This is a genomic window from Brevibacillus fluminis (genome assembly GCF_003710825.1).
GTDB classification, from domain to species: domain Bacteria; phylum Bacillota; class Bacilli; order Brevibacillales; family Brevibacillaceae; genus Brevibacillus_D; species Brevibacillus_D fluminis.
This window is the reverse complement of record NZ_RHHQ01000016.1, coordinates 1-43,829: the sequence shown is the minus strand read 5'-3', so window position 1 is coordinate 43,829 and position 43,829 is coordinate 1. Positions and strand designations below refer to the sequence as shown.

The 43,829-nt window shown below is 42.6% G+C and carries 33 protein-coding genes and 4 pseudogenes; 11 read left to right on the top strand and 26 right to left on the bottom strand.

Features of this window, described 5'->3' with window-relative positions; genetic code table 11:
• Positions 1-849: 849 nt before the first annotated feature.
• Both EDM56_RS20135 and EDM56_RS20130 read right to left on the bottom strand, forming a co-directional pair.
• A complete protein-coding gene (locus EDM56_RS20135) occupies positions 850-1,704 on the bottom strand; it encodes an NAD-dependent epimerase/dehydratase family protein (protein WP_122919711.1) in 855 nt (284 codons plus the stop codon).
• 45 nt (positions 1,705-1,749) lie between these two features.
• Positions 1,750-2,994 (bottom strand): MFS transporter, encoded by a 1,245-nt coding sequence (locus EDM56_RS20130; RefSeq protein WP_122919710.1) that lies wholly within the window; start codon positions 2,992-2,994, stop codon positions 1,750-1,752.
• A 131-nt stretch (positions 2,995-3,125) separates the two neighbouring features.
• On the opposite strand from EDM56_RS20130, the gene pdxR reads away from it, so the two are divergent.
• Entirely contained in the window at positions 3,126-4,517 is a 1,392-nt protein-coding gene (gene pdxR / locus EDM56_RS20125) for a MocR-like pyridoxine biosynthesis transcription factor PdxR (protein WP_122919709.1), read from the top strand.
• Between the two features lie 95 nt (positions 4,518-4,612).
• On the opposite strand, the gene EDM56_RS20120 is transcribed toward pdxR, so the two are convergent.
• The 4 genes and pseudogenes from EDM56_RS20120 to EDM56_RS20105 form a co-directional block, all read right to left on the bottom strand.
• Entirely contained in the window at positions 4,613-4,912 is a 300-nt protein-coding gene (locus EDM56_RS20120) for an NUDIX hydrolase (RefSeq protein WP_246009461.1), read from the bottom strand.
• 139 nt (positions 4,913-5,051) lie between these two features.
• Positions 5,052-5,885 (bottom strand): DMT family transporter, encoded by an 834-nt coding sequence (locus EDM56_RS20115; RefSeq protein WP_122919708.1) that lies wholly within the window; start codon positions 5,883-5,885, stop codon positions 5,052-5,054.
• Between the two features lie 44 nt (positions 5,886-5,929).
• A pseudogene (locus EDM56_RS31940) lies at positions 5,930-6,454 on the bottom strand (DinB family protein).
• Complete coding sequence (locus tag EDM56_RS20105; RefSeq protein WP_122919716.1) at positions 6,451-7,371, bottom strand: hypothetical protein; 921 nt, start codon at positions 7,369-7,371, stop codon at positions 6,451-6,453. Before EDM56_RS20105 ends, EDM56_RS31940 begins: the two are co-directional and overlap by 4 nt.
• Positions 7,372-8,219: 848 nt before the next feature.
• Here EDM56_RS20105 and EDM56_RS20100 point away from each other — a divergent pair.
• Positions 8,220-9,338: pseudogene (locus EDM56_RS20100) on the top strand (IS3 family transposase).
• A 117-nt stretch (positions 9,339-9,455) separates the two neighbouring features.
• Here EDM56_RS20100 and EDM56_RS20095 read toward each other — a convergent pair.
• Positions 9,456-9,893, bottom strand: a complete 438-nt coding sequence (locus tag EDM56_RS20095; protein WP_122919707.1) for a PaaI family thioesterase — start codon at positions 9,891-9,893, stop codon at positions 9,456-9,458.
• 800 nt (positions 9,894-10,693) lie between these two features.
• Positions 10,694-11,563 carry a PhzF family phenazine biosynthesis protein gene (locus EDM56_RS20090; protein WP_122919706.1) on the bottom strand — a complete coding sequence of 290 codons (870 nt, stop codon included), beginning with the start codon at positions 11,561-11,563 and terminating at the stop codon, positions 10,694-10,696.
• 48 nt (positions 11,564-11,611) lie between these two features.
• Here EDM56_RS20090 and EDM56_RS20085 point away from each other — a divergent pair, with 48 nt between their 5' ends.
• Positions 11,612-11,833, top strand: a complete 222-nt coding sequence (locus tag EDM56_RS20085) for a M20/M25/M40 family metallo-hydrolase (protein ID WP_122919705.1) — start codon at positions 11,612-11,614, stop codon at positions 11,831-11,833.
• Between the two features lie 310 nt (positions 11,834-12,143).
• Positions 12,144-12,341, top strand: a complete 198-nt coding sequence (locus EDM56_RS31935) for a GntR family transcriptional regulator (RefSeq protein ID WP_122919715.1) — start codon at positions 12,144-12,146, stop codon at positions 12,339-12,341.
• A 499-nt stretch (positions 12,342-12,840) separates the two neighbouring features.
• On the opposite strand, the gene EDM56_RS32270 is transcribed toward EDM56_RS31935, so the two are convergent.
• Positions 12,841-12,972 (bottom strand): arginase family protein, encoded by a 132-nt coding sequence (locus EDM56_RS32270; RefSeq protein ID WP_122919704.1) that lies wholly within the window; start codon positions 12,970-12,972, stop codon positions 12,841-12,843.
• Positions 12,973-13,239: 267 nt separating this feature from the next.
• Entirely contained in the window at positions 13,240-13,596 is a 357-nt protein-coding gene (locus tag EDM56_RS20070) for a DinB family protein (RefSeq protein WP_342772408.1), read from the bottom strand.
• Between the two features lie 118 nt (positions 13,597-13,714).
• On the opposite strand from EDM56_RS20070, the gene EDM56_RS20065 reads away from it, so the two are divergent.
• A complete protein-coding gene (locus EDM56_RS20065; protein ID WP_122919703.1) occupies positions 13,715-14,518 on the top strand; it encodes a MerR family transcriptional regulator in 804 nt (267 codons plus the stop codon).
• A 44-nt stretch (positions 14,519-14,562) separates the two neighbouring features.
• Positions 14,563-15,153 (top strand): NAD(P)H oxidoreductase, encoded by a 591-nt coding sequence (locus EDM56_RS20060; RefSeq protein ID WP_122919702.1) that lies wholly within the window; start codon positions 14,563-14,565, stop codon positions 15,151-15,153.
• A gap of 32 nt (positions 15,154-15,185) precedes the next feature.
• Here EDM56_RS20060 and EDM56_RS31925 read toward each other — a convergent pair.
• Positions 15,186-15,413: pseudogene (locus tag EDM56_RS31925) on the bottom strand (MFS transporter); the annotation flags it as partial.
• A 371-nt stretch (positions 15,414-15,784) separates the two neighbouring features.
• Between EDM56_RS31925 and EDM56_RS31705 the strand changes: the two are divergent.
• Positions 15,785-16,015 (top strand): hypothetical protein, encoded by a 231-nt coding sequence (locus tag EDM56_RS31705; RefSeq protein ID WP_148040405.1) that lies wholly within the window; start codon positions 15,785-15,787, stop codon positions 16,013-16,015.
• A 31-nt stretch (positions 16,016-16,046) separates the two neighbouring features.
• Here the strand turns inward: EDM56_RS31705 and EDM56_RS20045 are convergent, their stop codons facing one another.
• From EDM56_RS20045 to lpdA, 5 genes are all read right to left on the bottom strand, one after another.
• The gene (locus EDM56_RS20045; protein ID WP_246009460.1) at positions 16,047-17,246 is read right to left on the bottom strand and encodes an ABC transporter permease; all 1,200 of its coding nucleotides are present in this window, start codon (positions 17,244-17,246) and stop codon (positions 16,047-16,049) included.
• Positions 17,243-18,412, bottom strand: coding sequence for an HlyD family secretion protein (locus tag EDM56_RS20040; protein WP_122919700.1), 1,170 nt, complete (start codon positions 18,410-18,412; stop codon positions 17,243-17,245). Before EDM56_RS20040 ends, EDM56_RS20045 begins: the two co-directional genes overlap by 4 nt.
• A gap of 396 nt (positions 18,413-18,808) precedes the next feature.
• Positions 18,809-20,152, bottom strand: coding sequence for an SCP2 sterol-binding domain-containing protein (locus EDM56_RS20035; protein ID WP_246009459.1), 1,344 nt, complete (start codon positions 20,150-20,152; stop codon positions 18,809-18,811).
• 14 nt (positions 20,153-20,166) lie between these two features.
• The gene (locus EDM56_RS20030) at positions 20,167-20,745 is read right to left on the bottom strand and encodes a TetR/AcrR family transcriptional regulator (protein WP_122919699.1); all 579 of its coding nucleotides are present in this window, start codon (positions 20,743-20,745) and stop codon (positions 20,167-20,169) included.
• 406 nt (positions 20,746-21,151) lie between these two features.
• Complete coding sequence (gene lpdA / locus EDM56_RS20025; RefSeq protein ID WP_122919698.1) at positions 21,152-22,534, bottom strand: dihydrolipoyl dehydrogenase; 1,383 nt, start codon at positions 22,532-22,534, stop codon at positions 21,152-21,154.
• A gap of 154 nt (positions 22,535-22,688) precedes the next feature.
• Between lpdA and EDM56_RS20020 the strand changes: the two genes are divergently transcribed.
• Complete coding sequence (locus tag EDM56_RS20020) at positions 22,689-23,261, top strand: TetR/AcrR family transcriptional regulator (protein ID WP_122919697.1); 573 nt, start codon at positions 22,689-22,691, stop codon at positions 23,259-23,261.
• A gap of 700 nt (positions 23,262-23,961) precedes the next feature.
• Here the strand turns inward: EDM56_RS20020 and EDM56_RS31570 are convergent.
• From EDM56_RS31570 to EDM56_RS20000, 4 genes are all read right to left on the bottom strand, one after another.
• On the bottom strand, positions 23,962-24,105 hold the full coding sequence (locus EDM56_RS31570; protein ID WP_183192533.1) for a hypothetical protein: 144 nt from the start codon (positions 24,103-24,105) through the stop codon (positions 23,962-23,964).
• 321 nt (positions 24,106-24,426) lie between these two features.
• Positions 24,427-24,936: a Rok-like winged helix domain-containing protein gene (locus EDM56_RS20015; RefSeq protein ID WP_122919696.1), complete on the bottom strand. Its 510-nt coding sequence runs from the start codon at positions 24,934-24,936 to the stop codon at positions 24,427-24,429.
• A gap of 569 nt (positions 24,937-25,505) precedes the next feature.
• A complete protein-coding gene (locus EDM56_RS20005) occupies positions 25,506-26,921 on the bottom strand; it encodes a purine-cytosine permease family protein (RefSeq protein WP_183192532.1) in 1,416 nt (471 codons plus the stop codon).
• Positions 26,922-26,961: 40 nt separating this feature from the next.
• On the bottom strand, positions 26,962-28,275 hold the full coding sequence (locus tag EDM56_RS20000; RefSeq protein ID WP_122919693.1) for an ArgE/DapE family deacylase: 1,314 nt from the start codon (positions 28,273-28,275) through the stop codon (positions 26,962-26,964).
• Positions 28,276-29,960: 1,685 nt separating this feature from the next.
• On the opposite strand from EDM56_RS20000, the gene EDM56_RS19995 reads away from it, so the two are divergent.
• A complete protein-coding gene (locus EDM56_RS19995; RefSeq protein WP_122919692.1) occupies positions 29,961-31,220 on the top strand; it encodes a copper amine oxidase N-terminal domain-containing protein in 1,260 nt (419 codons plus the stop codon).
• Positions 31,221-32,100: 880 nt separating this feature from the next.
• On the opposite strand, the gene EDM56_RS19990 is transcribed toward EDM56_RS19995, so the two are convergent.
• From EDM56_RS19990 to EDM56_RS19955, 6 genes are all read right to left on the bottom strand, one after another.
• Positions 32,101-33,225: a TolC family protein gene (locus EDM56_RS19990; RefSeq protein WP_122919691.1), complete on the bottom strand. Its 1,125-nt coding sequence runs from the start codon at positions 33,223-33,225 to the stop codon at positions 32,101-32,103.
• Positions 33,226-33,315: 90 nt separating this feature from the next.
• The gene (locus EDM56_RS19985) at positions 33,316-34,422 is read right to left on the bottom strand and encodes an aminopeptidase (RefSeq protein ID WP_122919690.1); all 1,107 of its coding nucleotides are present in this window, start codon (positions 34,420-34,422) and stop codon (positions 33,316-33,318) included.
• Between the two features lie 302 nt (positions 34,423-34,724).
• The gene (locus EDM56_RS19980) at positions 34,725-36,353 is read right to left on the bottom strand and encodes an ABC transporter substrate-binding protein (protein WP_122919689.1); all 1,629 of its coding nucleotides are present in this window, start codon (positions 36,351-36,353) and stop codon (positions 34,725-34,727) included.
• A 407-nt stretch (positions 36,354-36,760) separates the two neighbouring features.
• Positions 36,761-37,771: a MerR family transcriptional regulator gene (locus EDM56_RS19975; RefSeq protein ID WP_183192531.1), complete on the bottom strand. Its 1,011-nt coding sequence runs from the start codon at positions 37,769-37,771 to the stop codon at positions 36,761-36,763.
• A gap of 152 nt (positions 37,772-37,923) precedes the next feature.
• Positions 37,924-39,342, bottom strand: a complete 1,419-nt coding sequence (locus EDM56_RS19970) for a serine hydrolase domain-containing protein (protein WP_122919687.1) — start codon at positions 39,340-39,342, stop codon at positions 37,924-37,926.
• A gap of 1,457 nt (positions 39,343-40,799) precedes the next feature.
• On the bottom strand, positions 40,800-41,216 hold the full coding sequence (locus tag EDM56_RS19955) for an alpha/beta hydrolase family protein (protein WP_221175996.1): 417 nt from the start codon (positions 41,214-41,216) through the stop codon (positions 40,800-40,802).
• Between the two features lie 723 nt (positions 41,217-41,939).
• On the opposite strand from EDM56_RS19955, the gene EDM56_RS19950 reads away from it, so the two are divergent.
• On the top strand, positions 41,940-42,155 hold the full coding sequence (locus EDM56_RS19950; RefSeq protein ID WP_122919683.1) for a hypothetical protein: 216 nt from the start codon (positions 41,940-41,942) through the stop codon (positions 42,153-42,155).
• Between the two features lie 453 nt (positions 42,156-42,608).
• Positions 42,609-43,731: pseudogene (locus tag EDM56_RS19940) on the top strand (IS110 family RNA-guided transposase); the annotation flags it as partial.
• Positions 43,732-43,829 lie beyond the last annotated feature (98 nt).

Genomic DNA, 43,829 nt, shown 5'->3' with positions numbered 1-43,829 from the left:
GTCAAGGGTTCGCTTTGCCTTACGCCCTTGACTCTATTGGCTGGAGAAAGATTTTTCGAATAGGGGATGAAACCTTCTCATACAACTGGTTGAGTTGGTTTACACAAAATTCTTGACAGACCCAACAATACCGAAAACACTCATTTTCGGAATAGTTGTGGGGAGACAAAAATAAAGAGAGAACCATTTCGATTGTGCTTTTTCATTATTAGCCGGATTTTTTCAAAATTAACCTGACAGTTTCATAATTAACCGGATTCGTTCAGAATGAACGGGATAGACCAACCACCATAGAAGAATATTGATAATTGATTGTTTTACTACATCATGTATTTGATTAACTTGGGACAAACTTTGATATTATGCTAAATCTTTATATCAAAAGTAAAAAGGCTACCGAGAAGATAGCCTTTATTACTTATCGAGTATTTGATCCCCGTTATAAACAATTTCCAGCTCAAGGAAAACCCTGTTTTAGACATCCTTATACAGCAATAACTTTCTCATTGACGAGTTCCTTAAAAGCGATAGAGAAATTATTAAGTGTTTCATCCTCAAAGGCATTTAAGTCGCCAGGAAATAGTCGTTCAATTGTTTTCTCTATTGCCTCATCAACATTACACCGAAACACAGTCATAACATGCGATAAGTAAGCGCTAAAATACTCTTTACTAAGCACACTCCCCCTGTTTATTTTCATATACCCACCGCCTTCTTAATGCACTCTTTTGCGATCCATCAACAAAGTTATGGTAATCCTCCACCCCATTTTCCACGGATGGCTGGCTTAAGGGGTATAACCATATCCTAGATTAGCTAATCCCCGTTTGCGGCACCTCACTAAGCTGATTATCGCAAAGCTTTGGGAAAACCTGTTCTCCAAGTGGGGTACTGAAGCTTCCATCCACAACCGTTTTTTGCTTTGGTGTTCGAAGCACCTCTTTCCCATTCACTTGCGCTCAATTGAACTTCTGGTGAAGGTGCTTTTAAGATGTGTGCATATACGGGCAGCCAGTCTATACCTTTGGCAGGTTCATCATCGACGATATTATACGTTCCTGTCGGCCAATCCAAGGCCAGAAAAGCTGCATTCGCCGCATCCTCCACATGGACAAAAGAGGTGACACCGTCCGTTGCCCTAAATTCGTGGTTCCGAACTTTCTCGGCCGTAGCTCCATTATTGTCATACCAGGTAGCTGGACCATACAGTGTGCCATACCGTAGAATGACATGCTTTGGGATTTCCGTAACCGTTTCTTCTAAGGCCACGATACCATTGATTGTTGTATTTCGGGGCATGGGTGCGTGAATGTCCAAAGGCACCTCTTCCGATGCAGGTGCGATCCCCGGTTCATATGCCCATGAAATACTCTGTGCAATAATTTTCTGCACATTAGCTTGTTTCGCAGCATCCACCAAGTTTCGGGTTCCTTCAATCCGAATTCGCGCATTCTCAGCTGAACTTCCCTCGCTCAATGATGTTAACTGATGAATAACAACATTGGGTTTACTTTCACTTATGATGTTTACGATCTGCTCCAGATCAAACACATCTGTAATAACAGCTTTTGCTCCTAATTTTTCGATCGCCTGTCCTTGTTCCTCTCGACGCGTCATTCCGATCACTTCGTGACCTGCTTGTATTAATTTCGGAAGTAAAAAGCGTCCAACAACACCACTTGCACCAGCAACAAAAATTTTCATATTAATAGACCTCCAAATTTTTTAATTTTTGAATCCGTATTTTCCTTACGAAGTGTTTGAAAACGTCAATGAATCTTTTCGTGGAACGATAAATAAGGATATAACTCCCATTAAAATTGATATCATTACCATCCCCAGTATGCCCACATTAAAATTGCCGATGCGATCATACATCCAACCCGTTAGAAATGGCCCACTCGCACCGATGAGAAAACCAAAACACTGGGTCATGGCTGCCCAAGAGGCGGCCTCTTCAGGTGTTGATGTGGTTTCAACGGGGAGCAAGTTAACTAGAGCAAATAGCATTCCCGACCCTAATCCACATATCAGTACAGCAGACCATAAGAAGGTAGAAAAAAATAATAGCAAAAGGCCCGTAGCCTGCATTAATGAAGATATGATTAGCCAGTTCCGCCTTGAAGGATACACCTTGAGAAGCAACTGCAGAATTACTCCACTTGGGATTTGAATGATTGCAAACAGGGTCACCATGAATCCAGCGTGGAACCTAGAAATACCTGCCGTAATGAGCATTAACGGAAACCACCCCAAGAGTGAATAAAACACGACCGATAATAGTCCGAATTGGATGGCTAGTATCCACGCTTTTCCAGTTTTCCACGGCAGCTTCAATGGTTTGCTTATGGACACTTTCGTATCAGAAGCGTGTATCTGTCTTCTTTGCACGCTAAACCACAGGGGTAAAGCCAAAATTGCAGGTATGAGCCAGAATGAGAGTGCCATTTGCCACGAGTGAAGCTTCCATTGTAACGGTGAAGTAAGACTCGAACCAAGCGCTGCCCCCAGTGCTAAAGCCATGGAATACATAGCAATCATGGAGGGAACTCTGTCAGCCATATACTTTTTAATAAATCCTGATAACAAAGGACCCATCATGGCAATACCAATGCCGGATAGCAATGCAGTTAGAAATAATAGCGAAGCAGATTGGATAAACAGGCGTAACAACGTACTTGCACCAATGAGAACCAATGACAAGGTGATGACCTGTTCATTTCCCAATCTTTCGCTTAATTTTACAGAGAACGGAGCGAGAAGACTCATACAAAGCACCGGTATGGAGACCAGCAAGCTGGAAACAGCACCGCTTAAACCAAGATCATGTTGAATGCTACCCAAGACAGGTGCAATGGAGGCTACCGCTGGTCTCAAATTGAGTGATGCCATAAAGAGTGCCGCAACTCCCAGCCAATGATTTAACACTTGTTCCTTATCAGACGGAATACTCATCGTGGGTGCTCTAAGCTTGTTGAATCTACGATTCTTCATGAATGCTAGCTTCCTTCTATATTGAATTTATACTGGCATGACTCATGATAACATGATAAATTGGTTATCAATAGTACCACTTTATATCTATTTGACCATACCAATTCAAACTCCAGAAGGAGACACATTAAATGAAAACGGAACAAAATGAAACGAAAACAAGACGGGTGTACTCTTTAATAAGAGATCGAATCTTTCAAGGAGGTTACAAGGAGGGAAGTCCCCTCCCCTCAACCCGAGATCTAGCAAAGGAACTGGGGGTTTCACGTGCTCTTATCGTTGAGGTATATGAGCAGCTAATGGCTGAAGGTTATTTGGAAGGACGTCAAGGTTCAGGTACCTTTGTAAAGGATATCGGAAAAAGCAGGCCGTTTCATATACAATTCGTAGATGTAAGTGCAACGAATGAGCTTTCTTCTCTTGTGGACTCTGATCATTTGAACAAAATTGATTTCCGTCCAAGTTTCCCGGCGCTTGAGCATGTTCCACTTCAGAAATGGAAGAGAGCCTCACTTGACGTATACAACGATGCTCCCTATTCTGCATTTGGTTACCAGGAAGATATCGCAGGTTGTCTGCCGCTTAGACAATCCATTTGTCAGCATCTTCTCAAAATTAAAGGCTTTCACTGTGTTCCATCACAAGTCATTGTTACGTCCGGAGCAACCCAAGCATTTTCCATATTGAGCAAGCTGTTGTTAAAGCCGAATGATGCTGTCGCCATTGAAGATCCTACGGCTACGTTTATTCATGACATTTTCGCTTCGACGAGTGCCCGAATAATTCCTGTACCAGTCGATGAACATGGGCTATGTGTAGATAGGCTCCCAGCACGTGAGCAGCCAAAATGTCTCTTTGTCACACCGTCACATCAGTTTCCTTTTGGAAGTATCCTGTCGATCAGCAGACGCATTCAATTGTTGGATTATGCCCGGACCACGGGAAGCTATATCATCGAAGATGATTATGATAGTGAATTCCGTTATGGTGGAATGCCCATTCACGCCCTCCGAGAGCTTGATTCCGAACGGGTTATCTATGTGGGAACGTTTAGCAAAAATATGTACCCTTCACTACGGTTAGGTTTTATTGTCGCTCCACAAGAACTGGTAGACCCAATAGTACAACTAAAGCGTATGGCTGATATGCAATGTTCTACCTTGCTACAATTGACTTTGGCCCGTTTTATGAACGAAGGTCATCTAGAACGTCATATTTTGCGGATGAAACGAATCTACGGTAAAAGACGAACTCATCTTATTTCTGCCCTGACTGAAACATTCGGAAATAAAGTGAAAATATCCGGTGATGCCGCGGGCTTGCACCTTATTGCTACATGGCCTGGCCGAAACGCTGGTCTCCTGACAGCTATTCAGCTTGAAGAGCATAATATCAAAGTATATCCAGCAGAACGATATACCATCTGCAAAGATAAGTATAACGAGAGCCTTATCATGGGGTTTGGCAATGTTACAGAGTCGCAGATTACTGAAGGGGTTCAAACGCTTGCACAATTTATCTAACTATGCGGATCTGCGTTACATCTATTACATTGTCATCTAAAGCTTACATGCGAAAAAAGGAAGGACGTTTCGCCCTTCCTTCACTTTCGGTGGAATCAAAAGCTTCCTTCATCAAAATAGGTCACTTGCACATTTTTCCTTACGATTTCTTTCAGACCCTCTTTGTAAAATGGCATTAGCGCATCGGCCTGTTCAACACGAATCCATGATATATTTTTAATCTCTTCGGGTCTTGTGATGGTTTCAACGCCGTCGATAATACAAGATTTGAAAGTAACACATACGCCGTGCTCTGAAGTATCCTTTATTCGATACTCATTTAAGGCTACGATTCCAGTTATCCGTATATGTAAACCCGTCTCTTTCATAGCTTCACGAACCGCAGCTTCTTCCAGCGTTTCATTGGGCTCAACTTTACCTCCAGGAAGAGTCCAGCAATCACTCCAATGTTTTGAACCATTAATATTGTTGTGTTTGTCGGATCGATGATTAAAGAATAAACGATATCGACTCTTTTCATCTCACATACCCTTTCTAAAAGCTTACCGAAATGACACCGAGAAGAATGATGGAAATGCCAATCCACTGACTTTTCGCTAGCCTTTCTTTTAATAACACACCTGCCATGAGTATGGTGACGACACTATATAATGAAGTAAGTGCAGTTGTGCTTGTCGTATAAGCGTGGGATTGTCCCTGATTGAAGGAGAGCAACGCCCCTGAATCCAGTAGAGCTGCCACAATCAAAATAAAACCGGTGGGAAGGGTTATCTTGGGAAGTCTGATCTTTTGGGTTCGCAATAGCACTAAGGCACAGAAAAATTGTATGACTCGAGTGATGAGTACGGGAAGAATAACACCGAGATAGGGGGTAATATATCCAACTGCCCAGAAGTAGAAGCCGATGCAGATAGAGGCTATTGCTGCCTCTGGAACTCCGGACAACGTGGCTTGTTGGCGATCACTCTTACTCGAGCGGGTTACCGTTATAACCCCAAGAATCAACAAAATGACTCCAATAATTGAATTAAACGGAAGCCGTTCCCCACCAATAAAGGCGAGAATAGCTGTCACAACAGCAAATCCGGAGCCGATTGGGGATACGATGGATAACGTTCCTTTCTGAAATGCTCGATATAATAATAATGTTCCAGCGAAATTCACGATGCTGATGCCTGCTGCCCCAACCCACAAAACTGGATTTCCTCCTATGTGTGGGGATTGCATGAATACATACCCTCCTAGCAACAATGAAGCAATCAACTGAATCCAGAAAAGCGCAGGTAATGTCTGAAGCTTTCTGGTAGCCTGAGTAACCACAAAGTCAGATAAACCAAAACAAAGTGCCGCAATCAGGCCATATATCATATTCCTATTCCCCTTTAACTCCGATATTTTCCGATAGAAGAAGATTATTTCTTATTTAATATGCCTAAATAAGCTTTCCATTGTCCAACGTCGGCCCGGTATCTTTCCGCCAACACCCGAACAATTTGTGCGATATGCGTCAGATCATGAACGACCCACGCGGAGAGTAGCTCGCTTATTCGAACAACGCCGAATTCAAGATGCAAACCGCTCTGCTCCAGATTAAAGTCTGGATTAGCGATCAGCCTGAGATAAGACAGGCTCTCCATTCGGATGCGATTGAACTCGGATAATGCTTCTTCTACCCTTCTTTCGGATTGGTGCTTCAAATGAAAAGCGGTCAAAAGCGGGGAAGTGTTTTTCTCCCCATCGGAAAGAATTGTTTATAATCGAGGGACCCAGTTATATTTTTCCGCTTCAATTAGGTGTTCAACCACTTCGACCGGGGTCCAGGTTCCTTCCCCTTCATGGCTATGAAGCCACCCCTTCGTTAGACCGGATAAGAGACATTCCAATGTTTTTGGCGTACGGTCCAACATCACGAAGGCATCATTGATATTGAAATTCATATGGACTCACCTTTTGAGGTTCGCTTCAGTTCAACCTTTTTGTATAGCAGCACGGAGGTAAACATAAACAAACATGCAGCAAGTGTAACGAGTGGTAATCTCATGACTTGTTCTTCAGGGAAAACAAACGTCAGCAAAGGGAAGGCGTAGATCGCAGGGATACGGACACGAAAAACGTGGGATAGCGCTAGCATCAGGATCATGTCGACCAGTGCAGCAAAGACCCACAATTCGATTCTAAAAAATACTAGTGCACCAATCGTGACGGATAAGGTCAGCGCTAGCCCTTGCTTCAACGCCATCTGTCCATTGTACTTTGGCTTCTGAAGGGACTCAAAAACAACAACATAAATAGGCGGGATCACTGCGATCTGCTGATAGCCAGAGACCCAGCATACACCAATCCAGCAAAAAGAGAGGGCAAGAAATACGAGCATGTATCTATACTGTATACTCCCCTTTTTTGCAAGGCCTTTATTTAATCCAAAGATCAGAACACCGATCATCAATGTGATTGTGAAAATAAAAACAATTACTACAAATGACCACTCGTCCGTGTCTATCGCGAGTGGCAGTATCCCCGTTGCGATAGACGGTGCCAAGTTGGAGCGAATCGTTCGCAAAAAGAGCATTATCAGCATTAGAGTGAGGATAACTTTTACTATATAAGCAATCTGGAGTTGATTCAACACTAGTCCTATGACAGCAGTTACTGTTGGCGCGATGAAAATGGTAGATGATCGCCTGATCCACCCTGGTTCCCGGTAGACCCACATGGCAACGGCCATCGCCGCAACTTCTGGTAAAATGAGCTCCTGATTATGTAACAGTACCGATGCAGCAATCATTAAGACAACAAATGAAATGGCAACCGTGTAAGAGAGTATGGTTATTTTATTTGAAACCGTGGCATTCATGTTATCCCCTTTCATTACACTCGAATAACCCCCATTTCCTGCAGATTTTCACAACTTGTAAGCCTAGAACACGCAATCAGGTTTGATGGAGCTTTTATTTGCGCTACAGTGGCTAGAATTAGGCTTTAATCAATCAATCCAAGGACGAAAGTTCCGCTTGCACCGCTTTATATGTTGGCTTTTGCCCGAACTGTTAACCCCTCTTTCTCCTTAGACAACGCAGAAGACAAATCCAGACATTTCCTAACTAAAAAGCTCATTTGATTCATGTAATTCTACAAGCTCTTGTATTTTGTTCATACAATTCCCCTCCAGCTATAAATGGGTGGTCTGATCTGTTTGAAATCTTATCTAGTCATTCCAAGAAGCTTTAACTTTCTCATAGCCATTGATCTTCTTAGGGTGCTGCATCCATACCGTTAGATCATAGTAGCATGATAAATTTGGCTTTAGTAAGTACCACTTTTAATGTTTTTCAGCATACCAATTTTCATCAACTGAATGACATTGAGCAGTTAAGAGTTGAAAATTATCCTCCCTTTACAATGCCGTAATGAATCTCCGCCAATTTCAATGCTAAGATCTGGATTAAAAGCACCTATATCGGAGCATGAAAAATATTTCCTCCCTTTCCTCCCTTTCCTCCCTTTTTCGCTTTTCATTCTGCAAAGAAATGGCATATCGGCAATCGGTACAAGTCCTTGACTTGGGGCAAGAACTTGTACCGATAAATTAAAAAAGCCGCTAAATTAGGGGACTGCCTCCGTAATGTGAGACAAATCAAAACACCTTCAAGAGAAAACAACCATGTCGTAAGATATGCGGACAACCTTGGAGGTGTTTTTACGTTGGCAACAACAGTTAGTTATCCCGTAGAAATTAAAATGAAAGCAATTGAAATGCGTCTTGCAGGCGTCACCAAAAAGCAGATTATGCAGGAACTAAACATTAATAGTAAGACCCAAATTCAACAGTGGATGCGCTGGTATCGTAGCGGAGACGCACATCGTCTTCAACAGCCTGTGGGAAAGCAGTATAGCTTTGGCAAGGGGCCGACATACGACTCTGAACTTGAACAAATCAAAGCAGAGAATCGTTTTCTTAAACAACAACTGAATGTTTTAAAAAAGTTAGAGGAGTGGGAAAGGAGGTGTCACCAGAAGTCCTGGATAACGTCCATTCGTGGGCAAGTTAGTGTGAGCCAAGCTTGCACGTGGCTTGGTATCCCTCGCTCTACATACTACCGTTGGAAAGCTGCATACGGGGAAAGAAACGAGGATTTGGTTGTGAAAAAGATTCGGAAACTCTGTGTTCAACATAAGTTCCGTTACGGGTAAAGAAAGATTACAGCACTAATGCGAACCGAAATGCTGTTTAATCATAAAAAAGTACAACGTATCATGCAGCGTGAACAGCTGCAATGCCGAGTAAGGGTGAAGAAACGCATGGCAACAGGTCAACCTTCTTATGTAGCAGACCATCTCCTGCTGCGGCACTTTCACGCAAATGCCCCACTGCAGAAATTAGTGACCGACATTACTTATTTACCTTATGGAAGCAAACTTTTATATTTATCGAGCATTATGGACTTGTACAACGGTGAGATTGTGGCATACAGTATTTCTGACAAACAAGACACATCGTTTGTCCTCAATACGCTATACCAGGTGCCGGATCAACCTGGTATGATGTTGCATACTGATCAAGGCAGCGTTTATATGTCTCAGGTGTATCAAGCAGCAGTAAAGGGAAAAGGCATTACCATGAGCATGTCCCGCAAGGGTACGCCCGCTGATAATGCCCCCATCGAGTCGTTTCATTCCACACTAAAGTCTGAAACGTTCTATCTCGACAATTTTACCTGTACGACGACGTCCATCGTTGTACAGATTCTTCAAGACTACATTCATTACTGTAACTCAATTCGCATTCAAACGAAACTAAACAACCAGTCATCCGATTTTTAAGTGAAATGTTTTGATTTTGTCTCCACACTAAAATCCAAAGACCCTTATTTTCCTAATCTATCACATTTTTTCAAATGTATATTTCAAAAGTTGAATCGTGCCGAAGTTTGTCCTATGTTATCTTCCCTTTGCTTTAACTCCTCGAAGGATCATACAAGTACTTGTTGCAAAGGCCACAAGACTTTGATTTTCGTCAAATACACTACAATCAATGAATCCAACGGTTTGTCCCTTCTTCATCACCTTCGCTTCTGCCCGGATCGTACCATTCCAAACTGGTTTCAAAAAGTTGATTTTTAATTCAATTGTCGTAAAGCTCTCCTCCGGTAGAAGGGTCGTCCCGAAAGCTACACCCATCGCAATGTCTGCAAGCGTACTTGTTATGCCTCCATTTAGTGTTCCTTGGGGATTTGAGTGAATCTCGGTCGCCTCCATCTCAAACAGGACTTGACCAGGGTCAATGGTTATAGGTTTTATGCCCAGCAGTTGTTCTACGGGTGATGCTTGAATTCCACCTGTTATCGTTTTTCGATAGCGCATTAGAAGCTTGTTCATTTAGTGTTATCCTTTCTTCATTTAATCAAATAACTGCACCAAGTGATATTACAACACAATCATAGATGGTACCCAGTCAACAAAATGTTTTTTAATAAGCCTGATTGCAAAGGTCCCATCATAGCGATTCAAATACCGGATATGCAGGAAATGAAAGTATTTTTTCCCCTCTTCAAAAATTAGTAACACAAGGAAAGTATCAATAATAGTTATTATGTATAATTATCAAGTGTGATGGATGGTTAGAGTCACAAAACAGCATTGATGCCCACTTCGTTGCTTAAAATCCTTTTATCCAGAAACGTGGTATTCCGAAAACTTTATAAACTTTATATAAACCGGCCATGGACAGGAAAAGAAGGAATACAAGCTCTAAACAATAGTAGTTGTCAAAAAAACCTTATTTGGCATTGTCCGACATCAAGTCAAATGAAGCGAGGTAATGACGATCTCGGATTAAACGTCCGGCGCTTTCTCAGTTGTTCTCCAAAATACTACGCGAATAAGTCCCTTATTTGCGTAGCCTCTTTACCCCCAATTTTAAATACTTTGTTCTCTTATAATGGTTCTGTTTACATAACAAACCGCCATTTTGTTACGCTCTTCAAGATGCACTTTTACCGAATTTGAACCGGATTCACCATTAACAGCTAGGTCTCCGGTTAACGAACCGATGCAGTCCACTTTAATAATACGGCTCAACAGGATCTGCTGTCTTTTCTTCCGGCTTGGGCATTAGGAATAACAAATGATAAAATCATAAGCATCGCAGAGTAATAACATTACATTTTTCTTTTTCATTAATTTCCCCCTATAAACCATTCTCCTTTTGCAACCAAGTGTACTTTTCCCCCGACATGAATATGAAATTTTCCATCTGTCTTCTCTGCCATTACATTGATTCGAGAAGGGCGATTGACCCCATACCCTTGATTAACGCTATACTCAATTTTATTTTTACTGAAAAAATTATACTCAAGAAGATAACCTGCCAGATTTCCATTTGCACTGCCGGTTGCCGGATCTTCTAAGAAACCGGTGTTATCCATAAATACACGCGCACGGAATTCACTTTCTCCTTCTTCGGAAAAAACCAATAGATTACATTTATAATAATTCTTAGTAAAGTGGCTAAATTGATTATGATTGATTGAACATTTCATCACAGCATCAACTGATTTTAGGGGTACAATGATGCAAGGCAATCCTGTAGAGACCAATTGAATCGGATAATCTGTCCGAATGTCTTCCTGTTTGATAGTAAGAACATTGGCTATAACATCTGTCTCCTTTATTATCATTCCAAATGACGGCTCATTTTGGCTCATTATAAGGTTATCACCGTTTATTGAAACAGGTATTTGACCTACTTCAAGATTTAAAATAATTTTCGTTTCTACACCTCTTTCTATTATCTTGTTAATTATATATGCCGTTCCGAGTGTAGGATGCCCTGCAAAAGGAATCTCACTATCAGGGGTAAAAATTCTGACATCATATCCCCCATTTTCTTTTTTGCCAGACAAGATGTAGGTTATTTCCGAAAAATTAATCTCCCTTGCAATTTGCTGCATTTCAGCAGTTGAAAGCTCTCTATCGGGTACTAACACCGCCAGCTGATTGCCTTGATATTTTTCTTTCGCAAAAACATCTACAAAATAGAAGTCCATAAAAAATCCCAACCTTTCTTTAGAGGCTACGTTTCGGTCAATAAGGGAATGATGCATGCCTGTGGACATAATGCACATACAACGATTGGCTTGGGGCTGGCCAAAGGGTTGATGACAATGAAAGATCAGCTTACTGGTTGCATCAAAATCATTTTTCAGCCTCCCGAGGAAGGCGCGTGCGGTGCAAAGGCGATGGTGGAAGCAGGCGTCCTTGACGATGTCGATCTGTTCTTTTCCGGACATGTCGGCTGCGACCTCCCGCCATGTTGAAATGCTACCCAGTACAGGTGCAATGGATGCCACCGATAGTCTCAAATTCAGCTATGCCATAAAGAGGTCTCCAACTACCAACGAACTGACAAATGATCTATACTCAAGGCCAATTGGATGGTTGTGTCGGTTTGAATTCTAATCGTAGGTGCTCTGAGAAGGTTGTGTTTACGTTTCCTCATCATCCTTAATCTCGTTTCTGTGATGAATTTGATTTATGGTAGCATGTTAAATTGATTTTAATAAGTACCACTTTTTAATGATTTCTGTCATACCAATTTTCAAGTATGGAAGGAGACACATCCGATAAATCCGGACACCTGAAACAAAAACAAGACAAGTTTATAAAACTCCTAAGGGATCTCTTTTTGCAAGGGGTAGTATCCTTCCCTCCACAAGAGAGCTTGCGAGGGAACTGGGTGGTTTAAGATCTCTGATTGTCGAGGTGTACGAGCAACTAACTGCTGAAGGTTACTTGGAAGGTCGTCAAGGTTCAGGTTACCGTTAAGGGGAGAGTCAATGAGGCGGAAAAAAGAAAATACAGAACAGTTCCACCAGCGTTATCAGGTTCCAATTCGACTGAGCGGACTTCCGAACAGAAAAAAAGCTGCACATCGCAGCTGGATCTAGGGCCGACAGGTCATTAAAGCCGGCAAAAGCCCGGATGTGGGTGGCGAAAATATCGGCACGAACCTCCGGAGCAAAATGTCCGGCATCATGCAGATTGAAATCGACGTTCTTTAAATCATTCTGGTAAGGATACGCACCAGATGCAAGGTAAATGACGTCGTTCTTCCCCCACAAGATCAGGTGTGGCGGTTGTGTCTAACGCCTGATCTACTCCGCGAAATACCAGAATCGTCGTGGAATGATCGCCACCGATCATCGTGAATAATTTCCCGGCCTTCACACTGCCACACAGTTTCTTCCACACTTTGAAACAGCTCGTCCCGACTTTCCCCAGGCATGTCCCCAACATCAAGATAGTGTAGATTCGAGAGGTCTTCCTAGTGCTCTGTTGCTTGCGGGATTGTATAGGTTATTTCGCGAATCGCCCAAGGTGCTTCTTTGGCTCCCGAGCGGAAGCTCACTCCACTATCATATGAAAATCCAAAAACAACAATATCCGCTTCTTCCATGGAAAGACCGGGTCGATTCAATCGGGCCCAAATTTATTGTCGTTGTTCATTTCTTGAACAGATTTCATATGCAGTTGTCCCCACTTGGCCTTTTCTCCTTTCTTAATGAGAGAGCCTGGTTATTTATGCATGGGGTTTATGGGGTTTATGATCTTTGTTATCGATGAGGTTCCTGGTGATTCCCTCACCCGTTCGATTGGGAAAGTAGATCGCGGACGTGCTGGATACGGAATTCCAGCAATTGCTTAAAAGTGAACCGCCCGCATCCTAATACAACCCCACCCGCTCGCTTTGTTCTACTGTCAGATGGTCCAGAATTGTCGGCATACTGGAGCGCAGCAATTGGAACAAATGCAAATGCTGTTCACGGTCCAATAAATCGTATCTTAAGTTCTTTTGCCCATGCATTTTGGTCAAAGGAAATTTGTAGCGGCTCTCCTCCGCCAAGACTTTTATTAGCCTGTGTGTGGACAAAATCTCGGAATCCGCCACATGAATGATAATTTGATGGATGTTCCATTTATCAAGTGCTGGCTTGAAACAAAATTCCTCCTCGGCCAAGTCTTCAATGGCTTCACGGAGCATTACGGATCGGCGACCGTACTCTTCAATCAACGCTTCCACTTTTGTCCCTCCTTGTAATTGAACCTGTTTTCCGCTTATTATATCATTTTAGGAAAAGTTGGAAAAAGCTAATCGATGCCCTTAAGAAGAATTGAAAACAGGAGAGTGATGAAGCCAAATGGAACCCTATTTTCGAATCGGAGAAATATCCGCAATGTTTAACATCCCTCTGCAAACGCTGAGATATTACGATAAAATCGGTTTATTTTCTCCTGTCCATATCAATCGAGAAACAGGATATCGATACTATTCTCTGTATCAGCTTCCGCTTCTGCATCGGATTAAAAAGTTCAAAATCATGGACATCCCTTTCTCTGAAATAAAAGAGTTGGCGGCGACACAGTGGAATGCCGACCGGATGGATCATGTTTACACCGTCCAGCTACAGAGGCTGGAACAGAAAATGAGAGAGCTGCAATCGTTGAAAATAGAGCTCGAAGACAAACGCAATCTTCTCATGGCGTTGCGAGCAGAACCAAAAAACCAGATTTCCGTTCGGCATTACGAGGCAAGAAAAATATTTTGCAAATTGATTGACGTATCTACATACAAGGAGCAGGAAACCGAATATTACCGCTCATTCCTGCCCTTTTCCAACCAGGTTGATTATATCAATACGGAACCCGGCTTTATTGTGACACAGCCCACTTTCTTTGATGAACGAACGAATGCTTCCTATTTATTTCTGGTCAACCCGACGGTCGTTCCAGAAGGATTCCGGTCTCATCACATGGCAGAAGGTACTTATTTAACACTTTTTATCGAAGATAGCCACGCAAACTCTCCTACCTATTACAGTTTGCTACGTCATTATATTTTGGATCAAAAAATTGAGACAGTGAGCGACATTTACGAATTTTGTTACACCAGTGTGTGGGAATTGCAGGTTCAAATAAACTCCTTGACCCTACAATCATTGTAGGGTTTAGACTGAGGGTACTCTCAGATGAATTTGGAGGAACCCTTATGAAAATACTAGTTGTCGTTGCCCATCCAAGACCAGATTCGCTCACAGCGAGTATGGCGAAGCGGTTCACGGCAGGCTTGACCGAAGCAGGGCATGAATTCGAAATCATCGATTTGTATGCCGAAGGATTCAATCCGATCTTGCATACAATAGATGAGCCTGATTGGAGTAATCCGAACAAAGCATACTCAGACGAGGTACAGCGCGAAATGGATCGGATCCGAGCAAGTGATGCATTGGCCTTTCTTTTCCCGATATGGTGGTACAGCATGCCTGCCATCATGAAAGGATACATCGATCGGGTGTGGAACTATGGATTTGCTTATGGCAAAGGCAAATTGCCAGTTCAAAAAATAAGATGGATTACCATGGTTGGCGAGACTCAGAGTCAATTTGAAAAACGCAATTATCATTTGATGGTGGAGCATCACCTGAACGTAGGCTTGGCGCAATATACCGGTGTTCAAGATACCCATGTACACTTTATGTATAATTCATATGGAAAATTTGAAGGTAGCTCGAAGGAAAAGAGCGAGGCACATTTTGCCACTTTATTGAACGAGGCTTATCAGATCGGGCAAGCCTTTTAAGTTGAATTGGATGGGCAATATGCGATTTATGGCGCGGCCACAAGTGAACCAAGCGCGTATAGGGTTACGAGCTGACCGGTGAGAGATTGCGAGATTCCAAGCCCCTCGCTGATCTTGGGCAATTAACCAGCTGGAAGTGTCTCGGTTAGGATACAGATAAACCCCGCCATCACCAATGCGAGCAATCCGGCACATGGAAGACGGTCAGAAGACCAATTGCTTGCGGCACTTTGTGAGGCACAAGCTACGTTTTGGTTCATTTTGTAAGCTCCTTTTTAATTTTTAACCTTATAGCTTGGTTGATCTATGCCAGGTGATGGTTCACTCCATCGAATTTAAGTTTACTGGATAAAATCGATATTTTACATGGTGAAACAATTGAAAATTCATCAATTTCACTATAATATCGGTGAATTTATTATGTGATTCCTATAAGCTCATTACTTCGGGAAATTTCGCCACCTGGGCAGCCCAGTTGAAAACGGTCGTAATGACGTCAGGTGACGGTATAGCTATCCTCGGTGTTTGACATGAAAAAAGCTCAAATCTCTCTGTCGAGAATTTGAGCTTTTTCGGGTTTATTTCGTAACGGTAACTGTAATCGTAGCGGTATTCCCTAGGTGTCGCTTGGATGTCCACCGTTCCTATGGTTTTTCCACTGATTACACCGTTTGTCACGCCAAAAATCATTTCGTCTTCACTTGGCCATGACGCTTTGCTCCGTTACCATCTGTTCTCCATGAGAGCCTACGATTGTCAGCGAAGCAGGTACCCTCGTCAGCGATATGTCAAACTCTTTCCCACGGGTGTGGAACATTTGAATCCGTCCAACCGGGCTTGGATGCTTGCACTCGCCTTATAGACAAACTTTATTGTAGCCTGAAGCCCCACTGTCAGGTGACTTGCTCTCTCATGCTGAGATTCTCACTTAGCTCTCTTTCTTCTGAGGTTTCTTCAGTTTTGGTCTGATTTCGTTTCTTGAGCTCCCGCGTAATTAGCAAGGTCAGGAAAACAAAAATAACGGCCAACATTAGAAGAAACACCCCAAGCTCTTCCCAATAGTACATCATGTTTCCGCCACGAAGACCCATTCCACGGAAGATTTTGAAGTACCATGTTGCCGGGATCAGATTGCTCATGATTTGGATGGGCTGTGGAAAGAGGATTATGGGGGAAAGCACACCAGTTAACAAGAACGCAGGCGAGATCAGTAGCTGAGCCCTCCCAGCAGCACTAAGCGGATGCTTGGCAGTCCAGCCTATCAACATTCCAAGCCACGCGCTCACCAAACAAAATAATCCAAGGGGTACTATATATTCCAATGGGCTTGCAACAAAACGCATGCCCCCGATTTGTTTAAGCGCTGCTAACGTAAAAATCATGGCTATCATGTAGACGATCGTGTAAGGCACAACTCTCAACAATAAACCGATTGGCTGCTTCAAATCATCTGCCAGCCTACCTTCCACCCGTAAACGTGGAACGATGGTGAGGGTTTGTCCATAAATGATTCCTAAAGAAATAATGGTGATATAACCGATGCCTATAAAATTCAGATTATCGTTCGTCGGATTAAATAGGAACCGCTGCTGAAGCGCAAGGTTGGAAATCGTAGCCGAGATCTGATCATCGGCCAATCCCAACGCTTTCAATTTCCCTACTGTTGGAGCCGTGCTATTCTCAATTGAGATGATTTCCGTCATAGCCGAGCGTAAATTTCCTGTAGCAGATGGGACAGAATAATCTACCAGAAAGCCGATGTTGGACTGCTTGCCCTGGTAACGGTTCTGCTCCAATCCGTGCGGGAGATAGATCACCGCTATGTACTTTTCATTGGAGAGCAGTACCTCAGGATCAACATCCTGGTGAAGAACTGTCTTTACATCAATATATTGAGAAGCGTTTACCCTGTTAATCAGTTGTTGGCTGTATAAACTATTATCCTCGTCTATGACCGCTATGGGTGTCTTGACAATTTGATTGTTGCTATATACATACCCAAAGAAAACCGAAAGAATTAGAGGGGTAAGGATTGCTTTTCGAACAAATTTGCCACTTATCATCAAATTCCATTCTTCAAGAAAAGCACTCACTTTATATTCACCTCAATGGTCATTCCCGGGAGAATGTTTTTTGTACGTTCAGGATATACGCGGATCTGAAAGGTATTCAGATCGGATTGACCTTTTTCCCTGCTCATTCGGAGACTCGCAAACTGGGGCGCGGCAGTAATAAATTTAATCATCCCGGTTATATCCTGATCAGTCGATACCAAGTGACCAGCAACCGATTGACCAACCTTGAACTTCGCAGCCTGGGTCTCATCCACATAAAAGTCGTAGTATATCTGGTTCGTCTCTAACAAGATAACTGGAACACCAGCGGAAACGTTCTCACCCGTTTTGGGGATTACTTTGACAATCTTTCCATCGTGAGGGGCACGAAGAGTCAGACGATCTTTTTGAACGCGAAGCGACTCCAGTTGAATTTGCAAGGCTTCTCTTGATTTGATTAACAAGTCGATTCCCATTGCGCTGTTTTGTAATTCCGCTTTAGACTGTGCGACCACTTCCAAACCCAGCATTGCTTTTTCCGTCGCCTGGCGTGCCTGATCTTTATCTTGTTGTTGTGCACCTCTACTCATTTGGTGATATGTTTCATCCTGTTGCTTCAATGAATTTTGCGCACTGGTTACTTGAAGGTAAGCGGTATCCAAGGATGCTTTTGGAACCGCACCGCTTTCATATAATGAGTGGATCCGATCATAATTGGTCTGAGCGTTTTTCAAGGATTCACTTGCCGTATCAACAGCCAGGCGCTGCTTTTCCAGCTCTTCCTTTCTGGTTCCTTCTAAAATTTTGCTTTCAGCCGTTTGAGCACTCCGAATCCCAAGAGATGCTTGACTCTCTTGGGTTTCTATCTTCTGTTCACCAATTCGAATGGAATCCTGCATCTGTTTGATCCTGATATCTGTCGATTGAATGTCTGATGTTACTTTGGCAATTTGCAGGTTGACGTCAGTGGGATCTAACTGAAGCATTACGTCCCCTCTTTTTACTTCCATCTCTTCCTGTACACCAACATTTGTTACCTTTCCACCCACCTGCTGGAACGAAACATTAATTTGTTCAGCGGTTACAATACTGCCTTTTTGCTGCATGGCGAGTGAAACAGCATCTTTTCCGCCTAGTAGAAGCCCAAATCCACCTAAAGCTGCTATCACTATTAAAATAACGATGGTTGCTATATTTTTTTTCATCGTGGTTTCTCTCCCAAATTATTACTATTTATGCAATACTGTTCTCACTTTGCCAAGAAGAAATCTTTTTGGCAGTTTTCCAAATCCGTCAATCGCTTTATACCATCTTTGGTAAACCGCATTTCGACATAAGTGAACTATTTGCCAGTTTAAAATGCGGATATGCATAGCAAAGTCAATATCCACTCCTCTTGCATATTGACTATCCTTATCTCCAAAACAGGGAGACATGCTAGTAGAAGCCCAAATCCACTCAAGGATAGTACCACTACTAAAATTACGATGGCTGTCATATTTTTCACCATATTGGTTCCTCTCGTAGTTAATTTCAACATGTGAATTCTCATTCGATCTCTTCTTAACGCGAACCTTCTTGTGAAAAATTCAGTCCCATGTCTATGAAGGGAAGCACCTGCTGAAAGCTTTGAGCAGCTTTAAAGGGCCTTTTGTACGGATTTTACCGGAGATGACGGCTGACAAGGTCCCTGTTTCTTTTGCTAGCAGCCGAATCCATGTTTGACTGTCCGCAATAAGCTGGAAATCAGCATCCCCAATATGTCCCGCTTTTACAGAAATAGTCTTGTTCTGAATGACAACCGTTGCTTGAGCTTCTTCTTCTCCAGTAAATGTAAAATGATAGGTAGCCGCTAAATCTTTTGCTTGATTTCTTTGAAACATATGGGGGAGCCCTGCCAAAAATGCCCGTATTGATTTCGTGCGTAAGCCATTGCTCACCAGTCGCACTTGTTTATGAGGAAAACGCTTTCTGACATACTCCTCTGCGTCGGATCTCGGTACGACATACACCATTTCCTTTTTATCCTGCAGCGGTTTAGCAACTTCCTGGAAAAAATTCTTGCGATCGGCAAGAAAAGGGCCAATCACATCTTCTCCGGCAGGACAAACGGATAAACAGTAGGCTGCTTTATAGTTGGCTCCAAAAGAGAGGCTTTGCCACATGGAAGCCGTCTCTGCGTCATTGACTTTGGCTCTGTATTCTTTTGAATTTTTGCTGTCGGTAATCGTTTCTACCCAATCGGTAAAGCCGCCGGAAAATTCTCGATAGTTGTGTGTATAGCATGCAGAGAAATTAAAGTGTCCGTCAGCGCCAATGGCTCCTACCGGGCAGGCCGCCACGCACAATTTGCACTCCAAACACGGATTGTAATCAATCGGCTGGCTTTCTGTAGTCAAGTCCACATTCGTAAGAACCGTTCCTAACAAAATAAAGTTGCCGAACTTTGGATGAATGACATTTCTGTGGATGCCGATTTGACCGAGTCCAGCCGCAACCGCTATCGGTTTATGCGAGATGACCCATGCCTTGCCGGTACTTGTGACCTCCATCGGAAACCCTGCCGGTGGATTCAATGCTTTGACGCCTTGTGCTTCAAGCTCCTTCACAATTTGATGTCCGATATGCGTCACATCATCGATGACATGATGAAATTCCGCATTGGCAACGGACCTTGCTGTTGAACGCAAAGGTTCGCGGTTCATTTTGCAGACGAAACTGATCAGTGTCCTCGCCTCGGGAAACAGACTCATAATGTCTTTGCGCTGGTCATCGAGTTCAGTTCTTCCAATTGAAACGAATCCGACATCGTCCGCTCCTGCTTGCAGACATAGATCACGCAGCCATTGCGTATCAACAGGAGTACTATGGGTTCCGTGAGCTGCTTCCAGTTTCATGCTGTACATCTTAACAGTCGGATGGTCATTCATTGTCGATTTTGACACTTTGTACAACTCCTTTATGAAGATGTTTTGATAAAGACAAGAGCCTTGGAATAAAGCTTGCTTGCATCCAGAATGTTCTGGCTTAATTCGGCGTTATTTACTGAACGGGCAAGCAGCAGAGAGCCAACCATAACACAAATGATAGCCATGCTTTTCTGATCGTTGTTTCCAACCATTCCGGAAATGAAGGAAATGAACCGGGTGAACTCTTCCGTAAATGTCTGTCGGATCTCTTCGGAAGAGCGCGAGATTTCACTGGACAAAGTGGGGAGAATACAGCTTTTTTCCAACTTGTCCCGGCGAGTTGTGCTTAGGTAATAATCGATGACTGTTTGTATTTTCGAATCATCCTCCTTATGATCCGCAACGCTTTTCAGCAGAGCTATCGTTTCTCCAATCGCTTTCCTGCACGTTTCAGCGACAAGCTGATCTTTATTCGCAAAGTGAGCGTAAAATCCGCCATGCGTTAAGCCTGCACCCTTCATAATTTGCGGCACGCTCACCTCTTTAATGCCTTTCTTGCGGAATGCATCTGCAGCACTTCCCACGATTTTTTCACGAACTTTCATTTTGTGTGTTTGGGTATAAGACATGCCTATCACTCCCGTAAAACATGTGTCCCAAAATATTATAATCATCATATTTTAGCCGTCAAATAGGAACAGAAAATGATCGGAAATAGCTGAAAGTGGAGGGGATGTGGTGGATGCAATGCCGCCACATAGCCTTCGGGACCTGATCCAATAACCAAAGTGGCCGACGGTTTAAGCAACGTTCATATGGAGAACTGACCCCGGACCCTTTTCGTAGAAGACCGTTCTCTGCTCCGCTTCAAGTACTACTTGTTTTCTGTACTCCGCCTGGCTGACGGCATCTTTCCTTTTTACGGCAAGAAGCAAGCCTCCTGCGACAAGTAAGATTGCGATACCAAAATATAAACCTATTTAAAATTCATTGTCCCGTTCTCCCTCTCTTGATTGTCCCTAGACTGTATTTTGTTTATTTTTTCGTGGTTTTTTTTGCTGCGTTGCCGGCAGCCTCCATGATCACTTCTCCCATGGTGGGATGGGGATGGATAGTCATCGCCAAATCCTCCACGGTTGCTCCCATCTCAATCGCCAATGCAAGCTCTGAAATGAGAGTTGACGCCTCTGCCCCAACGATTTGCGCGCCCATGACGATGCCTGACACCGGATCGACGACCACTTTGACAAACCCGACTGCCGCTTTCAGCGCCAACGCTCTGCCGTTTATCGAAAATGAAGATTTCCCAACGACAACCGGAATCGCTTTTGCCTTGCACTCCGTTTCGGTTAACCCGACGCTCGCCAGCTCCGGCTCGGAAAAAACGACAAGCGGAATCGCTTTGTAATCGACGGCAGAAGGCTCGCCCGCAATGGCTTCCGCCGCAACCTTGGCTTCATAAGAAGCCTTATGGGCAAGCGCAGGTCCGTTTGCAATATCGCCTATTGCGAAAATATGCGGAATCGCCGTTCTGCATTGTTCGTCTGTTTCTATCAATCCTCTGCTCGTTGTCGGCAATCCGATGCGGTCCAGCCCCAAGCTCCCGTCCGTATTCGGTTTTCTTCCGACAGTCACTAACGCATATTCAGCGCGAACAAGATGCTCTTCATCGTTTTTTAAATAGTGGAGGGTAAGCCCTTCCGTATCCTGTTCAGCTTTAACGGCTTTCGCCCCCGTAATGATGGTTACGCCGTCTGTGTTCAATTGCCTTCCTACAGGAGCTGTAAGGTCCGCCTCAAACCCGGGCAGCACTTGTTCTCCTCCCTCGAGAATCGTCACCTTGGTGCCGAATTTGGCAAACATTTGTCCCAGCTCCACGCCAATATATCCCCCGCCGATAACGATCAGACTGGCAGGAAGTTGAGAAAGCGACAGCGCTTCTGTGGAAGACAAAATACGATCGCCGAATGGCAAAGCCTGCAACTCTATCGGACGAGAACCCGTTGCCAATATTGCGTATTTAAATGAAATCAATTGTTCCGTTTCCGGTCCTTTCATCACAACTGTATGCTGGTCAATAAAGCTTGCCTCCCCCTCGAGAATCGTTACTCCAGCACTTCTTAACAGGTAATGCACTCCACCGGACTGTTTGTTTACGACCGCTTGTTTGAACGCCTGAGCCTCCTCAAAGGATACCGAGGCGACCGCATGATTCCATTGACTCTGCAAATTGTAGCGGTGTGCTTCCGCTATCAACGATTTGGAAGGAATACAACCTATATTCGTGCACACTCCGCCAATTTGACCGCGTTCGACAACGACCGTCGTCATTCCAAGCTGCGCCGAACGCACCGCAGCCGCATAACCACCCGGACCTGAGCCAATGACCAAAGTGTCTATCCGTTTAAGCTCGCTCATCTCCCTTGCGCCTCCCTAAATAAAATATTATGATCATAATATATTATTATCATCATATTTTGAAGCGGTCAATGGTTCCCTAGAAATTGACGCGTTAAATTATGACGACTATAATATTTTTAAATGTGAATTTAGATGTGAAGAGGTGACTGCAATGCCCTATCCTGAAGGCCATAAGATCAAAGTTCGGGGCCGTATCATCGAAAGTGCCGCCAAAGCGTTTCGTACAAATGGAATACGCGACATCAGCGTTCCTTTCATTATGAAAGGAGTCGGTCTGACCCATGGGGGATTCTATTCACACTTTGACAATAAAGAACAACTAGTCTCGGAAACGTGCCAATATGCCATAAGCGATACGATATCACTTTTGCAGAAAGCAGCTGAGAAGGAGGAGGGAAAACCTAAGATTGATACGGTTATCGATTATTATTTAAGCACGTATCATCGTGATCAAACTGAGATGGGTTGCATTCTCCCTGCCCTTTCCAGTGAGATATCCAGATCATCCGAAGAGGTGCGTCAAGTCTTCACCCGCGAACTGCAACGGATGATTGATTTTATTTCCACACTGGCACAAATCAATAAATCCACTGGGAGTGCAGTTCTTAGCATGATGGTTGGAACGCTTGTGCTAGCTCGGTCGGTTAATGATTCCAAGCTTAGCGACAGCCTCCTGGAAACGGGCAAACAGCAGGCTAAAGGGTTAATAAAGACCAATCAATAAAAATAGCCGACACAGCTGCTTTTGGATCATTCACCAAGCAAGTAAATGGGATGTCTGTCCGATTTCCTTTACTAACATATTGTGGTCGTGCATTTCCGGACTCAAAGTTAACCTAGAAAATAACTTGTGTTCTCTAATACTTAATAGCCGGCATAACTACTCAAATACAAAAAGAAAGAGGAACTGCCTGACGCCCACATGTTTACAAAAGTACTATACAGCGAAAACCTGCCTAATCATTCCATAAAGGGGCAGATTGGTCTTATTCTCCATGGCCACTGCCGGTATATCGAGCAAAGGGAAATTGCATAATATAATTATCAATAATCAGTATTATGTATAATTATCTAAGTGTTTAATGGAGCCCCTGTTTTTACTGAGAAGTTGTAAATTGGCCTCTTCTACTTGTTATAACCAGCAACCGTAATAACGATCGGGAGCATCTTCAAATAATTTATTGAACACCGGATTACAAATGAAAAAACCTACGATCCCTTATCAGGTTATACTCGTAGGTTTTCTTGATATCAAATGTTGGTTTCTACAAAATATCGTATATAGGCTTAACCAGCCCTCGGTAAATAGGAACATACATCTGCTTTATTAATCAGTTTAGACAGTTTTGTATCTTCTATACCTATATTGGATATTTATTCCGAAAAGCTTCTTTTTCGGAATTAGTTGTGTCAGCGGAAACAGCTTAGCTGTTTTGTTTCGCCTCTGACTCTCCTGTTTTGTCTTCCTTGAAACAGTCAATGCAGAAGCCGCGGTTATTTTCAATTTCATACTCTGTCAAACGCACTTGGCAAGATTTACACTGCTTTTCCGTTAATACCAAATTCAAGATTAAATCTCCTCTCATCGTTGTACCTAAGTCGAGTTACATTATAACCGAAACCTGTTGGTTGAAAATTTGCATTGCGTTAAAATTTCGTTAATAAAAATCAAGTGTGTATCAAGATTTTCGTAAAACTCGGGTAAAGAGCAACAGTGGCAATCTAGAAAGAGACAAAAGATTCCTAGACTGTCACTGTTTTGTTAAGAGATTTTATCATTTATTGAACTCGTAGTTTGAGAGTAATTTGAACGCATTATATAGTAGCAACATTTCAGTCGGCAGCATCCATTTTCGATTGCATCAGTCCGCTGTGTTTGGTAATAATATCTAATCGTTTTTCCATGCAAAAAAAAGAACTCGCCCTTCTTTTGTCTCTTTAACTCCACTTATATCTTTTGTAATTTTTTTGATAGTAATGTAAGGGTTAGATAGGTGTATCCCGTACCTTTGTTCAAGTTCTGAGACAATGGTGCTTAAGGACATGGGTTCAGATGTCTCCTGTAATAATTCAAGTAGTCTTTCCTTAATCTCTTCATAATTAATTCGAGTGCGCTCTTTTCTAGCTTTCATTTGCTCTGGTACTGTCACTGGTTCTTTAGGTGCTACCTCTTCTGCTTGCATTTCGTCTTTTTCTATTTTCATTAAGTTTAAGTCTTCAACCTTGTGTTCAATGGCCTGAACTTTATTAATGATTTCTTTAATTTCTAAAGAAAGTACTCTGTCACGATCAACATAATCAGAACGCAGTTCATGCCTTAATTTTAACAAAGACTCAAGATGCATGCGTAAAGCAACTCGTTCATTAAATATCTCGCTCATTTTTTCTCGTCCCTTCATTTATTACTTCTATCTATGAGACTAGCCTATTTCTAGCTTATTAAACCTTTACTATCACTCAATTAATTATATTTATCTATTCAAATAGACAATCTAAGAATTATCCCAAAAACCTTCCTTTTCGGAATAGTTGTGGTTCGCGACATGAAATAAATAAAGCGCCATTTTGGCCCCTCTTTAGTTATAAGTGATTCAATGAAATTATTAATAATTATCATTATGTATAATTATCTGACGAAACAATAAAAGGCCCCCGAGGGGACCCTTTTATTGTCGAACTACAAGAAACTACTCACTCCGTGCGCTCTGCTTTTATTCATTCTTCCCAGATCTCGACCAATGGACTGGCCAAGGATCGTGTCCTGGCTAAAGCTGTCCATCGCTTCATCCAGATTGTGCGGCGCTCGAACGATGCCGCGTTCTTTCATTTCGGGCTCAGTGAGCCAATTCACATTGTCGTTGGCTGGCTCTCCCGGATGAATGCACAGGTTCCCGGACGCATCCTCCTCAGCGAACAATAATTCGGGATACTGGTGCTGCGCAAATCGTAAATAAATGAAAAAAATGAATTAAGCACTCATTTTCGCAAGCATTTCCCTCTGCTTTTGAACCTGGCCATTAAGTTTTTGATGGAAGTAATAACCGAAACCAGTCAAGACAATACACACGATCGATTGGAAGTACTCAGGCGGTGTATATTGGTAGACCACAAATCCGATGATCGTCCAAGTGAGGGCTGGTATATTCCAACCATTTGAATAACGGTATATCCCATTCTCTTCAAACAACTGATCGACAAGCAAAACTCCTTTTTTCACGAATACATAATCCGTAATGACTACGGCCGCCAACGGTGCGTAAAAAATACCTGATACCGTCATCGTATCTTGCAATTTATTCAACATACTCGGAAAGATCGACAGGCCAACTCCAATTACAGAAACCAGCAAGGTTGCCCAAAAACGCCCCAGTTTCGGCACCATGTTCACGACTGAAAGTGAACTGGTGTAAATGTTCAGTACATTTATTGTCCAGTTGTCCAGAACAACAACTAGCAAGATCATAAAGAGTGCGAAGCCGCTGCTTGCAATCGTGGCGGCTCCCTCCAGCCCATTGGGAACCTTTCCCAGTGTTGCTGCAGCAGAGTATGCACCGACAAAGGCGGAAGTAAAGGTTCCGATGCATGCGGCAGCCATCGTTCCGATCCACATATCGACTCGTGTGCGTGAATATCGACAAAAGTCGGCAGCATCCGTGGTCATCGAGAGCCAAATGGCTGTCAAAGAGTTTAATGAGACGATGAAGACTCCCCACCCCCAACCAACGGTGCCTTCGTACCCGAATACTTTTGGGATCGCGTAATTTGGATCGTCATGTGTCATGAACATGTAACAGATAGCAATCAGCCCAATCAATTTGATTGGCAGGGCAATTCGAGACAAGAACTTCAACCAATTATACCCAAATGTCGCAACGACGATTTGGAATATCGCAAAAATCAGACTTACGGCAACAATGCTTACCTCCGCTTGGAAAAGCTTGTTAATCACAACAGCAATAGCCGCGGCACCAACAATGGTTTGGATCGAAAACCAGTATATTCCAGTCGCGGCCCGGAATAGCGATACTGTATATTTAGACCCTCTCACTCCGTAAACCATCCGTGTAGCTACTGCACCAGAGACTCCATAATCGACACCAATAGTCGCCATGATTAAGTATGCAACAAAAGCGACTGCAATCCCCAAAACTACAGATGCAATAGCCGCCCAAAACGATAACCCGGAAGCTACTGCCATTCCCCCGATTAAGATCATACCTGGGTTCATTAAGAAATTGATTACCATAAAAAAGATATCGTACCATCTCACTGTTCTTTCTGCTTCAGGAACTTGCTCAATTCCGTATTGTTCTATGTTTTTGGGCTGTTTATATTTTTGGGATAAGTCCTCGATATCGTGAGATTTCCTTTCATTTCGATCCATGTCTCGCATCGCTCCCCAATGTGATTTCATGCTACGCCTGTCAAGCTTGGTCCTCGTCCAAAATCCCATTCCATCTTAGCACTGTCATAATCAGCACTTTAATGACCTCAAACAGAGAATCAAGTTCGACATATTCGTCAGGTCCGTGCAGTTGTGCTCCCTTTGGTCCGTAAATTACGCCCGGAATATTCATGCCTACATACCAGGCAACATCACAAACAGCAACAAACCCTTGGTACGATGGTGAAATTCCAAATATTCCCTGACTCTTCGCAATCGATCGGACAATCTCGTGATCAATAGGGGTGTTGACGGGCGGAAAATTGACTCCTCTTAATCCCCACTCCACCTGCGGCGGATTTTCCCTTAACCAGCTATCGGTAAAAGCCAAGGAGCTGATGGCATCCTCAAACTCTTTTTTGATCTCTTCTGAGTTTTCGTAAGGCAAGTACTTGATGTCATATTCAATAACACAGTGATCAGGGATGATTGCGGGATTCGTAATGATTTCAGGAATCCCATTCTTCATTCCGGCACCAGCAAGCATCACACCGGGATTGATTACATTTGCTCCCGGTGGCAATAGCGGGTGGCGTCTGTTTAGCCCCCAATCCTTTTCTAATTCTGCTGTTGCTTGAATGATTTTCATTGCTTTCTCAATTACATTGACACCCGTTCTCTCGTAACCTGGATAGATGTGGCTATATCGCCAAGCAGAATGCGCTGAGTTACCTTTTATTGTTACCCTTGCCCAGTGAAGCCCCCCCTCTACGGGGTTAATTATCCCATTGGTTGGTTCCGTAACAATTACACCCGAACCTTTGTAGCCACGCTCGAGTACTGCACGTGTACCTGCTCCGCCACTTTCCTCATCAATTACGATATGAAGATCGAGATCGGAATCCAACTCGATGCCGAAGTCTCGTATAAATTTGGCCACTATTATATTGCTGGTAACTCCAGCCTTCATATCCATAGAGCCTCTTCCGTATAGTTTGCCGTCCTGTATCACTCCACCCCACGGATCGAAAGACCATCTGTTCAAAGCACCTGCCGGCACAACGTCCACATGACCATTTAAGATTAGCGTGTTATCCCTCGATTTGCCTTTTACCGTCGCTACTACATTGGGTTGACCTTCGTAGACATCCCATTTGTCCACATCCAAGCCCATTGATAGCAGATAATCTTCTAGAAAGTCTTGAAGCTTGTCATTCTCACTCTCGCTTGGATTGTCGATGAACTGTGGGTTGACGCTTTTATAGCGAATCATCTCCTGAAGCAGTTCTACGATATGTTGTTGATTCCGATTGACCCAATTTTCAACTATCACTTTCCAGTCTTTACGTTCCATCTCATCAATTCCCTTCCATTCAGTATTTGTTGTATTTCCGCCAACAAATTAACAGAAAAACGAGTCACTGATCCAAATGATTCACCAGGTTTGTCAGCACAGGCCTAGCATCCTGGAAGCTAAGGCAAACAATCAGCGCAACGATGGTGATAAGAATCGCACGGGCATAAGACGTTTGGTATTTCGGATGCGCTATTTCATCTGATTACGGCAGTTTTCGGTTACATGTTGGTTTGGCTCTGCCAGATACGGAAATGCATGGGCGCCGATTGCCTTGATGTTTCGTAAATCCAGAGTCACTTGTTTCTCCTCCTTTATCGAGATATGCATACCTACCATAGCAATAATGATACCAACCATGAAAACGCTTTATATCAAGGACTTTCTCTCGAAAAAATGGAAAAATTTTCACCTAAGCAAAATAATTTTCGAAAAATATTTTTCTGAACATTCCGAAATAACTTGAATTTATATACTCATTTACATTAAAACAAAGGAACCGGGCTGAATTATCCCGTAGTACTGAATTTGATCTTCTTACTAACGAAAAATATTTTTCGTCATTGGATGGCTACTTGCTTGATACCCCTTTTCGACAGACTTTATCCAGCATCTGCAGTACGAATCGGCAACCACTAAAAATTTTTATTCTGGAATTCCGGTTTGCTAATATAAAAAACCAACGATCCTGACTGCACCTCTACTTGTTAGATGTGTTTAACAAATGGGGTGCACATCCATATCAAGAATGGATCGTAGGTTTTTGGTGAAAACAAATTAAGTTTCTACAAAATTAAAACATAAATAGGCTTATCCAGCCCTCGGTTAATAGGAACACGTACCTCACCACTTACTTTTAAAGTGATAGCCGATTTGTCATTAGTAACGATCGGCCACACCGCTAAGACAATCTTAGAGTATAGTGAATTATTCTGCCTGCTATGTATCAAAAAGACTCTCCCTCCATCGCAAATAATTCCAAAATTTAGCACAACCTAATTTCTAATAAACAGAAAAACTCACCAATTCTCGCGGTCAAACCCTTTATTTCCTCACTCTAAAACTATATTTTCATCAGACACCATGTCCCGTTCGTAGCTACATGTCCTGTTGTTCAGTGATAATTAAGTATTAGACCGGCACTCCTTATCTATCTAGGAATCCCGGTCATTTTAAACACTTAGACAATCTTATATCAAAAAACAGAAAATCCACCAATATTATCCCTTTATAGAAAGCAAAAAAACTTGATCCTTATAAATGGACCAAGCCCCTCATTTGTTTTCAACTCGGATCATATTACATGAACTCAAGGTTATTCTCTAACGACGGGAGGAAGGGGAAACTGATCCAAACTTCAGAGACCCCTACAACAATGATCCGAAATCATCCCGGTTAAGTATGATCTATGCCGATGATATCTTTGAAAATACGCCACCCGGCATCCCGATTTTTCATAGATTATCGTATCACATTCAAAACATGGTTTTTGAAAAGAAGTAACTTGCTTGTTGATTAAACCGCGTGAATCGCGTATGCGTAGGAATTTCTTCATGTGCTATCTTCCGTTTCCCTGCAACCATGTGATCAGGTAAATAAGGACGTGATTATAGTAAAATATAATCGCTGCGTAAAATTCAGATGATCGGCATGCAAGCATAGAGGAAGATTTGAGGAAATAATAGATGAAGAACATACCACGAACCTTTTTGTTGACGGTGCTGCTAGGAACAGCTTACTTCTTACCGGCTCTTGCCGCGCCACAGGTCCATGTTACCGTGAATGGCCAATCTGTGTCCTTTCCCGATGAATCACCGTATGTAGATGTCCAAACGAACCGCACGATGGTTCCAGCAAGGTTCGTAGCAGAGAAGCTTGGTCTTAAAGTCCAATGGAATGGGCAGACAAAACAAGTAACCTTTACGAAAAAAGAAAAAACCATAATTCTTACCATTGGTCAAAATCGCGCACTCGTAAACGGGGAGCAGATAACCTTTGATGCTCAAGCAGTAATCGAGAATAAGCGCACGATGGTTCCCATTCGCTTCATCAGTGAAGCATTTGACGCACAAATTGATTGGATTGCCGATCATGCTCTGGTTGTCGTGACGACTCCAGAGTATTTGAAAGTGGTACAAAAAGGCACATGGATTTGGGACGCCACAATTATCAAAACGGATCAAGAGAAAATTTTCAAGTTTGCCCGTGATAACGACTTGACTACGATATACCTTCAGATCGATAAGGGCGTACCTGAAACGGTTTATCAAAATTTTGTTCGCAGTGCGACGGAAAAACAAATCAAGGTGGAAGCACTTGCCGGCCGCCCCCAATGGGCTTTAACAAACAATCAGAACCAAATAAAAGACTTTCTTTCATGGGTAAAAGCATACAATGCAGCTGTTGAATCAGAAGAACGCTTCGCAGGACTTCACTTTGATATCGAGCCGTATATTTTAGCTGAATGGAAGACGAATCAGAAGCTGGTCATTGAAAATTGGATGGAAAATATGCGATTTATCGAGAAGGAAACAAAAGGGAGCGGCTTGAAAATTACGTTGGATGTTCCTTTTTGGCTTCATCTCGTCAAGCTCCCCAACTCCAATTACAGCATGAGTGCATGGTTAATGGAGAAGGCAGATTCGGTTGTCATTATGGATTATCGTAATACCGCTCTAGGGAATGATGGAATTGTTGCAAATGCACATACACTGCTAAGGGAAGCAAGCACGCTTAAAAGGCAAGCGATCGTTGCGGTGGAGACCGCCCCCAGTTCGGAGGGTGCCTTTACGACGTTTTATTCATTGAACGTAGGTGCTATGAAAACAGAATTGCAAGTAGCGAAGGAAAAGCTATCCCACTATTCTAGTTATGCAGGGTTTGCGATACATGACTATAAGAGCTGGACTGAGTTAGATGCAAAATCGAAAACGAAAGCACCCTAAAAAGGTGCTTTCGTTTTGTTTCATCCGCTTCCCTTCCGAACATACAGACGGAGGGGCTAAGCTGCTTTACAGTTTTTTGTTTGCAGGATTTACACGAAAGACGCCCTTGATCTTGTTGTACGTTACAACAGGTATAGAGCTCCAACGCGTAGCGGAATCAGTCAGCTACTTTCCGCATCTTGGAAAACCTCTGGAATATCCGAATAGACTGTCATACGCCAAAGAAAAGATTCAGTTTGATTAGTTAATATACTTAAAGTTTTCAAAGACACTTTTGTGGGAATGAAAGTCGTAAAGTTATTCCTTATGTCATTGTTATTGTCTAAGTAAATGTTTTCCTTTTTATATACCTTCATTGCTGAATCGTATCCATTCTTTTCACATACCCTTAAAAATATAACTATCTTCCTCTTTAAAAAAGGGTGAGGACTTATTTTCGCCCTCACCCGCTGTATAAAAATTCACTATGATGTATATCGCTATTTTTCTCACAGAAATGAAACAATTTTCTTATCCAAAATGCAATTTTTCTCACCTAAGATGAAAAATCACACTAGCCTCAAATTGGGTTCGTGTACCTTTGGTCGAGCGTTTGCCTCCAGCTTCCTTCAGATTCCACCTAACGATGGACACCCTTACTCTTGGCTAACGGTAGGCGCTCGCCAGCCCCCGTTCGGAACTTTCACCCTAAAGATGGACGCCCATGCTGGGCGCACTAGAAAGTAGACCAGTCCCGATTTCGGAACTGGTCTTTTCCTTACTATCAAAAACTTGTTTTCCGGTTTTGTCCAACCTCATTTTAAAACCAACAACAAATAGGCAAAGAGGATGTGAGTATAAATGTTTTAATGAAAATATAATAGCAAAAACGGTATTGGATTCATTGGAAATTCGCTCTGATATGATTGAAGTCATTCTTTGCTGCTAGGTAATGATTCTCCATGTTGGCTAACTCCTGCTCCAACTGCAGTACTTCAAAGATGCTTATCGTTCCCTGCTTAAATTGTGATATCCTCTTGTTATAGTTATCGTTTGCGAGCTTGACTGCATGTTTACATGTTTGCATTACCTTATACCCGTCGCGATATTTTTGATACATTGTGTATACAGCATATACATCCGCTTTTTTTGACTTCTCCAGCTCTATTTTTGCTTTTTCCAAATTGTTTGTTGCGATTTTTCCATAAATAGTAGATAATGCAGAATATTTGTTGATCAAATCGACACGTAACTGTGCGATCTGTATATCTCCTTTTTTTTGAGCGACAACATATGAATCTGTTTTTAATGAAGCAATCGCATCTTCAAACGTAATGGGAGGATCTTCAGTTGCCTCTTCATCTTCAGTCGGGAACAGCCATTCTTTCTGTGCATCTACTCCCAATATTTCATTTTGCTGGATTCTCGTCTCTTCCCACTTACTTTGAGCCACAAACCATTCAACTTTTGCGATAGCAGCAGTTGATTCTACTTGCCTCACATCTTCCTTATTCGCATTTACACATTTGCTGCTTTTTGCGCATCCATTTGCAATCTGAACCAACTCATCCACTCTTTGGTAACGATGCCTTTTCCATTCTTGTTCGTAATGTGCATTTAATAAATCGTAGTATGAGAGTATGGCCTTACCCCTTAAAATTCCCTCTACAGATTCTTTATAAAGGTTACTTATCCGAGCATTCATTTCACTTTGAGCTTCTGTAATGTATTTATATTGGGCAAGTTCCAACGAATCAATCGAATCAGCCCGAATGCCCCGCAACTGCATTTTTACTATTCGTAAATTTAAATTGTCATTTTCGGCATCTATGTGTGCTTTTGCCATTTCAGTATCAGCTGCCTTCACCAGTTTTATAGCTTTTTCGATCGTTAATATTTCTGTATTTTCTGTTATTTTTAGTTGTTGAGTTGTTTCTGCAGCTATACTTGGTAAAGCCCAAGAGAAACTGAAAGACACTAGAGAAATAAATGAAACAATCAAAGAACACTTTACTCTGAATGTCATTATTCTATCGCCTCGTCATGTTTGATAGAGGCAAGGCTGTCTATTTTACTCAACCTTGCCATACTTTGCTTTGAAAAAATACCATTTCGACTATAGTAGGTTTTCAGGGTTAAGTTGTTCCAATTCTTGAATAACGAAGCGCCCATCCTTGCGAATCAGTCGATCATCGAACCAGATCTCACCTCCGCCATACTCCGACCGCTGAATCATCACGATATCCCAATGAATGGCGGACTCATTTCCATTTGAAGCGTTGTCATAACAACGACCAGGTGTAAAATGGAAACTTCCGTCGATTTTCTCGTCGAATAGAATATCCTTCATCGGTTCCCGAATCACAGGATGCACTCCAATTGCAAACTCTCCAACGTATCGAGCACCATCATCTGTATCAAAAATTTTGTTAATCCGTTCGGTATCGTTGGCTGTTGCATTCACGATCTTCCCATCTTTAAACTCCAAACGAACATTTTCAAACGTAAATCCTTGGTAGGGAGACGGTGTATTGTATGTTATAACACCATTCACAGAATCACGAACCGGGGCAGTAAACACTTCTCCGTCCGGGATATTAAATTCACCAGCACACGAAATAGCCGGTATCCCTTTGATCGAAAAAGTAAGTTCAGTTCCTGGCCCCGTAATTCTCACACGGTCCGTCCTATCCATTAACTCTTTTAGTGATACCATCGCTTTTGACATTTTGTCGTAATCCATTGTGCAAACATCGAAATAGAAATTTTCAAACGCTTCTGTACTCATAGCAGCTAACTGAGCTACAGAAGGATTGGGGTAACGGAGATAAACCCACTTTGTTTTAAGTCGTACCATACTCACAGCCTTGTAAAGAGAGGAAAACATTTTCATCTTATCAATGGGAACGTCTGACAGTTCATTGATATTATACCCGCCGTCTACAATAATGCATGCTTGCATTTTTTCCATCCGAGATTTCTCAATAACAGCCCATGTTCTAAAAGATTCTTCCGTTCCTTCCAGCAATAGTTGACGCTTTATCGAAGTTTCATGCAGACTGACGAATGCATGTCCTCCTGCCTTGTGGACTGCTTTAACAAGCTCTTTAACCAAAGGCTGATCGATATCAATAGCTTCGATTAATACATTATCCCCTTTTTGGATATTTGTGGAATAGTTTACGAGTACTTTAGCCAATTTTGTAAGTCTTGGGTCTAGCATTTATTAACACCTCTTCTAAATTGTTTTTTCTTCCGCTTTCAATTCTGGAATTGTCGTATTACATATATCCATGCAGCTTAACAACTTTACGCCTGAATCATCACATCCAACATCCCTCCCCTGAGGGTAAACTCAAGAAGAATTTAAAGGAATTCGTTGCTTAGGAGTTACCGCATTGAGGATATCTCATAAAGAAAAAGCACAATTCACCTGAAATTCCAAGAAAATAGGCTCTCTTCAATTCACATTCACACCTTGTAAATAAATATAATCGTAGATCTCGGGACTGCCGCTGACTCGTTTTATTTTTGAACCCAACTATCGTTGAACATGGGCACATAAGACGTCCATGTAACCCCTTTTACTCGTGAATTCACGACCGTAAACAGCTTGTCATTATATATAGGAATTAGGTAGGCTTGCTCCATCATTCGTTTTTGTGCCTCTTCGTATGCCATTTTCCTGACTTCCATATCAAAGGCTGTTTGGCCTTTTTCCAATAAAGCATCCACGATTTCATCCTTTACGCTGGCATAGTTATAGGCACCAATCTGATTGGAATGAAAAGACATGTACATAATACTCGGATCTTCAAATGTAGCTGTTCCAAAAGTCAAATCAAAGTTACCTTTTACAGCTTCATTTATATAGGTTCCTGCTTCTAGATTTTGAATGTTGCTTTTGATACCTACCTCTCCTAGCATTGCTTGAACCAATTGAGCCTCTTTGTCATAAGTGGGGGTACTCAAAAATGCCAGCGTCAGTGTTTTTCCATCCTTTTCTCGTAAGCCACTCCCATTTACTTTCCATCCGGCAGCATCCAGAAGCTTTTTCGCTTCATCCACATCATACTGATACCCATATGTTCCCAATGACTTGTCATACCCTAACATACCAGGGCCTATTATTGTTTGAGCAACCTTTCCTTCTCCCATCAAAGCAGCTTGGATAATCGCTTCTTTATTGATCAACATATTAAATGCTTTTCGAACTTGAACATCCTGGAACTCTGGTTTTGACAAGTTCATCCTCAACGTGAATGATAAACCGGGTCGATAGCGTTCTAGAACCTGATATTTCGGATTATTGCGATATTTTTTGATGTTTCTAGCAGGTACATACATTGCTACATCAATCGAACCGTTATCCAAAGCGGACATCATGACACTGCTGTCTGAGATCGTCTTGACTACCAGCTTGTCGAGTTTTGGAGGACCCTGGTTTTTGTAGAAAGGCTCAGCCCAGTGAAACGCCTCATTTCGAACTAATGTAACCCCCTCCCCTGGCTTCCAACTTTCAAATTTCCAGGGACCTACTCCCACTGGGTTACGCCCATAATCATCACCATATTTTTCAATAGCCTTCATTGACAGCGGTTGCGAAGAACCCGTACTGAGAAAATCCAAAATAGAAGCACTGGGCTCGTTTAATTCCAGAATAAGGGTATCATTATCCGGCGCTTTGACGCTTTTCACTGGTTCCAAAAAGGTACGTACCTGTTTGGCATTGGTTCTCGGATTTAATATTCGATCATAAGTATCCTTGAAACTTTTGGCGGTTAATGGTGTTCCATCCTGAAATGACACCCCCTTACGAATCGTAAATGTCATCGTTTTGCCATCCTCAGAAATGGTGTAATGGTTGGCTAGATACGGTTTGAATTCTTTTGTAACAGGGTCCTTATACAGCAGGGATCCTCCCATTTGCCACGTAACAAGTTGATCAGTCCCAACTGACTTATGAGGATCCAATGTGTCAGGGTCGATAAAACTTGCCACAGTAATGGTTCCACCCGACTGTGGTTTGACGCTATCCGTTTGTTGATCTGGCACAGGCGTACCTGATTGCGAACTGCAGCCACCCACTAGCGACAAACATATCATGATTAGTAAAACAGAAATAATACCACGTTTTCCCCTCACGGTTTTCATATTTTTTGCAATCCCCCTTTGTATTCGTCATCTTAAAAAAATCTAATTCCCATGATTTTTTAGAAAAATTCCACTTCCTTCGATAGCGGGAATCCATTTAGCAAGCGCTTTCAGGAGCTGGCATTTTTTATAAATAAACCTCTTTCTTTCCTCGGAGCTAGGAGAGATTGACTCCCAGATCATGGACATTATTGAATCAACAGGTATTTTACGAAAATTTCAGAAAATAAAAACGGAGTCTCTAACAATCATTTGGAATAGGTAGAATGACCCCCAGTCCGTATCGGAATCCCTAGATGCTCATGGCGCTTTCAGCGATGAAAGTAGCTGAAGGAACAATCAGATGCTGATTTCTCTTCACATGAATACTCTTGACGGTTTGCCTCAATAGAAGCCTGGCGAAACTCCTACTCCATTTGCGCAAGCTTCCATTGTATTCCTTTCATAAATAAAGCATTAACTTGTGTTGCCCATTTCAGACGAGGATTTAGGGTAATACACTGAAGCAAAAAACAATTCATTTTATTTGTATCAAGTGAGAGCACTTTTTCGGCAAATTTCCGGAAATAATCAAGCGTATAAGGGACATTCTCTCCTTTTGCAAAATTGGTGACGTAATCGTGAATAATCGACTGGACAACCTCGCTGTCGTACGTCGCTTTTTGCTGTAAGGCATCAAATAATCGACTGTAGATTTCCTGCTCATATTGATCCCAAGTTGGAATATCCATTCTTCCCGACAGAATCATGTTCAAGTAGGGTGTCGCGCTGAGTTTTGCTGCTGCAATAAATTCAGGGTCATCTAGCATCTTCTCAATTTCATTCAAAGCGGAAATTTGTACGGCCGACAATTTACCTTCTTCATAAAAAATGCTTTTCGTCATTTTCAGTAATGCTTCTCTCCACTCATACGGAACCTCATCAGGAAACATCGAATCTTTCATTTTTTCCAATATAAATTGTTTTCGTTCCGCTGAACTGAGAGCAATTGACTCTACTAGATCGTGCATATAACGCAGCGAGTCTTCCCCGTAGTCGCTTTGAGTTGTCTGTTGCAAAATCTCTTTAATATTGGTAAGTGTACGAATTTGGGCATTCAAAACCTCAATTTGCCAATTAATTACCTTGGTAACCGATCTTTCTCCAGAAATCAGATTCCGAATCTCGTACATGCCAAAGCCGAGGTATCGAAGAGTGAGAATCAGCTTCAACCTCCAAATTTCCTCAGTCGTGTACAGACGATACTTCCCAGACGTAACCTCTGCAGGTTTAAGCAGACCAATTTCGTCGTAATAGCGAACCGTTCGGACATTTGAGTTGGTCAATTTGGCCACTTCGCCAATTGTATACTTTCTGACATAGGTGGAACGTTCGCATTTACCTCGTTGATTGGTATCGTTTCGGCTATCTGTTTGCAAGCTAACACCTCCCGTCTTTATCATAAACTCTCCAGTGATTGGAGACTCAATGGATTTTTTTTACAAAACAATGGTATACCTTCCCTAGCAGGAACAAAATCAGGCCGGGGAAGGTTAAGGCGCTGCTATATGATTTCGCTATAGGTGGCGTGTCATACTACTTTCTCTTTCACCAGTTGTATCAACCCGCCCATGTTCATACGAGTCACGTTTCCTTGCGGGTCTCGGGTAAATCGCAGCACGTTACTGTTGCCATTTACGTTTAGGGCAAAGCCATCCTTTTCAACCGCTCGCAACGGTAATTTCGCTTTGCTCATGGTCAACACCAATTTTCCTTCTTCCACTTCTACTGACATCCCAATCCCGGCATGGGTCTTATACTTGCCTACATACTCAGGCAAATGATCTACACGTATATCATAGTCAGGATAGGTGTATGGCGGGGTATCCACAGGCAGCGACTGTAAACTGCAAACCACCCCAGACAGCATAGCCCCTATAGGGGCGCTCAGCGTATTGTTTAGAATCATAGCTGTAATCCCGGTTTCTTTCGTAATGAACATTTGCGCCGCGACCCCCTTGATGCCTCCTGTATGCTCGATTAAACGAATACCGTGATAGTTTGGATGAATGATCAGACCATAGCCATAGTACTGATTTGTGTTGAGCTTTACATGTGGTGAAATCATTTGTTCCACGCTTTTTGCTGATAGAATTCGTTCCTTGCCGACCAGACCGTCGGTGCGGAAAATCTCGGTATATTTCAACATATCACGGACTGATGCTTTGAGAAATCCTGCGGCACGCATAGCAGGAGCGTCCCACCAGATTGGGGCAGCGTACACTTCGTGGGCTCCGTCTGTGACTCTGTTGGCGTAACAAGTTGCAAGATCAGCATAATCCCCTAGTTCCTCCACGAGAAATACACTATGCTTCATTCCCGCAGGTTCCAGGATATGCTTCTTCACATACAGCTCGTATGGCTGCCCGCTTACCCTTTCAATGACCAAACCTAACAGCCCGTAAGCATCATTGTTATAGGAAAGCTCCGTACCCGGAGGCCCAAGCAATTCAAAGTCGACCGAAGCGATATAATCCAGTAGGTCTGCATACGTATCAATCGACTCATGACTGTGAATATCGTATTCAACCTCGCTAGCAGCTGGATCATCCAGCATGGTCCGCTTCATTGCATATCCCAAAGAAGGTAGCGCTGGCACTCCTGATGAGTGAGTCATAAAATGATGAATGGTAATGTTCTCGACGCTGTTGCCACCTTTTAGCCGAAATTCTGGTAGATACTTTACTATCGGGTCATGTACAGACAGCTTGCCTGCATCCTGCAACTGCATAATGGCTACGCAGGTAAAAGACTTCGTGATGGAACCGATGCCAAAAACCGTATCCGGAGTGATGCCTGCTTTCGTCTCCACATCCCTGTAGCCAAACCCCTGATGATATAATAGCTCACCTTCTTTGGCCAAGCCGACAGAGGTACCTGGAACCTTGGCTGCCTCCGTTATTTTTTTCATGTACTCTTCAAAAGACTTTGTCCATTCTGGCTTAGTCATATCAATACCTCTCCTGTCATGGTTTTATAGATATGTCTTTTGCATGTAAGACCAAAAATGCGAGAATAAATGGTGACTAACTGGTCACTTTTAACAAAACGTAAGTATGACTCTTGAGAATGAAAGACCACTCAAATCCATTTTGACAATTTCATTTCTTTCATCTCTGATTAAGCGCACAGCGCTCGTCCAGCCACTCGTAAAAAAAGTCCTCGCCAATCGGTTTCAAGCGCAACGGATTATTATGCATAAGCATTTGAAGCTGCCCCTCTTGTAAACGGATTGGAATGGACAGGGACTTAGCTATTTCTTGATACTCCCCGATAAATTGCGGCAGCCTCTCTACCGGTATGTGATAGTCCTTGTACTTGACATGAGAAGCTTCAGGCGACCGGTTCTCCAGGCAATTAAACGCTGCATTCATAATCAGACTGGACACAGGAATCAATCCATTGGAAAGGAACAATACCTGTCAATCCTTTTTCTGTAAGAATGTGCATTGCGGTTTTCCACATCCCAGTAGCCAAAGCCCTTTCCATAGAAATGCTGACCGTCCTTGGCCTAAACCAACAGCTACACCTGGGATTTGATTTTCTTTCATGACTTTTTGTACTCTGCTTTTTTGTAACCGTTTCCAAATGATTGGCTGATTCCTATCCATTTTTCTGAAAGAGTGCCAATCCACCACCTCCTCCCTGTCATGATATACTCTCCAGTGATTGGAGACTCAATGGAATTTTTTAAAAAAAGATACATAAAAAACTCCCGGATATGAATTTTCCACTCATATCCGGGAAGGTGACGGTAAAACCAGTATTAGAATAATAAGGGACAGTTGTGTATCTATGATCATTAAAATAAGCCTACTTTTTATTGGCGAGTTAACTTTTAATGAATACAGGTGAGCATGGCAATCATAATTCGCGATTTAAAGGGTTAGGTGCATTTTCTCCTCTATCTAGAAGCCAACCTATTTCTTAGCTTTCTTGATGATTGTTACAAAAAGACCACTGCTAATCGCCGGCTTTCCAGTTTAAAAAGCTTGTTTCGGTACCTAACCGATAAGGCTGAAAATTCGGATCGCTCCCCCCTCCTTCAACGGAATGTTATGGCCAAGCTGGATCTTCATAAAATTGATGAAACCATGAAATCTAAGGCGGAGAAAATAGCTGGGAAAATCCTGCGCGTAAATCGACTCCTTCAAATATTTCATTCGCCAACTTGGCGCAGCTCAGATCAGCATTGCGCAGTTTGATTTAGGGCACAATGAAGCGGTTTATTACTTTATTATTTAGTTTAGATTCATGGATGCTTCATTCTGACGTATAGTCTAAAACTAATTTTCAATTACATGGTGATTTAGAAGACCTGAACCCCTTTTAGCATAAGGGGTTCAGGTCTAAAACTTTATTATCACTGAACACCGGTTAATCTCTTCTCAGACCGCGCGTTTTCGTTCAATCCTGATCATTTTGCTCCCCGCCCTCCCTCAGATAGTGGTTCATCCACTGCAGTATCTCTGCCATGCGTCGCTGACGGTGGGCCGGCTTGCCCGAGCGGGACAGCTCGTGGTTCTCACCGTGGAAGACGCACATGCGGGCCTCGACTCCATGAAGGCGCAGCGCGGTGTACATCTGGTAGCCCTCCGGAATCCAGCAACGATAATCCTCGTCTGAGTGGATGAACAGCGTGGGGGTCTTCACCTTGTCCGCATATCTCAGTGGGGAGTGCTCCCACAGCTTATAGGGATTTTTCCACGCGTCCGCCTGCATCTGATCCGTGCCGAAGTAGTAGCCGATATCGCTGATGTAAGTGAAGCTGAACCACTTGGAGATGGAGCGCTCGGGAGCATCTACAACAAATTTATTGAACACCGGATTACAAATGAAAAAACCTACGTTCCCTTATCAGGGTTATTACTCGTAGGTTTTTTGGTATCAAATGTTGGTTACTACAAAATATTGTATATAGGCGTAAGTTCATAATAATCCGATCATCCCAAATCGAGATAAGACCGTTAATACTATATAGACTGTTGAAAATAACCTATCAATTCATACAATGAATTTACGCCGTGAACAACTAATTCTTTCCATCCATAATCGCTTATATTGTATGTTATGCAGCCATAACACTTTAATTTTTAAAAGAAGATTGAGCCAAATAGGTATTATTATTTTGAAAAAAGGTTTACCAATCATTTCAACATCCACGCTCTTCCTTACCTAAGCGGTTGTGTTCAGTGATAATAAAGTTGTAGACCGGAACCCCTTATGGTACAAGGAGTCCCGGTCTTCTTAGTCACCAGGTATTTGAAAATTAGTTTTAGATTATACGTCAGAATGAAGCTATCCGTGGATCTAAACTGAATAATAAAGTTGTAGACTGCATCACATCATTGAACTATCGAACCCGTTAGCGCAACATGCAGATGCCGTGTCTGTAAGGATAATAATGAGGAAAATATTTACAAAGTAGCGTTTGGTAGCCTATGATTTTAATATTCGCCCATTGGGGGAATTACACCGGATTCCGGCCTGCGACTATTAGGGCCGGCTACGCTGGCAATGAAATCAAGCTGAAGGAGATGATTAAAGGTGAAGAATAGATTCGAATTTACTGCAGTTGTCTTAATAGGCAATGGCGAGTTAACAGACGACTTTACCATCGATCTCGCCAAAATGGCTGACCGTTTGACCGAACAGCTGGAGATCGCCAAGAAAGCGCTGCAAACTATTGCGGAGAGCTCAGCGCAAGGTAACGAGGCAGCCAAGAGCATTGCCGCAGAAGCTCTAGGTGCGATTGTCGAGTAGGTGCTGGCTGCTTTTGTTGTCCAATGAAAATAAAGTTCTAGACTGGGATTATTGATGTGAAGCGATTTCTGAATCGTAAGAAAGGCAAGATTTGATAATTAAGTATTAGACTAATCTCAAATAAAAAGGCAGTGGCATCTTCGGACGTGAAAATAAAGTCCTAGACTACCGCTGCCTTTATTAAGCTATCGTACCCGTCGTATTATGAGGTCAGCCAGTTTTTACTGGTTGACCTCTTTCATTTAAGGGGGCTTACCATTACGGTAGCCGGGGTAGAACGGTCGTACCCGTGGGAGATCTCATCCCGTCGCTAAAACTGTTCACCCCCTACTTGTGGAAACCATGTTTAGGCTGGTTGGGACAAAAGGAGATCTCGTATCACTAGCGATGCTGTGGAACTGCAAGCAGTCATTAGGGGTTGCCGGCAATAAATCTTTGGAGAGGAAGAAATCTATGAATCCAGTCATTGGTCTGGATATTTCAAAGGGGCAAAGTCAAGGGCAAGTGTTTTTAGATAAAGGTCAACCTTACGGTAAGAGTTTCTCATTCCTTCATACCCAAGAAGGACTTCATTACCTTTTAAACTTGATCAACGATGTCACTAAACTATCAGGTCATTCACCCACTGTCATCTTAGAATCTACTGGGCATTACCAGGCTGCTGTTGTTCAGTTTCTGGAGGAACACTCTATAATCTTCATTGTCTGAATCCGCTGATCTCAAATCAAGCGAAAAAAGCTTCTTCTTTACGTAAGGTTAAGACTGATGCAGTAGATGCCTATCAGCTCTGCGAGCTGTATTACAAGGAGGAGTTTGAGGCTTATAAACAGAGAGGCGTACATTTCTTGAATCTTCGCCATCTCACGAGGCAGTTTGAATCCCTGACAGATATGTATGTTCAAGCAAAGTTGCAATTCCATGCGGTACTCGATCAGGTTTTCCCTGAATACAATGGCGTTTTTGGAGACCTATTTTCGAGAATCTCCTTACTCTTATTAAGGGAGTTCCCTACAGCTGAATCGATCCTGACTGTAGGAGAAAGCACAATCATGGATAGGGTAGCCTGTATTTGTACAAGTCGATCAGAGCGTTGGGCAAAGGAGAAAGCCGAGCTTATCATGGCTGCAGCAACACGTAATCCTTTTCAGAAGACAGCCTATCAAAGTCATTTAATCAGCCTTGAACTTTATATAAGCCTTCTTCTTCAGTATCAAGAGCATCTTTCCAGCTTACAGGACCAAATTGATGCTCTTGCCAAAGAAGTTGAAGAATATGAGATTATCCAATCGATTCCCGGTATCGGCAAAAAATCGCGGCAACGATTCTATCTGAAATCGGAGAAATCGATCGGTTTACTCACGCTAAGAAATTAGTGGCGTATGCAGGAGTAGATCCAAGTGTATACTCTTCAGGGAAATTCACAGCAACAGCCAATCGCATTACCAAACGAGGGTCCAAGCGACTTAGACACGCCTTGTACCTTGCGGTTCTATGTGGGCTAAGACGCTCCTGCAATAAAAAATTAAAGGAATTCTACGACAAGAAGCGTGAAGAAGGAAAACCGTACAGAGTGGCAGAGTCTGTAAAATATTCTGTGTAAACTCTCAACCTCCTAATTTACAATTAAATTAGAAAGGTTGGGATTTTTTATGAGTCTCATGTCGAAAGAGCAAT

Bases quoted from the DNA above. Each gene is read 5' to 3' on its own strand.
- pdxR (WP_122919709.1), top strand. From the start codon at position 3,126: ATGAAAACGGAACAAAATGAAACGAAAACAAGACGGGTGTACTCTTTA.
- EDM56_RS19990 (WP_122919691.1), bottom strand. From the start codon at position 33,225: ATGACATTCAGAGTAAAGTGTTCTTTGATTGTTTCATTTATTTCTCTA.
- EDM56_RS20095 (WP_122919707.1), bottom strand. From the start codon at position 9,893: ATGAACAAGCTTCTAATGCGCTATCGAAAAACGATAACAGGTGGAATT.
- EDM56_RS20115 (WP_122919708.1), bottom strand. From the start codon at position 5,885: ATGATATATGGCCTGATTGCGGCACTTTGTTTTGGTTTATCTGACTTT.
- EDM56_RS20065 (WP_122919703.1), top strand. From the start codon at position 13,715: ATGGAACCCTATTTTCGAATCGGAGAAATATCCGCAATGTTTAACATC.
- EDM56_RS31705 (WP_148040405.1), top strand. From the start codon at position 15,785: ATGTCCACCGTTCCTATGGTTTTTCCACTGATTACACCGTTTGTCACG.
- EDM56_RS32270 (WP_122919704.1), bottom strand. From the start codon at position 12,972: ATGGAAGAAGCGGATATTGTTGTTTTTGGATTTTCATATGATAGTGGA.
- EDM56_RS19995 (WP_122919692.1), top strand. From the start codon at position 29,961: ATGAAGAACATACCACGAACCTTTTTGTTGACGGTGCTGCTAGGAACA.
- EDM56_RS20060 (WP_122919702.1), top strand. From the start codon at position 14,563: ATGAAAATACTAGTTGTCGTTGCCCATCCAAGACCAGATTCGCTCACA.
- EDM56_RS20040 (WP_122919700.1), bottom strand. From the start codon at position 18,412: ATGAAAAAAAATATAGCAACCATCGTTATTTTAATAGTGATAGCAGCT.
- EDM56_RS20105 (WP_122919716.1), bottom strand. From the start codon at position 7,371: ATGAATGCCACGGTTTCAAATAAAATAACCATACTCTCTTACACGGTT.
- EDM56_RS19970 (WP_122919687.1), bottom strand. From the start codon at position 39,342: ATGACTAAGCCAGAATGGACAAAGTCTTTTGAAGAGTACATGAAAAAA.
- EDM56_RS20135 (WP_122919711.1), bottom strand. From the start codon at position 1,704: ATGAAAATTTTTGTTGCTGGTGCAAGTGGTGTTGTTGGACGCTTTTTA.
- EDM56_RS20020 (WP_122919697.1), top strand. From the start codon at position 22,689: ATGCCCTATCCTGAAGGCCATAAGATCAAAGTTCGGGGCCGTATCATC.
- EDM56_RS20130 (WP_122919710.1), bottom strand. From the start codon at position 2,994: ATGAAGAATCGTAGATTCAACAAGCTTAGAGCACCCACGATGAGTATT.
- EDM56_RS19980 (WP_122919689.1), bottom strand. From the start codon at position 36,353: ATGAAAACCGTGAGGGGAAAACGTGGTATTATTTCTGTTTTACTAATC.
- EDM56_RS20015 (WP_122919696.1), bottom strand. From the start codon at position 24,936: ATGAAGGGACGAGAAAAAATGAGCGAGATATTTAATGAACGAGTTGCT.
- EDM56_RS20085 (WP_122919705.1), top strand. From the start codon at position 11,612: ATGATGCATGCCTGTGGACATAATGCACATACAACGATTGGCTTGGGG.
- EDM56_RS20005 (WP_183192532.1), bottom strand. From the start codon at position 26,921: ATGGATCGAAATGAAAGGAAATCTCACGATATCGAGGACTTATCCCAA.
- EDM56_RS20090 (WP_122919706.1), bottom strand. From the start codon at position 11,563: ATGGACTTCTATTTTGTAGATGTTTTTGCGAAAGAAAAATATCAAGGC.
- EDM56_RS19985 (WP_122919690.1), bottom strand. From the start codon at position 34,422: ATGCTAGACCCAAGACTTACAAAATTGGCTAAAGTACTCGTAAACTAT.
- EDM56_RS20000 (WP_122919693.1), bottom strand. From the start codon at position 28,275: ATGGAACGTAAAGACTGGAAAGTGATAGTTGAAAATTGGGTCAATCGG.
- lpdA (WP_122919698.1), bottom strand. From the start codon at position 22,534: ATGAGCGAGCTTAAACGGATAGACACTTTGGTCATTGGCTCAGGTCCG.
- EDM56_RS20030 (WP_122919699.1), bottom strand. From the start codon at position 20,745: ATGTCTTATACCCAAACACACAAAATGAAAGTTCGTGAAAAAATCGTG.